Annotated in this window: 52 protein-coding genes (1 of these 52 running past the window's edge); 15 read left to right on the forward strand and 37 right to left on the reverse strand. The window is 41.6% G+C overall.

Annotated elements, in window-relative coordinates:
- Positions 1-321: 321 nt before the first annotated feature.
- The gene (locus tag ACTFWY_RS10030) at positions 322-1,500 is read right to left on the reverse strand and encodes a pyridoxal phosphate-dependent aminotransferase (protein WP_029487166.1); all 1,179 of its coding nucleotides are present in this window, start codon (positions 1,498-1,500) and stop codon (positions 322-324) included.
- A 167-nt stretch (positions 1,501-1,667) separates the two neighbouring features.
- On the opposite strand from ACTFWY_RS10030, the gene ACTFWY_RS10035 reads away from it, so the two are divergent.
- Positions 1,668-2,402 (forward strand): DUF2087 domain-containing protein, encoded by a 735-nt coding sequence (locus tag ACTFWY_RS10035; RefSeq protein WP_439926779.1) that lies wholly within the window; start codon positions 1,668-1,670, stop codon positions 2,400-2,402.
- Positions 2,403-2,570: 168 nt separating this feature from the next.
- On the opposite strand, the gene ACTFWY_RS10040 is transcribed toward ACTFWY_RS10035, so the two are convergent.
- The 5 genes from ACTFWY_RS10040 to ACTFWY_RS10060 form a co-directional block, all read right to left on the reverse strand.
- Positions 2,571-3,089: a prevent-host-death protein gene (locus ACTFWY_RS10040; protein ID WP_029487167.1), complete on the reverse strand. Its 519-nt coding sequence runs from the start codon at positions 3,087-3,089 to the stop codon at positions 2,571-2,573.
- Between the two features lie 196 nt (positions 3,090-3,285).
- The gene (locus tag ACTFWY_RS10045; RefSeq protein ID WP_439926781.1) at positions 3,286-5,427 is read right to left on the reverse strand and encodes a copper-translocating P-type ATPase; all 2,142 of its coding nucleotides are present in this window, start codon (positions 5,425-5,427) and stop codon (positions 3,286-3,288) included.
- A gap of 141 nt (positions 5,428-5,568) precedes the next feature.
- On the reverse strand, positions 5,569-5,778 hold the full coding sequence (gene copZ, locus ACTFWY_RS10050) for a copper chaperone CopZ (RefSeq protein ID WP_086269458.1): 210 nt from the start codon (positions 5,776-5,778) through the stop codon (positions 5,569-5,571).
- Positions 5,779-5,781: 3 nt separating this feature from the next.
- Positions 5,782-6,228, reverse strand: a complete 447-nt coding sequence (locus ACTFWY_RS10055) for a CopY/TcrY family copper transport repressor (protein ID WP_003127665.1) — start codon at positions 6,226-6,228, stop codon at positions 5,782-5,784.
- A 114-nt stretch (positions 6,229-6,342) separates the two neighbouring features.
- Positions 6,343-7,329 carry an aldose epimerase family protein gene (locus tag ACTFWY_RS10060; protein ID WP_156248176.1) on the reverse strand — a complete coding sequence of 329 codons (987 nt, stop codon included), beginning with the start codon at positions 7,327-7,329 and terminating at the stop codon, positions 6,343-6,345.
- A gap of 148 nt (positions 7,330-7,477) precedes the next feature.
- Here ACTFWY_RS10060 and ACTFWY_RS10065 point away from each other — a divergent pair, with 148 nt between their 5' ends.
- Positions 7,478-7,837, forward strand: coding sequence for an iron-sulfur cluster biosynthesis family protein (locus tag ACTFWY_RS10065; protein WP_021149466.1), 360 nt, complete (start codon positions 7,478-7,480; stop codon positions 7,835-7,837).
- A 90-nt stretch (positions 7,838-7,927) separates the two neighbouring features.
- Here the strand turns inward: ACTFWY_RS10065 and ACTFWY_RS10070 are convergent, their stop codons facing one another.
- Genes ACTFWY_RS10070 through map form a run of 3 tightly spaced genes read right to left on the reverse strand, consistent with a single transcriptional unit; the run spans position 7,928 to position 10,879 of the window.
- Positions 7,928-9,139: a glycosyltransferase family 4 protein gene (locus tag ACTFWY_RS10070; RefSeq protein WP_003127662.1), complete on the reverse strand. Its 1,212-nt coding sequence runs from the start codon at positions 9,137-9,139 to the stop codon at positions 7,928-7,930.
- A gap of 19 nt (positions 9,140-9,158) precedes the next feature.
- Positions 9,159-10,082: a YihY/virulence factor BrkB family protein gene (locus ACTFWY_RS10075; protein ID WP_439926783.1), complete on the reverse strand. Its 924-nt coding sequence runs from the start codon at positions 10,080-10,082 to the stop codon at positions 9,159-9,161.
- 32 nt (positions 10,083-10,114) lie between these two features.
- The gene (gene map / locus ACTFWY_RS10080; protein WP_003127660.1) at positions 10,115-10,879 is read right to left on the reverse strand and encodes a type I methionyl aminopeptidase; all 765 of its coding nucleotides are present in this window, start codon (positions 10,877-10,879) and stop codon (positions 10,115-10,117) included.
- A 171-nt stretch (positions 10,880-11,050) separates the two neighbouring features.
- Here map and ACTFWY_RS10085 point away from each other — a divergent pair, with 171 nt between their 5' ends.
- Positions 11,051-11,491, forward strand: a complete 441-nt coding sequence (locus ACTFWY_RS10085; protein WP_003127659.1) for a flavodoxin — start codon at positions 11,051-11,053, stop codon at positions 11,489-11,491.
- Positions 11,492-11,559: 68 nt separating this feature from the next.
- On the opposite strand, the gene ACTFWY_RS10090 is transcribed toward ACTFWY_RS10085, so the two are convergent.
- Positions 11,560-12,147, reverse strand: coding sequence for a TetR/AcrR family transcriptional regulator (locus ACTFWY_RS10090; RefSeq protein WP_003127658.1), 588 nt, complete (start codon positions 12,145-12,147; stop codon positions 11,560-11,562).
- Between the two features lie 231 nt (positions 12,148-12,378).
- Here ACTFWY_RS10090 and ACTFWY_RS10095 point away from each other — a divergent pair, with 231 nt between their 5' ends.
- From ACTFWY_RS10095 to ACTFWY_RS10120, 6 genes are all read left to right on the forward strand, one after another.
- A complete protein-coding gene (locus ACTFWY_RS10095) occupies positions 12,379-13,614 on the forward strand; it encodes an aminopeptidase (protein WP_439926786.1) in 1,236 nt (411 codons plus the stop codon).
- A gap of 196 nt (positions 13,615-13,810) precedes the next feature.
- Positions 13,811-14,458 carry a metal-dependent transcriptional regulator gene (locus ACTFWY_RS10100; RefSeq protein WP_005471905.1) on the forward strand — a complete coding sequence of 216 codons (648 nt, stop codon included), beginning with the start codon at positions 13,811-13,813 and terminating at the stop codon, positions 14,456-14,458.
- A gap of 12 nt (positions 14,459-14,470) precedes the next feature.
- The gene (gene zwf / locus ACTFWY_RS10105) at positions 14,471-15,994 is read left to right on the forward strand and encodes a glucose-6-phosphate dehydrogenase (RefSeq protein WP_060815194.1); all 1,524 of its coding nucleotides are present in this window, start codon (positions 14,471-14,473) and stop codon (positions 15,992-15,994) included.
- A gap of 98 nt (positions 15,995-16,092) precedes the next feature.
- A complete protein-coding gene (locus tag ACTFWY_RS10110; RefSeq protein WP_138371650.1) occupies positions 16,093-16,899 on the forward strand; it encodes a hydroxymethylpyrimidine/phosphomethylpyrimidine kinase in 807 nt (268 codons plus the stop codon).
- Positions 16,881-17,360, forward strand: a complete 480-nt coding sequence (locus tag ACTFWY_RS10115) for an ECF transporter S component (protein ID WP_138371649.1) — start codon at positions 16,881-16,883, stop codon at positions 17,358-17,360. Before ACTFWY_RS10110 ends, ACTFWY_RS10115 begins: the two co-directional genes overlap by 19 nt.
- Positions 17,361-17,367: 7 nt before the next feature.
- Entirely contained in the window at positions 17,368-17,925 is a 558-nt protein-coding gene (locus tag ACTFWY_RS10120; protein WP_034706923.1) for a TIGR01440 family protein, read from the forward strand.
- A 137-nt stretch (positions 17,926-18,062) separates the two neighbouring features.
- Here the strand turns inward: ACTFWY_RS10120 and ACTFWY_RS10125 are convergent, their stop codons facing one another.
- The 19 genes from ACTFWY_RS10125 to ACTFWY_RS10215 all read right to left on the reverse strand — a co-directional run bounded on the left by ACTFWY_RS10125 (position 18,063) and on the right by ACTFWY_RS10215 (position 42,558).
- Entirely contained in the window at positions 18,063-19,502 is a 1,440-nt protein-coding gene (locus tag ACTFWY_RS10125; protein WP_439926788.1) for a glutamate synthase subunit beta, read from the reverse strand.
- 1 nt (position 19,503) lies between these two features.
- Positions 19,504-23,991 (reverse strand): glutamate synthase large subunit, encoded by a 4,488-nt coding sequence (gltB, locus tag ACTFWY_RS10130; RefSeq protein ID WP_439926789.1) that lies wholly within the window; start codon positions 23,989-23,991, stop codon positions 19,504-19,506.
- 371 nt (positions 23,992-24,362) lie between these two features.
- Positions 24,363-27,158 (reverse strand): isoleucine--tRNA ligase, encoded by a 2,796-nt coding sequence (ileS, locus tag ACTFWY_RS10135; protein ID WP_156248151.1) that lies wholly within the window; start codon positions 27,156-27,158, stop codon positions 24,363-24,365.
- Positions 27,159-27,534: 376 nt separating this feature from the next.
- Entirely contained in the window at positions 27,535-28,284 is a 750-nt protein-coding gene (locus ACTFWY_RS10140) for a DivIVA domain-containing protein (RefSeq protein WP_003127647.1), read from the reverse strand.
- A gap of 19 nt (positions 28,285-28,303) precedes the next feature.
- A complete protein-coding gene (locus ACTFWY_RS10145) occupies positions 28,304-29,086 on the reverse strand; it encodes an RNA-binding protein (RefSeq protein WP_003127645.1) in 783 nt (260 codons plus the stop codon).
- Between the two features lie 18 nt (positions 29,087-29,104).
- Positions 29,105-29,377 carry a YggT family protein gene (locus ACTFWY_RS10150; RefSeq protein ID WP_029487179.1) on the reverse strand — a complete coding sequence of 91 codons (273 nt, stop codon included), beginning with the start codon at positions 29,375-29,377 and terminating at the stop codon, positions 29,105-29,107.
- 17 nt (positions 29,378-29,394) lie between these two features.
- Positions 29,395-30,009: a cell division protein SepF gene (locus ACTFWY_RS10155; protein WP_439926792.1), complete on the reverse strand. Its 615-nt coding sequence runs from the start codon at positions 30,007-30,009 to the stop codon at positions 29,395-29,397.
- 13 nt (positions 30,010-30,022) lie between these two features.
- Entirely contained in the window at positions 30,023-30,697 is a 675-nt protein-coding gene (locus tag ACTFWY_RS10160; RefSeq protein WP_279282483.1) for a YggS family pyridoxal phosphate-dependent enzyme, read from the reverse strand.
- 12 nt (positions 30,698-30,709) lie between these two features.
- Positions 30,710-31,948 carry a cell division protein FtsZ gene (gene ftsZ, locus ACTFWY_RS10165; RefSeq protein ID WP_003127641.1) on the reverse strand — a complete coding sequence of 413 codons (1,239 nt, stop codon included), beginning with the start codon at positions 31,946-31,948 and terminating at the stop codon, positions 30,710-30,712.
- A gap of 31 nt (positions 31,949-31,979) precedes the next feature.
- Positions 31,980-33,296 carry a cell division protein FtsA gene (ftsA, locus tag ACTFWY_RS10170; protein WP_003127640.1) on the reverse strand — a complete coding sequence of 439 codons (1,317 nt, stop codon included), beginning with the start codon at positions 33,294-33,296 and terminating at the stop codon, positions 31,980-31,982.
- Between the two features lie 154 nt (positions 33,297-33,450).
- Complete coding sequence (locus ACTFWY_RS10175; protein ID WP_156232708.1) at positions 33,451-34,401, reverse strand: cell division protein FtsQ/DivIB; 951 nt, start codon at positions 34,399-34,401, stop codon at positions 33,451-33,453.
- Positions 34,402-34,487: 86 nt separating this feature from the next.
- A complete protein-coding gene (gene murG, locus ACTFWY_RS10180; protein WP_439926795.1) occupies positions 34,488-35,582 on the reverse strand; it encodes an undecaprenyldiphospho-muramoylpentapeptide beta-N-acetylglucosaminyltransferase in 1,095 nt (364 codons plus the stop codon).
- Positions 35,579-36,955 carry a UDP-N-acetylmuramoyl-L-alanine--D-glutamate ligase gene (gene murD / locus ACTFWY_RS10185; RefSeq protein WP_156248154.1) on the reverse strand — a complete coding sequence of 459 codons (1,377 nt, stop codon included), beginning with the start codon at positions 36,953-36,955 and terminating at the stop codon, positions 35,579-35,581. The genes murG and murD overlap by 4 nt, the downstream gene beginning before the upstream one ends.
- A gap of 14 nt (positions 36,956-36,969) precedes the next feature.
- Positions 36,970-37,932, reverse strand: a complete 963-nt coding sequence (mraY, locus tag ACTFWY_RS10190) for a phospho-N-acetylmuramoyl-pentapeptide-transferase (protein ID WP_005471888.1) — start codon at positions 37,930-37,932, stop codon at positions 36,970-36,972.
- A gap of 12 nt (positions 37,933-37,944) precedes the next feature.
- Positions 37,945-40,152: a penicillin-binding transpeptidase domain-containing protein gene (locus ACTFWY_RS10195; RefSeq protein ID WP_041119492.1), complete on the reverse strand. Its 2,208-nt coding sequence runs from the start codon at positions 40,150-40,152 to the stop codon at positions 37,945-37,947.
- Positions 40,153-40,572, reverse strand: coding sequence for a cell division protein FtsL (gene ftsL / locus ACTFWY_RS10200; RefSeq protein ID WP_003127633.1), 420 nt, complete (start codon positions 40,570-40,572; stop codon positions 40,153-40,155).
- A 5-nt stretch (positions 40,573-40,577) separates the two neighbouring features.
- On the reverse strand, positions 40,578-41,537 hold the full coding sequence (rsmH, locus tag ACTFWY_RS10205; protein WP_041119495.1) for a 16S rRNA (cytosine(1402)-N(4))-methyltransferase RsmH: 960 nt from the start codon (positions 41,535-41,537) through the stop codon (positions 40,578-40,580).
- A gap of 14 nt (positions 41,538-41,551) precedes the next feature.
- Positions 41,552-41,983, reverse strand: a complete 432-nt coding sequence (gene mraZ, locus ACTFWY_RS10210; protein WP_003127631.1) for a division/cell wall cluster transcriptional repressor MraZ — start codon at positions 41,981-41,983, stop codon at positions 41,552-41,554.
- A 206-nt stretch (positions 41,984-42,189) separates the two neighbouring features.
- The gene (locus ACTFWY_RS10215; protein ID WP_003127630.1) at positions 42,190-42,558 is read right to left on the reverse strand and encodes a DUF3397 domain-containing protein; all 369 of its coding nucleotides are present in this window, start codon (positions 42,556-42,558) and stop codon (positions 42,190-42,192) included.
- Positions 42,559-42,889: 331 nt separating this feature from the next.
- Here ACTFWY_RS10215 and ACTFWY_RS10220 point away from each other — a divergent pair, with 331 nt between their 5' ends.
- Positions 42,890-43,009: a DUF4044 domain-containing protein gene (locus ACTFWY_RS10220; protein WP_005471881.1), complete on the forward strand. Its 120-nt coding sequence runs from the start codon at positions 42,890-42,892 to the stop codon at positions 43,007-43,009.
- Between the two features lie 126 nt (positions 43,010-43,135).
- Here ACTFWY_RS10220 and cls read toward each other — a convergent pair whose 3' ends face one another.
- The 5 genes from cls to secA form a co-directional block, all read right to left on the reverse strand.
- Positions 43,136-44,581, reverse strand: coding sequence for a cardiolipin synthase (cls, locus tag ACTFWY_RS10225; protein ID WP_003127628.1), 1,446 nt, complete (start codon positions 44,579-44,581; stop codon positions 43,136-43,138).
- A 109-nt stretch (positions 44,582-44,690) separates the two neighbouring features.
- Positions 44,691-45,575, reverse strand: a complete 885-nt coding sequence (gene ftsX, locus ACTFWY_RS10230) for a permease-like cell division protein FtsX (RefSeq protein WP_003127626.1) — start codon at positions 45,573-45,575, stop codon at positions 44,691-44,693.
- Complete coding sequence (ftsE, locus tag ACTFWY_RS10235) at positions 45,568-46,254, reverse strand: cell division ATP-binding protein FtsE (RefSeq protein WP_005471877.1); 687 nt, start codon at positions 46,252-46,254, stop codon at positions 45,568-45,570. Before ftsE ends, ftsX begins: the two co-directional genes overlap by 8 nt.
- A gap of 116 nt (positions 46,255-46,370) precedes the next feature.
- Positions 46,371-47,478 (reverse strand): peptide chain release factor 2 gene (prfB, locus tag ACTFWY_RS10240; RefSeq protein WP_103300934.1). Its coding sequence is split into 2 segments (ribosomal slippage): positions 46,371-47,405 and positions 47,407-47,478, totalling 1,107 coding nucleotides; the frame shifts between segments, so codons are not numbered across the junction.
- Positions 47,479-47,570: 92 nt separating this feature from the next.
- The gene (secA, locus tag ACTFWY_RS10245) at positions 47,571-50,069 is read right to left on the reverse strand and encodes a preprotein translocase subunit SecA (RefSeq protein ID WP_439926796.1); all 2,499 of its coding nucleotides are present in this window, start codon (positions 50,067-50,069) and stop codon (positions 47,571-47,573) included.
- A gap of 501 nt (positions 50,070-50,570) precedes the next feature.
- On the opposite strand from secA, the gene ACTFWY_RS10250 reads away from it, so the two are divergent.
- The 3 genes from ACTFWY_RS10250 to ACTFWY_RS10260 all read left to right on the forward strand — a co-directional run bounded on the left by ACTFWY_RS10250 (position 50,571) and on the right by ACTFWY_RS10260 (position 54,130).
- Positions 50,571-51,830: an extracellular solute-binding protein gene (locus ACTFWY_RS10250; RefSeq protein ID WP_060813454.1), complete on the forward strand. Its 1,260-nt coding sequence runs from the start codon at positions 50,571-50,573 to the stop codon at positions 51,828-51,830.
- Positions 51,831-51,911: 81 nt separating this feature from the next.
- Complete coding sequence (locus tag ACTFWY_RS10255; protein WP_003127621.1) at positions 51,912-53,258, forward strand: carbohydrate ABC transporter permease; 1,347 nt, start codon at positions 51,912-51,914, stop codon at positions 53,256-53,258.
- A 2-nt stretch (positions 53,259-53,260) separates the two neighbouring features.
- Positions 53,261-54,130, forward strand: coding sequence for a sugar ABC transporter permease (locus ACTFWY_RS10260; RefSeq protein WP_003127620.1), 870 nt, complete (start codon positions 53,261-53,263; stop codon positions 54,128-54,130).
- A gap of 91 nt (positions 54,131-54,221) precedes the next feature.
- Here the strand turns inward: ACTFWY_RS10260 and ACTFWY_RS10265 are convergent, their stop codons facing one another.
- The gene (locus ACTFWY_RS10265; protein WP_003127619.1) at positions 54,222-54,581 is read right to left on the reverse strand and encodes a winged helix-turn-helix transcriptional regulator; all 360 of its coding nucleotides are present in this window, start codon (positions 54,579-54,581) and stop codon (positions 54,222-54,224) included.
- Positions 54,582-54,709: 128 nt separating this feature from the next.
- Here ACTFWY_RS10265 and ACTFWY_RS10270 point away from each other — a divergent pair, with 128 nt between their 5' ends.
- Positions 54,710-55,552: an aldo/keto reductase gene (locus tag ACTFWY_RS10270; protein ID WP_439926799.1), complete on the forward strand. Its 843-nt coding sequence runs from the start codon at positions 54,710-54,712 to the stop codon at positions 55,550-55,552.
- A gap of 18 nt (positions 55,553-55,570) precedes the next feature.
- Positions 55,571-56,365: an SDR family NAD(P)-dependent oxidoreductase gene (locus tag ACTFWY_RS10275; protein ID WP_439926801.1), complete on the forward strand. Its 795-nt coding sequence runs from the start codon at positions 55,571-55,573 to the stop codon at positions 56,363-56,365.
- Between the two features lie 250 nt (positions 56,366-56,615).
- Here the strand turns inward: ACTFWY_RS10275 and hpf are convergent, their stop codons facing one another.
- Positions 56,616-57,173, reverse strand: a complete 558-nt coding sequence (gene hpf / locus ACTFWY_RS10280) for a ribosome hibernation-promoting factor, HPF/YfiA family (RefSeq protein ID WP_208774850.1) — start codon at positions 57,171-57,173, stop codon at positions 56,616-56,618.
- Between the two features lie 133 nt (positions 57,174-57,306).
- Positions 57,307-57,671, reverse strand: the 3' portion of a protein-coding gene (locus ACTFWY_RS10285) for a ComF family protein (protein WP_439926802.1). The gene runs 310 nt beyond the window's last position; 365 of the gene's 675 nt are visible here — the last part of the coding sequence; the start codon falls outside the window, past its right edge; the stop codon is at positions 57,307-57,309.

Here is a 57,671-nt window from a genome sequence, read left to right on the forward strand (position 1 = left end):
CTTCGAGTGTCAGTCGCAGTGATTCATTTGAATGTGACTACGCTCTCTTTGATCGCCTAGTACTGCTCATCATCTGCTCTGCCACTCTTCGAGTGTCAATCGCAGTGATTCATTTGAATGTGACTACGCTCTCTTTGATCGCCTAGTACTGCTCATCATCTGTTCTGCCACTCTTCGAGTGTCAGTCGCAGTGATTCATTTGAATGTGACTACGCTCTCTTTGATCGCCTAGTACTGCTCATCATCTGCTCTGCCACTCTTCGAGTGTCAATCGCAGTGATTCGCAGCAAAAGAGCGTCCCATTGGGACGCTCTGATGTGTTTATTGATTTGGTTGTTTCTTCATATAATTACTTAGTCGCTTCATGGCTTCTTGCAGGTTCTCTTGGCTGGCTGCGTAGCTTAGGCGTACATATCCTTCGGCTTCTGGTCCGAATGCAATCCCTGGTATGATTGCTAATTGATTTTTTTCTGCTAAATCAACACAGAATGCCATCGAATCTTGTTCATAACCGGTTGGGATTTTTGCAAATAAATAGAAAGCTCCTGACGGCTTGGCGATTTCAAAACCTAATGCTGTCATTTTTTCATAGAGAAAATCACGTCGCTGACGGTACTCGGCTTTCATAACTGCAGCATCATTGATTCCTTCAACTAACGCTCTTACAGCTGCTTTTTGTGAAATCGTTGAGGCTGCCGTTACTAAATATTGATGAACTTTGATAATTTGGGCAGTTAAGGCAACGGGAGCAAAGATAAAACCAATCCGCCAGCCAGTCATTGCATGTGATTTTGATAACCCATTGATCAAAATGGTCTGTTCCGGTAAATATTCTGCGATCGATACATGGGGTGCGTCGTAAGAAAGTTCACTATAAATTTCATCACTAACGACAAACACAGGATATTTTTTCAGAACTTCCGCAAGTGCTTGAACTTCTTCACGAGAATAAACCACGCCGGTTGGATTACTAGGATAATTTAAGATAACCGCCTTGACCTGATCCCCATGCTCAATCAAAGCCGCTTCCAACATCTCCGGTGACAATACAAAATCGTTCGCTGTGGTATCTAAATAAATGGGGGTAGCGTGAGCTAGTTGAATCACGGGCTCATATCCGGGATAAATAGGTGCTGGCAAAAGGACTTTATCTCCTGGTTCCAGAATTGCTAATAAAGAAGCAGAGATTGCTTCAGTTGCACCGATAGTCACTAATACTTCTGATAACGGATCATAACTCAATTGATATTTTTCTTTTAAAAAAAGGCTTGCGGCTTCTCGAACATCCGTTAACCCGGCCATTCCTGAGTAATGGCTGTAATTTTGCTCAATTGCTTGAACACCAGCATTTTTGACATGATCCGGTGTATTGAAATCCGGTTCGCCTAATGTTAATTTCAAAATATCTGGTATACCAGATACCCGCTCATCAAATTTTCGAATCAAAGAAACAGCAATTTGATAGACTTCTTTGTTAAAACGTTGACTGACATCTGTCATCGTATCACTCCTATCCACACAAAGTTACCTTTTGTTATTGCTGTTAATCCTATCACATTTTGATCCGTAATTTAATACTTTCGCTAAAACAAAAAATAAAAAATCCATCTGTTTATATATTTGCAAACGATATTTATAAATGTTAGTATATAAACAAACGAAAGGAGATGATTAAAGTGAATACTATTCCCGCCACCTCTTTGTCTGACTATGAACATGGGTATCGTTCCACAAAAACACATTATCAATGCCTATTCTGCGATGTTAATTATGAAAAAGGACAAATTTATCCAACCTCTGATCGCTTTTATACCGCCAAAAAATGCATCTTATCACATCTAAATGAGGTCCATGGTGGTTTACTGAATGCATTGCTGTCATTAAGTCGCGAGCAGACAGGTTTGTCAGAAAGCCAACAAGAGATCTTATCATTATTTGCGCAAGGACTCAGCGATGCCGTCATCGCGCAACGTCTAGGTATCTCTAATTCGACAGTACGAAATCACCGCTTTAAATTAAAAGAAAAAGAACGGCAAGCGAAAGTCTTTTTAAGTATTATGGCACATTTAGAGGAACAAGATTTTGTTCTTCCCCATACAGGAGCAACCATGTTGGATGATCGTTATGCAATCACCAGCGAAGAAAGAGAAAAAATCATTGCGACTTACTTCGATCAAGATGGGGTGATTCATCAATTCCCAAGTAAGGAAAAACGCAAAATCGTGGTATTGAGTGTTTTGGCTCAAAAATTTGATTCTCAAAAAAATTATTCCGAAAGTGCCGTCAATGATATTTTGAAACAGTTTATTGCTGACTACGTCACTGTTCGCCGCTATTTGATCGAATACGGATTCATGCAGCGAACCAAAGATGGTAAAACCTATTGGTTGACGGTTGCTTAGTGGGTCGCTGAAAAAGGCTGAGACTTAGCTGTTATCTGATGGTACTTTTTGATCCTAATCAGGAGTATCCTTTTCACACCTTTTGTCTCAGCCATTATTTCTATCGGTATCGACTATACTCACACTATTACACTTACGCAAAAAAACAGTTATGCTGCAGCATAACTGTTAGTTTTCTTTAAGGAATATTTTTTTGATGATCAATTTATCAAAAAGCTGCGTTTGATTGTCTTGCTCGCCGATGACTTCGGCACTGATAGATTTTCCATCGGGCTTTTTGCGCAATTGATAGACAATCTTTCCGGTTTCTTTTAATTCATTGATCATGTCAACTACACCGCCAAAGCCTGTTTTGCGGGTAATAAAGCCTAATGCGACCATTCGTTCGTCCAAATTTTTTGCAGAAATCGTTGCCCCTGTGATCAATGCTTGCCGCATAATCTGTAAGAATTCTTCCAATCCCGCCACAGCTGGTTGATCCGGCTCTTCTTCCGCTAATGGCCGTTGATCCAGTTCCTGTAAGAGTGTTTCATATTGCTCTTGTGTCAGCATGACCCCCGCCACTTTTTCACGATTGAATACATATACTGCTGTTCCCGCTTCTCTCGCTTGATTAAATACATCCATCGGAGATTTTTTTACTTCAGTGATCGAAGTAGTGGGAACCTCTAACTTCTTCAGTTCCATTCTCAACGTCCTCCTTGTCTCAACGAACACATTATAGCATAAAGTCACTGGTCGATTGTAGGTTTATTTCGACGGCTTTGCCGTTAAATCACCAAAGAATCTTCGATTCTCAACTGACTAAAAAACCGAATCAGTTTGTTTCGGTCGTTCTCCTGCTTACAAGAGAATCAATGGAAACAAACGATTCGGTTTTTTGTCACTCATCAATTTTGAGTGTCATAGCATTGATTGCTACTACGATTGTGCTTAGTGACATCAAAACGGCGCCGACAGCGGGATTTAAAATGATACCAATTGGTGCTAGGATTCCTGCAGCTAAGGGAATCGTCACAATATTGTACCCTGCTCCCCACCAAAGGTTTTGAATCATTTTTCGTCTAGTTTTATGAGCCAGTTCAAGAAAATGCAGAATATCATTAGGGTTACTATTGGTCAAAACAACATCTGCGGAATCAATCGCGACATCTGTTCCAGCGCCGATAGCAATACCGATCGTTGCCCGAGCCAAGCTTGGTGCATCATTGATACCATCACCAACCATCGCTACCCGTTGTTTCTTATTCAGATAATCAGCAACGATTCGTTCTTTATCTTCTGGCAATAATTCAGCAAAATACTCATCGATGCCTAGATAAGTTGCCACTGCCTTAGCAGCTGCTTGATTGTCTCCAGTTAACATCACTGGTGTAATCCCTTGTTTCTTCAATGTTTCGATGAAATTTACCGCCTCTGGTTTGATTTTGTCTCCCAAAGCTACGAGTCCTTCGACTTGATTGCCTTTCACCAAGTAGCTAATGGTGTTCCCTTGTTCTTGATATTTATTCAATTGGTCCGTATCAATGGTTGTCTGATACTTTTCGATCCCTTTTTGATTGACGATCTGCCATTTCTCCCCAGCAATCATCCCTTCGATCCCGATACCAGAATGCGCTTGGATTCCAGTCGCTTCCTTCGGCTGAATATTTTCCTTTTTTGCTTGCGCTAAGATGCCATCAGCAATAGGATGATTGGCTGATTGTTCCAGCCCTGCTAGATAGGCTAGTAGTTCATCTGCTGTATAGTCACCAAAGCTTTCAATTCCTGTGACCGAGAAAGTTCCTTGTGTTAAAGTACCGGTTTTATCAAGTAACAAATAGTCTAGATCATGGGCATTTTCCAGTGCATTACGATTTTTTAACAATAAGCCGTTTTTAGCAGCAATTGATGTCGAACGTGCGACAACCAACGGAATGGCTAATCCAAGTGCATGAGGACAGGCAATGACAAAAACAGTTACCATCCGATCCAGCGCTGTTGGCAAATCCGCTGCGAACACCCAAATTACAAATGCGGTAATTCCGACGACCAATGCAATATAGAACAACCATTTTGCCACTTTATCTGACAAAGCTTCCAATTTTGATTTATCCGCCTGCGCTTGACGAACCATTTCCATTACTTTTGAAAGATAGCTCTCATCACCGGTTCCTGTTACTTCAATAGTAATCGTTCCATTTCCATTCACGGAACCCCCGATTACCTTCGAACCGGACTCTTTCGCTACTCTACGGGACTCACCCGTAACTGCGGATTCATCAATCGTGGTTGCCCCTTCTTTGATGATACCGTCTGTAGGGATTTTGTCACCCGCTCGTACGATCAAACGATCATTTTTCTTCACTGTGTCCAGTGGTATCTTTTCTTCAGAACCATCTGCCTTTTTGCGAGTTACTTCATCAGGCAATAATTCAGCTAATTTTTGCAATGCATTCCCTGCATTGGACACAGCGTTCATCTCGATCCAATGTCCTAAAAGCATGATCACGATCAATGAAGCCAGTTCCCAAAAGAAGTCCATGACATGTGCGCCATGCATGAAATGATTCGCGATAAACGCGTAAATACTATAGACATAAGAGACTGTGATCCCCATAGCAATCAACGTCATCATTGCTGGACTCTTTTGCTGCAGTTCCATCTTCGCTCCGCTCAAGAAAGGCTGACCGCCATAGAAGAACAAAATCGTGGCTAAAATCATCACTAGCCAGTCAGACCCTGGAAAAGTGAACTGAAAAGGCAATTCAAGCCCCATCATAGGGGATAAAAGAATAATCGGGATTGCTAAAACCAAGGAAAGCCAAAACTTTTGTTTGAAATTCCCCATATGCATACTATGATCCATTCCACTCATGCCATGATCCATGTGGCTATGATCCATCTTACTGTGATCCATCTTACTGTGATCCATCTTACTGTGATCCATCTTACTGTGATCCATCTTACTGTGATCCATCTTACTGTGATCCATCTTACTGTGATCCATTTCCGAATGTCCTCCGTCCATTTCGTTATGGCTCATCTCAAACTCCTCCTTTTTGCTGGAAAATTTTGCGCCCTGCTGGAACGCGTTAGGGGATGACAGAAGTTGCCTACCGTCTTTCCGCAAACAATTAAATGAACTTTTTTCATTCCATATCTTTCAAGAACAGCGGTGAGAGACTTATTCAACCGTGGCTGTGTACCCCACCTCCGTTACTTTAGCGATGATGTCATCATCTGTAACAAGTTGTTCGTCATATTTGACTTTAGCATTGGCTTTCTTTAAATTTACCTTTGCTTTTTTGACACCTGGCACTTCAGACAATGCTTTTTCTACCCGAGCAACACAGTGGTCGCAGCTCATTCCTTCAATGTGATAGATTTTTTTCATGATTTATTCTCCTTCATTCATTGTACATTGACATTGTCCCGGTATACAGTTGCAAGCAATAGCGGCTACCGGTTCTTTTTGCGCCAGTGCCTCTTCCAACATTGTTAGATCTTCATTCGTTAGTTCCGATTCACGAATCATTTCTGCCAATGTTTGGCCGATTTTTTTTGCACAGATATGAGAGAATAAACTCTCTGTGGCACTTTGAATCGTAGCATCCTCGGAAACCAAAGGATAATAAACAAATTTTTTTCCTTGGGTTTCTGTCCGCAATACGCCTTTTTTCACTAGACGGCCTAATAATGTTTTAACGGTTGCTGTTTTCCAGTCTTTGGATTCGCTAAGAAGTGCCGTGACTTCTTGGGCATCGGATTTTCCTAATGTCCAAATCACTCGCATGATCTCCCATTCGGAATCACTGATTTTTATAGGAGCACTTGATGATTGCATATTTTTTCCTCCTTGCTTGTTTACGATTTAAGTTTACATCTGTAATCGAAAATTGTCAAAAAAAACCTCTGCAGTGTTTGAGATCAACTGACAGAGGTCATATATTATCTATGATTAATAAAAAACACGATAGCGAGTCACAGAATGGAAAGGTTTTTCTGGACGTAAGAGGATCTCCCCAAACTGAGGATATTTTTCTGTTCCAGGAACGCCTTGGGTTTCAATAGCCATTCCGCCATGGTTTGCAAAAGGTCCGGTTTTCATTGGTGCTCCTTCTTCGCCATCTCGTGTGGTATAGATGACTACAGCCGGTCGATCCGTTGTAACTGTGATGGAAACTTTTTCATCAGGGCTCGTCACTTTCAAGTCCCAGTCCTGAGTATGGTCCAATAAGAATGGATCATCAAGTAATGTTGTGCCCATTTTTCGTGCTACACGAAAGTCAAACTTCGTATCAGCAACAGGTTGTTTTTTTCCTGTTGTTGTGACATCAGGATTCGTTTCAGCCACATATTCTGCATTGATTTGAACCATGTGATCATCTATTGGATTTCTAGTGTCACCAGTCAAATTGAAATAGCCATGATTCGTGGGATTATATAGTGTAGGCTGATCGGTTGTGGCATCGTAAGTAATCGTAAATGAATCATCATTATCCAATGTATAAGTCACTGTGTATGAAACATTGCCCGGAAATCCACTATCGCCGTCTTTGCGTTCTGTCCGATAAATTACGCCAGCTGCGGTTTCTGTTTCAAATGTTTCAGCTTTCCAAGTATCGGTATCCAATCCCTTAAATCCGCCATGCAATGTATTGCCATTATCATTATCTTCTGTTTGATACTCTTTCCCGTCGATAGTAAATCGGGTTCCTGCAATTCTGCCGGCAACTGGCCCAATCGTTGCGCCATAATAACGCGCTTTCTGGTGTCCTGCGATCGTATCATACCCAACAACTAAGTCTCGGCCGCCATCAATCGGCACGATCCAATCCAGTAAGCGTGCTCCTTCCGGGCTTGTTACAAGTTTGACACCGCTATCATTTTCAACTTCATAAACTGTTCCCATTTTTTCTGTTTCTCGTTGCTGTACACTTGGCATTGACCATCCTTCTTTCTTCACTGAAATAACTTCTCATTCAGTATAGACGTTTTAGCCTCAAGACGTCAATAAGCTGAAAGCAGATTACTTTTGTTCTAAGGGAAATGCTCTTAGAATGAAAATGAAGAAAAAGAAGGAGGAACACATGATGGAACTAAAAATGTCACAAGCAGTTATCAACAAACTAGAAGGATATCATAGCAATGAGGGTGCTTTACTGCTGGATCTGGATGACGGTGTCGGACCTTATTCGAAATTAGGGATCTGTTCTCTCGATACAAGTTTTCGTTTCTTGCTGGTCTCAGACAAAGAGGTTCCCGCACCTTACACCATTACTCTCTCATCTGCGGTTGGACCTATTTATATCAAAGACTATACAGCCAATTATTTTGACCAAGAACCAAAGCTTAATTTAAATGAGCGTTTCCAATCAATTATGTTAGAAACAGAATCTGGCGTTGTCGATCGTAACGTTGAAATAATCGATTTGCGCAAACAATCCTTTTAGGGATAGATACAAAAAAAACGACCCACACGTGACTTTCAGCTTAAACTGAACATGTCATGTGAGGATCGTTCTTTTACTGATGGACCGAGATTATTTTTTATGCCTAGCCCGTCGTTTTCTGCGCGAGGTCCGCTGAGGGGTTTTTGATTCTGTTGGTTCCTTTATTGGCTCCTCGGTTGTTTCTAGTGAGTCGCCTGTTCTCTTTGTCAAAACTTCCTGACGAAAGCGCCGATTACCTAGAAATTTCAAGGCGCACATCAATGGTTGGCGATTCTCTCCCACCAAACCAATCAATTCAATAAATAATTCAATCCCAAATGCGGTACTAATGATCAGTAGAATAATTGCCGTATTACTGGCATAGTTCATCAACAGTGCAATAAAAGAAAATACCATTGCTAACGCATAGATTGTCAATACTGCTCCCCGATGAGTAAATCCTAAAGAAAGCAAGCGATGATGAAGATGCATTTTATCAGCAGAAGAAATTTTTTGTTTGTTGAACTTCCGTCGAATCATCGCATAGACAGTATCGGTGATTGGTACGCCCAGAATCAGCATAGGCGTGATCACGGTAATAAACGTCGCATTCTTCAACCCTTGCAATGAGAGAACGGAAATCATAAACCCTAAGAATAAAGCACCCGTATCACCCAGAAAAATCGTTGCTGGATAAAAGTTATAGGGAAAGAATCCCACGATGGCAGCGACTAAAGTAAAGATCACCATTGAAACAGCTACTGAATCAGGCAAAAAGAAGTAACTGATAATCCCAATCGTTATCAAACTGATGATCGATACTCCACTAGCCAGTCCATCTAACCCATCAATCAAATTGACAGCATTTGTGATTGCCAATATCCATAAAATTGTCATTGGCAGGCCTAACCACCCTAAATCGAATACACCGATATAAGGAATCGACACAGTACTGATCTTGATCCCCGCCACAAAATAGATTTCCAAAGCCGCTAGCGTTAACCCACAGACCTTTTGTAATGGAGAGAGCTCAAAGATATCGTCAAGCAAACCAGTCACTACAACGATCGCGGCTCCTAAGAGCATTGGCCAGACATAGTTAAATGGGATCATCTCGCGAAACTCCCAAAGCAAGGCAAAAGAGAAGGACAGGAAAATACTAAGTCCTCCTGCTGTAGGCATTGTTTTGGTGTTGATTCGTCGTTCTCCTGGGCGATCGACTGCACCAATTTTAAAGGATATCAATTTAATGATGGGCGTCAATATCAAAGATATGATCATCGTGATGAAAAGACGTACAATAAATTTAAATGCAAATTCCATCGCTCATTCTCACTTTCATTTATTTCTCCTTATTGGAAAATGTATCTTCAAGTTTTGATGAGATACGTTCCACGGGATCTTTTCGTTCTTTGATCTCTTGTCCCGATAAATATTCTTCCACAACTGCGTTGATGATGCCGCCTAAAATAATGATCGTTGCTGCCAGATTCAGCCAAATCATCAACACAATGAAACTCCCGATGATTTGATAGCCGCTGATCCTACCAGCAAAAAAGCGGGCATATAAGCCGAACACTTGCGACAGCAACATCCAGCCCGCAGTAGCAAATACTGCGCCAGGAAGCGTTGACCGAAGTTTTACTTTGGCATTAGGCACCAACCAGTAGATTAGCATCAAGATAAACAGCAACGCAATGATCGTCAAAGGCCATTTGACAGTTTGGAAGGTAGCAATCAAATCATCTTGAATATGGAAGATTGGTTGTAGAAAGTCCAAAATGATCTTCCCTAAACCAATAACCATCGTCACACCTACGATTGCAATCATAAACAAGAGAATAATGACAAAAGAGACCGCACGAACAACAATAAAGTTCGAACGCTGATCGACACCAAACGCTTTGTTCATGGCAATTTGTAATGCATTGATGCTTTGGCTGGCTGACCAAAGAGCTGCAAGTGCCGAAATAGACAACAAGCCGCCGGAACCAGAAGTCAGCAGATTCTCAATGGCCGGTCCGATAAATTCATACACTTGACCAGGAATCAATTCTTGGACATAGGGCAGCACGTTACTAGGAGCGATTGAAAGAAAAGGCAGCAAGTTTCCGATCGCGATCAGCAATGGAAACAAGGATAGTAATAAATAATAGGCTACGACAACTGAGGTCGTTCCCATTTCAGATTCCGTGATCCGCGTTTGTGTCGTTTCTATAAATCGCATAAGCTTTTGATTGCTTTTCGCCTTATCGATCCATTTCATTTGGGGTTCCTCCGACATCCGTCCATTCTTTTCTAGTAGGTTCCTTCTTCTCCTTGAGAAGTCAAGATCCGTGGACCATCTTTTGTGATAGCTAAGCTATGCTCATATTGACAACTCAATCCACCATCAAGTGTGTACGCTGTCCAACCATTTGGATCCATCTTCATTTTCCAAGTTCCTGTGTTGATCATCGGCTCGATCGTGATGACCATCCCTTCTTTCAAGCGCAGGCCTTTCCCTGCTTCGCCATAATGAGGAATCATTGGTGCTTCGTGGATCGTTGGACCAATGCCATGACCGACAAAATCACGGACAACACCATAGCCTTCACCTTCCGCATACGTTTGGATCGCATGACCAATATCACCGATTCGATTCCCAACTTGTGCTTGTTCGATTCCCAAATACATCGCTTTTTTCGTTACTTCCATTAAACGATCGATTTCTGGGGTCGATTCACCTACGACATAACTCCAGCAAGAATCGGAGATTCCGCCTTTTAGATCAATACACATATCTACTTTGATCAGATCACCATTTTTTAATACTTTTTTTCGGGGAAACCCATGACAAATCTCATTGTTGATGCTGCAGCAAGTCGCATATTTATAATCTTCAAAGCCGATCTGTGCAGCGATTCCGCCATGGCTTTCAATATAATTTCTCACAAATACTTCGATATCCCAGCTAGTGATCCCTGGTTTAATAAACGTACGAAGTTGTTTATGAACGTCCGCAAGTAATGCGCCGGACTCAGCCATTTGATCAATCTCTCTGGCAGATTTTAATGTTATCATTTTCTCGTCTCCCTTATTTAAATTCCTCTTATTTTACCATAGAAAGCAAGAATTTTACAAAGTCTGCTGATTCACCTAAGACTTTTTTCAAGAATTGTTATTCTTGACTGGGTTTGCTATAATCAGAGAGGGTTTTTACTGTTGACCGTTAAAGGATCGGAGGACTTATTTATGACTTTAGCTAAAATCGTTTACGCAAGCATGACAGGCAACACCGAAGAAATAGCTGATATCGTTGCAGAAGCACTTGAAAATCTGGCTATTGAGGTAGATATCAATGAATGTACGCAAGTAGATGCCGATGAATTCGAAGAGGCAGATATTTGCATTGTAGCCACTTATACCTATGGTGATGGTGAACTGCCAGACGAGATCGTTGATTTCTATGAAGACTTGCAAGAATTAGACCTGAGTGGAAAAACATTTGGTGTTTGCGGTTCAGGTGACACGTTCTACGATGATTTTTGCAAATCTGTCGATGATTTTGAAGCAGCTTTTGCCAAGACCGGTGCTATCAAAGGAGCAGAAAGCGTCAAAGTTGATTTGGCTGCCGAAGAAGAAGACATTCAAAACTTAGAAGACTTTGCGAAAAAAATCGTTGCATCTCTTTGATGCGCATACATAAAAAAGCATGTATCCCACGCTGGGTACATGCTTTTTTCTCTTTACGTATGATTTAATTATTGATCGAATGACTTGTATGAAATATCAATCGGTGTTTCTCGATGAATGATATTTTCTGCGGTCTCGGTCATCAATTTTGCAATTTGGTCTTCTGTCGGATGAAGAATTCCCGAAGACATCAATGCGGCTAATCCAGTGGCAACGATCCATACACCCGTATGCAATGATTTCAGTTCGACTTCTGTTAAATCCTGATATTTCGGATCTTTTTTCACAGATTTGACGAATAAATCAAAAGAAAATTTTTGCATGGAATCGCCACCGCCATACTCTTCCAGGTAAAGCGCGCGATACAAGCGTTTTTCTTTATTCGCAAAACCAATGTAATTCAAAGTCAGATCGACGATCACGTCCCCACGTCTCTCAATGGGAAATACTTCTGTTGCTAGATAATCATAAATTTGATTGATCAAGGCACTTTTAAGGTCATCCATGTTTTTGAATTCTAAGTAAATCGGTTGGGTTGAACACTTCATTTTCGCTGCAATATTACGTGCGGTAAAACGTGTGAATCCTTCGGTTGCGACAACTTCATAGGCAGCTTTTAAAATCTGGTCTCTAGTAATTGTTTTCTTTCTTGCCATAATTTTTTAATCTCCTTAATTCTGCTATACATCGCTTTCAGAAAAACCTTTTATTCATTGTATCATGTTTTTTTAAGATTGCAAAACAACTTTTAAGATTGTCCTAGTCCCTATTTGCTTCCAATTCAGCATGAAAAAATCTGTTTTTTTGACTTCGATTTCATTTGTTTTCAAAAAAAGATAGTGCTATCATAGAGAAAGTTATAGTTAGAAAAATTAGGAGGAATTTTAATGGTTTTACCAAATTTTAATCAAAATCTTGAGAAATATGCCCAACTAATCACAGAAGTTGGCGTCAATGTTCAAAAAGGCCATACGATCGTCATCCAAATCGCTGTTGATCAAGCACCTTTGGCTCGCCTTTTGACAAAAAAAGCCTATGCATTAGGGGCAGCAGAAGTCATCGTTCAATGGACAGATGATGTCGTTCAAAAAGAATTTCTTGCCCACGCCGACAGCGATCGCTTGGAAACGATTCCCCAATACAAAATCGATCAAACAGACGATTGGGTAGCAAAAGGTGCGAGCCGTATCAGTGTGGTTTCAGCCAATCCCGATGCATTAGCAGGTGTAGATTCAGACCGCGTAGCGACTTATCAAGCCGCCTCGGGGAAAGCCATGATTAACTTGCGAAAAGCAACCCAAGCCAACAAAGTGAGCTGGACGGTTGTGGCAGCCGCTGGTCAAGATTGGGCACAAAAAGTCTTCCCTGATGCAACACCAGAAGAAGCGCAAGACTTGCTTTGGGATCAAATTTTCAAAACAACGCGCATCTATGAAGAAGACCCTGTGGCAGCTTGGAAGAATCATGATAAAACGTTGCAAGAAAAAGCCAATGAACTCAACGAAGAACAATTCACAGCGTTGCATTATACTGCCCCAGGCACAGACATTATTATCGGCTTGCCAAAGAACCATTTATGGGAAGGTGCCGGCAGCTTCAATGCCCGTGGCGAAAAGTTTATGGCAAACATGCCAACAGAAGAGGTCTTTACCGCTCCTGATAGCCGCCGCATCGATGGCTATATCTCAAGTACGAAACCATTAAGCTATGCGGGAACGATCATCTCTGGGATGAAGTTCACCTTTAAAGATGGGAAAGTGGTTGATTTCTCTGCAGAACAAGGAGAAGAAGTTTTAGCAAAATTATTAGCCATTGATGAAGGCGCAAAACATTTAGGCGAAGTGGCCCTTGTTCCTGATCCTTCACCAATCTCACAATCCGGAATCATTTTCTTCAACACCCTTTTTGATGAAAATGCTTCAAACCACTTAGCTCTTGGTTCGGCTTATGCATTCAGCTTACAAGGTGGAACAGAAATGAGCGAAGAAGAATTGGCCGCTGCTGGTCTCAACCGCAGCCAAACACACGTTGACTTTATGGTAGGAGCTGCCCAAATGTCCATCGATGGAATCAAAGAAGATGGCACAACAGTCCCAGTATTCAGAAATGGCGATTGGGCTTAATACACACTAAAAAGGCTGAGAGGATGAATCATTCTCTCAGTTTTCTTCTTCTTAAAAAACTGACTGTCAGAATAAGCGAATAAAGTAAAGCGGTTTATAAAAAACCTTCTTCTTCCCACGGTTTTTTCCGTAGTAATCTGTGGCTTTTTTTGATAGAATTTAGTTTGATAGTCTTTGATAAGAGAGGATGAATACCATGACACCAAACCGCGAAGATTATTTGAAGCTCATCTTGGAATTGGGCGGTGATCAGAAGAAAATCAACAACAAACAAATCGTTTCTGGTCTGGATGTGTCTGCTGCTTCAGTAAGCGAGATGATTTCTAAGCTTTTAAAAGAAGGCTTAGTAGAACACTCTCCTTATCAAGGCGTCCAATTGACCGAAAGCGGACTAGCTTCGGCAAGTGCTCTCATTCGTAAACATCGTTTATGGGAAGTATTTTTAGTGGAGCATTTGAATTATTCTTGGAATGAAGTCCACGATGATGCGGAGGTACTTGAACATGTCACATCAGGGACATTGGCTGATCATTTAGAAGCCTATCTAGGACATCCTAAGTTTTGTCCTCACGGCGGAATGATCCCCGAACAAGGACAACCCGTCCACGAAGGAGAAAAAACGACGATGAGTGCTTACCCTGTCGGGACAAAGATCCGAATTGCTCGCGTGTTGGATGAACGGGAATTGTTGGACTATCTGGTAGCCATCGACCTGAATATTCATGAAGAGTTTGAGATCATTGATACGGCTGCCTACGAAGGACCGATCACCATTAAAAATGCGGATAAAGAAATTGCTGTCAGTTATAAAGCAGCTAGTACGATTTTTGTAGATAAATTGTAAGGAGTGAAAACGATGGAAAAAAAGGTGCTTTTTACTATTTTTGGCGGAACCGGTGACCTTGCACAACGCAAACTTTACCCTTCCCTCTTCCGTTTGTATAAAAAAGGCGATCTTAAAGAAGATTTTGCTGTAATCGGTACGGCTCGCCGTCCTTGGTCAGATGAACATTACCGTGAAGTTGTTATGGGAACGATCGAAGATTTGATCGAGTCAAAAGAACAAGCTGAGACTTTCGCTTCACATTTTTATTATCAGTCTCATGATGTGACAGATACCACTCACTATGACTCATTGAAAGAGCTGGCAGATTCTCTAGATCAGAAGTATCAGCTTGAAGGAAACCAACTGTTTTATCTGGCAATGTCTCCAAACTTCTTTGGTACCATCGTCTCACATTTAAAATCACAAGGCATGCTTGAAACCGAAGGCTACCATCGTGTGGTGATTGAAAAACCTTTCGGAAGTGACTATGCCTCTGCGAAACAATTGAACGAAGAAATCAATCAAGTTTTCAGTGAGCAAGAGATCTATCGAATCGATCACTATCTAGGAAAAGAAATGATCCAAAATATTTCTGCAATCCGTTTTGCCAATAATATTTTTGAATCGCAATGGAACAACCGCTATATCGACAATGTTCAAATCAATATCGCTGAAGATCTCGGCGTTGAAGAACGCGGCGGCTATTATGATAAGAGTGGTGCCTTAAAGGATATGGTCCAAAACCACATCTTGCAGATTCTCTCTTTGCTAGCTATGGAACCACCAGTCGCTTTCTCAGAAAAAGAACTCCGTACAGAAAAAATCAAAGCATTGAATGCGATTCGCATTTATTCAGAAGAAGAAGTCAAAACCAATTTTGTCCGCGGACAGTATGCTCACGGGCAATTAGAGGATCAGCAGTTTGCTGGGTATCGTGAAGAAATGAATGTTGCGGAAGATTCTGCCACCGAAACATTTGTCGCAGGCAAGTTTTTGATCGACAACTTCCGCTGGTCAGGAGTCCCTTTTTATGTACGCACAGGGAAACGTTTAACAGAGAAAGGCACCCGTATCAATATCGTTTTCAAGCAAGTCCCAGTGAATGTTTTCAAGAAAGATGTGACTGATTGCGAAAGCAAGAAGAAATTAGCACCTAATGTCTTGACGATTTATATTCAACCGACGGAAGGCTTTTCACTTTCTCTAAATGGCAAAGAAATCGGTCAAGGATTCGACACCCTTCCTGTTAAACTAGATTACCGCAATAGTACTGAAATCGTAGAAAATACGCCAGAAGCCTATGAAAAATTGCTCTTAGATGCTTTGAATGGGGACGGCACCAACTTTACTCATTGGGACGAAGTTGCTCAATCATGGCGCATCGTCGATGTCATCCGACATGCTTGGGATAAAGAAACACCTGATTTTCCGAACTATTCAGCAGGGACCATGGGACCAAAAGCCGCCTATGATCTATTAGCAGCTGATGGCTTTGAATGGATTTGGAAACCAGATGAATGGTATCGTGAACGGAACTTACTAAATAATCAATAAGCAGCAGCCAATTGGATGGGTAAAAAAACAGCCAATTGGCTGTTTTTATTTTTGCTCCATTCGCTATAATAAAACGAAAGACTAAAGGATGTGAATCAATGAAACAAGTATTGACCATTGCTGGCTTAGACAGCTTAGCAGGTGGTGGTGCCACTGCAGATATCAAGACCTTTGAAGAATTCAATACCTTTGGTCACATGGTGCTCACTTGTGTCGCAGCCATCAATGAGGAAATCACCATTTATGATATCCCTCCTGCAACGCTGAAGGACCAATTAGCTTCAGTTAAAGCTTTCACCCGTTTAGCAGCCATCAAAATCGGCCTATTACATACACTGGAAACGATCGAATTAGTGAAAAATTTCCTAGTGACCCAAGACTGCCCGATCATCTTAGATCCAGTCTTAGCTTTTAAAGAAGGACAGACAAAAGCCAATCAAGAGTATCAACACGCCCTGCAATCCTTATTTTCCTTAGCCACTATCGTTACTCCCAATTTGGTTGAAGCAGAATATTTCGCAAATCAAGCCATTACTACTCGGGAAGAAATGAAGATAGCTGCCAAAAAAATCAAAGCACTTGGGCCTGCTTTTGTGTTGATCAAAGGTGGCGCTCGTCTGAACGGGCTGCAAGCCTGCGACCTGCTCTATGATGGGGATGACTTTTTCTTTTTTGAGACACCAAAATCACCCAAACAGACAACGAACGGCGCCGGTTGTACGTTATCCGCTGCCATCGCTGCGCTCTTGGCTACTGACCGCTCAATGACAGATGCTGTACAGCAAGCCAAAGACTTTGTTTTTGCCGGCATTGAAAATGGGCTACAGCTGACAGAATCTTTAGGAAATGTCGATCAACTTGCTTATTTTAGGAAAGGAGTTACCTCATGTCTACCAAGAAACTAACAACGTTAGCTATGCTGACAGCACTGACTACCGCTCTTTCTTTATTATTTGTCCTGCCAGTTCCTCAGACAAAAGGTGTCGTGACCCTTTGCGAAGCCGGCATCTATACCACGGCTCTTTTATTAGGCGGTCCTTCAGGTGCGATCGTCGGCAGCTTGAGCGGCGGAATGATCGACTTTTTGTCCGGTTATCCAGAATGGGCATTGTTTTCTATTTTGATCCATGGCTGCCAAGGCTACTTTACTGGTCGTTTTCGTCACTATCCCCTGCTGGCACTTTGTTTGGGAAGCGTGACGATGATTTTAGGCTATGCCGCAGCAACGACCATCATGTTTGGCTTTGGAGCAGGCATTGCTTCGATTCTCAGCAATAGCCTTCAAAATGTTTTTGGTATATTGGTAGCATTTCCGCTTGTCAATTATTTAAAACGAACGCAAAAATTTTCTTTGAATGAGAGGTAAGATTCCAATGAATGATTTTCATCAACTTAAAAATGACTTAGTAACCATCACAACTGAAGTAATTGACGCAGCACACTTAACGCAAAATGATTTATTTGTTTTAGGCTGTTCTACTAGCGAAGTCGTTGGCGGGATGATCGGCAAAAACTCCAGCGAAGAAGTAGGCTACATCATTATTAAGACCATTAAAGAGGTGTTGGATCCGCTTGGCATTCGCTTAGCGGTTCAAGGATGCGAACACTTGAACCGTGCATTAGCTGTAGAGCGTAGCACTGCTCAGTATTATCAATTAGAAGAAGTGGCAGTTGTCCCTGCACTTCATGCGGGAGGTGCTTGTTCTGTAGCGGCATTTCGCTTGTTTGATGATCCCGTTGAAGTGGAGCATATCGTTGCGAAAGCTGGCATCGATATTGGTGATACTGCCATCGGCATGCATGTCAAACACGTACAGATCCCTATTCGGCCAAGTATCAAAACGTTAGGTGCAGCTCATGTGACTGCATTAGGCTCACGCCCCAAATATATCGGCGGACCGCGGGCACAGTACAAAGTATCTGCTATGTGACGAAAGATTCAACAAAACCGAAGGATACCTGCTAAGCTTCTTGGACGATTCGTCCTTCGCGCAAGATTGCGCATCGCTTTTCAGAGATAGCCTTCGGTTTATTTGTCTTATCTGTCGCATTTTTCCCGTTGTTTTTGCTAAATTTGTTGATAAATCAAGGCCCTCATCGATTGATCGACTTTCTCCGCAGCGAGCCGCCCCTCTCGAATTGCCCAAATCACTAAGCTAGGACCTCTTTTTGCATCACCAGCTACCAAAACCCGTTCATTATTGGTTGTATAATCATCATAGATTTCACGGACATTGAAGGTGTCTAACAAGTGTGTTTCTGGACCTAAGAAGCCCATTGCCAACAAAACTAAATCAGCTTTCATCACTTGCTCTGTACCAGAGATTGGCTGAAAATTCTCATCTACTTTGACTGTTTCGATCCCAATCACCTGTCCCCGTTCCGCTCCTACAAAAGCAGTCGTCGAAATGCTGTGATACGTATGTTCCTGTAGAACCGCAGCAACTTCTTCCTGACCATACCCGATTTTAGCTGTCATTGGGTATTCAGGCCATGGATTTTCAGCTAAACGTTGTGGTGGAAGCTGTGGCGTGATTTCCAACTGACGAACAGAAGCAGCCCCTTGGCGCATCGCAGTCCCTAAGCAATCATTTCCGGTATCTCCGCCGCCGATCACGACTACGTGTTTGCCTGCCAAGGATTCATTCGCAGCTTTTCCATGGTTCAATACCTCTTTGGTTGCTGCTGTCAAATAATCAACAGCAAACTGAATCCCAGTCAAAGACCTTCCTGGGATCTTTAAATCCCGCGGAACACTGGCGCCAGTAGAAATAATAACACGATCATAAGCAGCTTCTAATTCTTCAGCAGAAATGTCGCGGCCGACTTCGACATTCGTTAGGAACGTCACGCCTAGTTCTGCCATCAAATCGATTCTGCGCTGAACCACTGTTTTATCTAGTTTCATATTAGGGATACCATACATCAGCAACCCCCCGCAACGATCACTGCGTTCATAAACCGTCACTTGATGACCTAACTGATTCAAGCGCCAAGCAGCGGATAGACCAGCTGGTCCACTGCCAATGATGGCGATTTTGAAACCAGTTGCTGCTTGCGGTTCTCCCGATGCTCGGACCCAATCATTCTCAAATGCAGTGTCGATAATGAAACGCTCATTGTCATGAATCGTGACCCCGCTCCCATTTAGTGCCTCCGTGCAGCCTTTCTCACAAGGAGCTGGACAAACCCGTCCGGTCATTTCAGGTAATGGATTCGTTTTCGCTAACCGTTCAAAAGCCGCTTGAAACCTGCCTTGATAAACAAGATCATTCCATTCAGGAATCAAATTATCGTTGGGGCATCCAGATACTGTCCGTTGCCCACCATAGAAAGAACCGGTATGACAAAAAGGAATGCCACAATTCATACATCTTGCTGCTTGTTCTTGCCGCTCACTTGCTGGCAATGGTTCTTGCAGTTCTTGCCAATCAGTGATCCGCTCTGCTACCGGACGATACGGATTTTCTTTTCGAGGGTATTTTAAGAAACCAAAAGGATCTGCCATACTAGTCATGCTCCTTTCCTGGGATCGTCATCTGAGGACCGACAACTGACTCAAAAGCTTTAGCGATCAGTTCATCTCCTGAGAGACCTTGTTGCGCCAATTGATGAGTCGCTTCCACCATTTGATGATATTCCTTAGGATAAACTTTGATGAACAACTGCTTATGATAGAGCCAATCGCTTAGAATCTCGGCTGCTTTTAAGGAATCTGTATAGGCAAAATGGTTCTCGATCAATTCTTTCAATACCGCATCATCCCCGCTCTCATCTACCTTAAACAATTCCACCATTTCTAAATTGCATTGAGCAGCAAACGCTTGCTCCGGATCGTACACATAGGCGACACCTCCAGACATGCCAGCAGCAAAATTGCGGCCCGTCTTGCCTAGAATAACAGCGACACCTCCAGTCATATACTCGCAGCCATGATCGCCGATTCCTTCTACAACCACTTTGGCTCCGCTATTTCGAACACAGAAACGTTCTCCTGCCAGACCTCTGAAATATCCTTCTCCTCGATTTGCCCCAAAGCAAGCCACATTACCTACAATGGGCGACTGTTCAATATCATAACTAGCATCTGCTGGCGGTACAATGATCAAACGGCCACCACTCAATCCTTTGGCTACGTAATCATTGGCTTCTCCAACCAATCTCAGCTCAAGTCCTTGCGTTGCAAAGGCACCAAAACTTTGACCCGCAATTCCTTGATAATTGAATTGCAGCAATCCTGGAGGAAGTTCATAGTTCCCAAAGCGTTCTGCAATCCATCCCCCTATGCGGGCACCAACAGAACGTTGAATATTGTTGATCGGTTGACTGATAGCAACAGGATGTTGTTTTTCAATTGCTGCTTTGGCAAAACTATCCAATTCTGGCCATTGTCGTTTCTCCAAAAAAGGATCCGTCACTTTACGTGCAATCGGAAGTGTCGTACCCAAGATGCGAGCGAAATCCAATGATTTTGCTTTCCCTTTGGCAATGAAACGAGGTACCAAGACTTCTGTGTGCCCCACCATCTCATCAATGGTACGAAAACCCAGTTCTGCCATGATTTCTCTGAGGTCTTCTGCTAAGAAAAACATAGTATGAATAATATGTTCCGGTTTACCAGCAAAAAACTTTCGTAAAGCTGGATTTTGGGTGGCAATACCCACGGGACAAGTATTCAGACTGCAGACTCTCATCATCACACAGCCGATCGCAACAAGGGCCAATGAAGCAAAACTGTACTCTTCAGCACCTAAAAGTGCCGCAATCGCAATATCCCTTCCCGTCATCAATTTACCATCCGTTTCTAAGGTCATCCGCTGACGAAGATGATTGAGTGCCAATGTTTGATGAGCTTCTGCTAACCCCATTTCCCAAGGCAAGCCCGCATCTCTGATGGAATTGCGGGGAGAAGCTCCGGTACCGCCATCATAGCCTGATATTACAACAACATCAGCACCTGCCTTGACAACACCGGTTGCAATCGTTCCAACACCCGTACTGGCAACCAGCTTCACATTGATTCGCGCATAAGGGTTGATGGTCTTTAAATCATGGATCAATTGTGCCAAATCTTCAATCGAATAAATATCGTGATGAGGAGGTGGTGAAATCAAGCGAACCCCAGGGGTTGATCCGCGAATCTCAGCGACCCAAGGGAAAACTTTATTTCCAGGCAGTTGACCGCCTTCACCTGGCTTCGCTCCTTGAGCCATCTTGATCTGCAACTCATCGGCACTCATTAAATACTCCGCATTAACTCCAAAACGTCCAGAAGCAACTTGCTTGATCCGACTATTGTAATTTTTGCCGTTGACAGCTTTGAAACGCTCGCGATGTTCCCCGCCTTCTCCACTATTTGATTTAGCTCCGATGGCATTCATTGCCTCAGCAATACATTTATGAGCTTCCTCACTTAGCGATCCATAAGACATTGCTCCTACTTTGAATCGTTTGACGATTTGGACAGCAGGCTCTACTTCCTCCAATGGAATTGGCTGACGCGAAGGTGTGAACTCCCATAGTGAACGAAGTGTCGTGGGTGTGCTTAAAGCCTCTTGATTCATGACAGCTGCATACTCCTTGTACAACTGATAATCTCCTGTGCGCACCGCTTTTTGAAAGTGATAGATGGTTTTTGGATTAAAAAGGTGATGCTCACCTTCTGCTTTAAACTGAAAGCTGCCTCCCGAATCTAGATAATCCTGTTGTTTTTCACCATAGGCAGCTTCGTATCGCTCAAAATACTCTTGTTCGATTTGTTTCAACGACAGGCCGCCAATCCGAGAAACAGTTCCCGTAAAATAAACCTCAGTGACTTGTGGTGAGATACCGACAGCTTCAAAGAGCTGAGCACCATGATAACCGGCAATAGTTGAAATTCCCATACGAGACATAATCTTTATGAGTCCCTTCTCACAGGCCTGTCGATAATTTTCGACATGATCACTCATGTCATAATAATGCAGCGTTTCGTAAGCCCCGTAAGGATGAATCCCACTGGCACCGTAGCCAACTAACATAGCATAGTGATGAACTTCGCAGACTTCAGCCGTGTCAACAATGAGTGAGGCAAGCGCTCGCTTTCCTTTTCGCACCAAGTAATTATGCAAACCCGAAACAGCCAACAAGACAGGAATTGCCATCTTACCTAGTTGTGGTGCAATAGGTTCGCGATCACTTAACACGAGAATCGTAGCCCCTTGATCAATTTTGGCTTCACTTTCTTTAAAAAGAGTATCCAATGCTTGGTGCAGTGTTTGTTGCTCATTGCCAGTAACAGAATAAAGAGTAGAGAGGACTGCCGCCGATTGTTGTTTCTGATTTAGATGTTTGATCTTCAGATACTCGCTTGTGGCTAAAATCGGACTAGCGATTTTTAATTTATGGCAATTTTGGCTAAGATCTTTTGTAACATCGCCATCTCGTCCCAGAAATAATTCTGTACCGATCACTAGCTTTTCGCGAATCGCGTCAATTGGTGGATTCGTTACCTGTGCGAATTGTTGCTTAAAGTACGTAAAAAGCGACTGGGGACGTTCACTTAAGATTGCTAATGGTGAATCAAATCCCATGGAGATAACCGGTTCCTCTCCTGTTTGAGCCATAGGGATCAGCAGTGTCCGGATGACTTCGTCGGTGTACCCGTGAAGTTTCCATAACCGCTGTAGTGTCTCTGTCGATAATCCATCAGAAAAAGGGGGTTCTGGTAAGTCATCCATCGTTAACAAATTTTCTGTCAACCATTCGCGATAAGGATGAGCTTGCGCGTATTTTTCTTTGATCTCTTTATTTCTCAAAATCAAGCCATTTTTGGTATCGACCAAAAACATATTGGCTGGACCTAAAACCCCTTTTTCAATTACCTCTGCTGCGGGTAGATCAACCACCCCTGATTCGGATGCTACGACAACTAAGCCATCCCTCGTAATTGAATAGCGGGAAGGCCGCAACCCATTGCGATCCAAAGCAGCACCCACCAGCTCACCATCCGTAAAACAAAGCGCTGCCGGTCCATCCCATGGTGCCATAAAACTAGCATTGTACTCATGAAAAGCAACTAGTTCTTCTTGCAAACCGGCTTCTTTCGACCAGGCTTCAGGTACCATCATCAAAAGCGCCTGAGGTAAATCTCTCCCTTGGCGATACAAGAATTCCATGCAATTCTCAAGTTTTGCGGAGTCCGAATTTTCCTCATCATAGACTTCGATTTGATGACTATGCATCCAATTTTCGGCTCCTCTTAACGTATTGATTTCCCCATTATGGGCTAAAAAACGAAAAGGCTGCGCGCGATTCCAGCTAGGAAAAGTATTGGTTGAAAAACGAGAATGAGTCAATGCGATACTGGAAGTCATACGCGGATCTTGTAAGTCCCTATAAAACAGTCCGACCTGATAAGCATGTAACATGCCTTTATAGACGATTGTTTGGCTAGAAAGACTGCAGATGGCTAGTTCCTTGGCTGCATAGTTTTTTTCTAATTGTCGCCGCAAATGATACAAACGGTCCTCAAAATCTCTGCCGACTGTCACATCGAGAGGTTTTTCAATAAAGAATTGACAAAAACTAGGCATCACTTTTTGTGCTCCTGGACCACATTGCGAATAGTCATAGGGAACTTCCCGCTGCCACAACACCCGAAATCCCATTTGCTGAATATCCTGAGCAACGGCCTTTCTTAATTTGACTGCGGATTCTCGTTCTTGCGGCAAAAAAAACATGCCTACTGCATAGTGACCTTTCGGCGGTAAAACAATCTCTGCCGCTAAAGCAATTGCTTGAAAAAAAGGATCAGGTAATGCCATCAACACACCAGCACCATCCCCTGTATCTGGTTCGGCTCCTGTTCCGCCACGATGATTCATTCGTTCTAACATCGTCAACGCATTTTCAATCAGTTTTCTCGAGTATAATCCATCTTTTTGTACGATAAAGCCCATGCCACAAGCATCACTTTCAAAACGAGGATCATACATTAATGTCTCTTTTTCCCTCATCCCCTCATCCTTTCTTTAAATATTCTGAATATTCCAATTTTTAACAGTTTACCTTTTCTATGTAAATCTTGCAATCTTTTTCTGCAAGTTTGTCTAGCTTCCTCTCAAAAACGCTGAACGGGTAAAACCGATTGGGACAAAGCGAGCACGATTGCCTAGCGCTGCATTTTTATCACTTCTATGCTTCTTATCATCAGTTGCTGTCGTCTAGTTGCTATTGCTAGGAGAAAACGATGAAAAAGACACAAAAGCTGATAACTAAGTCAGCACAATGAAATGATCACAAAAAACGTGTGCCATCGGACGATCTACTTAGATCGTCCAACGGCACACTGATAATTTTTGGTTTACCTTTATTTCTCAGCTAATTTTTATTTCTCAAAGCCTTCAGCAACGGCTTCTGGATAATATTCTTCCACCAAATGAGCACAACGCCCGCAAAGTGTTGGCAGTTTCTCATCCACTCCGACATCTGTCCGCACTTGCCGACAACGGTCGCAAACTTCACCATCGGCTTTTTCGATCAAGATTGCACCATCTTCAAATTGTAGCGCTGCTTCTGGAGCGGCACTTCCTGCCTCTTTGATTTCGAAGAAGTCTGGTGAAATGATCAATAATTGGGCCAAATCAGCATCAACAGCCGTTAATAGGTCTGCCAGCGGTTGTGATGGATAGATGGTCACTTTTGCTTCCAATGACTTACCAATCAGTTTTTCATTCCGTGCTTCTTCTAGTGCTTTCAGGACATTGTCACGGAATGAAAGAAATGCCGTCCACATATCAAGCAACTCAGCTTGATTCGCAAATGATTCATAACTTGGCAATTCAGCTAGTTGAACATAGGCTTCCTCTTCTTTTAAGTGAGACCAGATTTCTTCGGCTGTGTGAGGAATGATTGGCGTCAACAATTTTGTCAAAGCCACTGCCGTTTGGTAAAAGACAGTTTGCATTGCTCGCCGTTGTGGATCATTTTCCGCTTCGATATAAACAACATCTTTCGCAAAGTCTAAATAGAAAGCAGAAAGATCGCCAGTCAAGAAATTGATGATCGTCTTATAAATATGCAAGAAATTGTATTTCTCATACCCATCTTCACGAATGGTTTTGATCGTTTCGTTTAATCGAACCAGCATGTATTTGTCTACAGAGCGTAAGTTTTCATAAGAAACCATATCCGTTTTTGGATCGAAATCAGCCGTATTGGCTAATAAGAAACGCATTGTATTACGGATCTTACGGTAAACCTCGGAGACTTGATTCAAAATATCCATTGAAACTCGGACATCTGCTTCATAATCTACACTGCTAACCCATAGGCGAAGGATATCGGCACCCATTTGTTTAATTACTTTCTCTGGAGCAATGGTATTTCCAAGAGATTTACTCATCTTCCGGCCTTCACCATCCAAGGTAAACCCTTGAGACAAGACTGATTTGTAAGGTGCTTCCCCATTGATCGCCACACTTGTGGTGATACTTGAGTTAAACCATCCACGGTATTGATCTGAACCTTCCAAATACATGTCAGCTGGGAAAGTCAACTCTGGACGTTGACGCAAGACTGCTTCATGAGAAGAACCAGAATCAAACCAAACATCCATGATATCTGTTTCTTTAGAGAATTTGCCATTTGGTGAACCCGGATGCGTAAAGCCTGCAGGCAATAATTCTTCGGCTTCTTTTTCAAACCAGATATTTGATCCGTGTTGTTCAAATAGCGTTGCAACATGTTCGATCGTTTCTGGCGTAATAATTGCTTCGCCGTTTTCGGCGTAGAAAATCGGCAGTGGTACCCCCCAGGCACGTTGACGTGAGATGACCCAATCGCCTCGATCACGAATCATGTTGTACAAGCGTGTTTTGCCCCAAGGAATGATCCAGTCCACTTTCTCGATTTCATCAAGGATGTTTTGACGGAATTGATCGATTGAAGCAAACCATTGTGGTGTTGCCCGATAGATAACAGGTTTCTTGGTCCGCCAATCATGAGGATAACTATGGACAAAGAAATCAAGTTTCAATAATGCACCTTTTTCTGCTAACAAATCGGTGATCATTGGGTTCGCTTTATCATAGAAGATTCCTTCAAATCCTGGTGCTTCTTCCGTAAACATCCCACGACTATCGACAGGAGATAGGACATCTAATTTGTATTTTTTGCTTACGATGTAGTCGTCTTCCCCGTGCCCAGGAGCAGTATGAACCAATCCAGTACCTGCTTCCAGCGTGACATGGTCACCTAGCATCACCAATGAAGTCCGATCATAGAAAGGATGCTGGCCAGTCATGTATTCTAGTTTTTCTCCAGCAATTTCTTGCAAGATTTCAACACTTTCCCATCCAATAGCTGCTTGAACAGTCTCCAACAAATCTTTGGCGATCACAAATTTACGGCCATCTGCCATGATTTGAACATAAGTAAACGTTGGGTTTACTGAAATTCCTAAGTTTGCTGGTAATGTCCAAGGTGTCGTCGTCCAAATAACGAAAGATGTATCTTCATCAAGGATTCCTTTTCCATCTGCTACAGGAAAAGCGACATAGATCGAAGGTGATTTGACATCTTTGTATTCGATCTCTGCTTCTGCCAATGAAGACTCGCTGGATGGTGACCAGTAGATTGGCTTTAATCCTTTATAGATGTAGCCTTTTTCTGCCATCTTTCCGAATACGCGGATTTCAGCAGCTTCGTAATCAGGTGTCAAAGTGATGTAAGGATGATCCCAATCACCTGAGATTCCTAAACGTTTAAAGTCCTCACGTTGGGTATCTACTTGTGTCAAAGCATACTCTTCGCATTTTTTGCGATATTCCGCAAGTGTCATTTCTTTGCGTTTGATGCCCTTGTTTGTCAGCACTTGTTCGATCGGCAATCCATGCGTATCCCAACCTGGTACATAAGGTGAGCGGAATCCTGACATTGATTTAGAACGTACAATAATGTCTTTACTGATTTTGTTTAATGCATGACCAATGTGGATATTGCCATTCGCATAGGGAGGGCCATCATGTAAGACAAATGTTGGTTTCCCTTCGTTCAGTGCTTGTCTTTGTTGATAGATATTTTGTTCTTCCCAATCTTTTTGCCATTCGATTTCGCGATTAGGCAAATTTCCCCGCATCGGAAAAGCCGTTTTTCCCAGATGCAATGTTTCTTTCATCTTCATTGTATTCGCTCCTTTTACTGATTACTCATGATTATGGCATGTGCAAGCACATGTCGATCAAACAATTTTGTCTATCCTGCCTCAATTTCAGTGAATTCACTCATTGAATCGACCAAATCCTTCTAATAAGCCCATAGGCTATGAAGCTATAAAAAAAAACACATCCATCCCGGAAAGGGACGAACGTGTTCGTGGTACCACCCAAATTTTATTGTCAGTGACAATTCTTTGTTGATCGGTAACGAGATCAAACGTTGGACTCTACCACTGTTCAAGACCAAGACTAACAGATGATCTAATTTCTTACAGGGTTTTATCCGGCTTCCACTCTCCCAGACTCGCTTTAAAAGTATAAGAAATTTTTCTGTTCTGTATATTAGTCATTTGTTTTATTTAATTCATCTAGTAATTGACGTGCATCATCCAATGTTTTCACTTCTGGATTTTCTTCTACATCAATTTCTTTCTCACTGGATTCCACGATTTCTACTGGACTCTCCACTGCTTCTGAGTTTACTTCAGAATCATTTTCGCTGTCAAGTTCTTTTGATAAAACTTCTTTGATTACTTGATGAGAATCTTTTACATAGCTAGAAAATGGCGCCAAAATTTCTTCCCATTCTGGACTTTTTACTTGCTCTAATTGTGTTTGCAGCATAACCAAAAGATTGTTGTGGAAAACGCGCGTTTTCTTCTTCAAATCATTGGTTTCAGTTGCCAATTGACGCGCATTATTGGTTGCATCCGTCAGAATTTCTTTGGCTTTTTCTTCTGCAGCTGTTGTCAATGCATGAGCACGTTTTTCGGCATTCGTTACTAATTCATCTGCACGGTTTTGAGCAGAAGTAACGATCACTTCAGATTCTTTGCTTGCGCTCGTTTTTACTTTGTCTGCGGTATCTTGAGCCACGATAATCGATTGGTTCAATGCATCTTTCAATTCATTGAAATACTCAAGTTTTTCTTCTGCATGCTTCAATGATTTTTCTAGTTCACGGTTCTTTTGAACAGCTTCTTCATAATCACGAACGATCATATCTAAGAAGTCATCGACTTCATCCTGATTGTAACCGCGCATTTTTACTGAAAAGCTTTTGTTTTGAATATCTAATGGAGTTAATGCCATAAGTTTACACCTCTTTGTTTTATTTACGTAATACACCTAATAACAATCTAACTTTTTCTTTTTTTGTCGTGCCTTCTAACCCCTGAATCTGGATACGCCCAAATCCTCTGATTGATACGATATCCAGTAGATCCAACATAAAATCCGGACGTAATGTTTCTGTCCAATTGACTTTCACTTTGCCAGACTCGATGAGTTGTTTGGAACGCTGGCGCGAAATATTATAGACAGCAGAAATGACAGTATCCAAACGGAGAGAGCTGACCGTTTCTCGTTCTTCGCTCCAGCCGTCTTTTGGTACGATCAATTCCGTGTACTTCGTTTCTTCGAGGCGAACTGAGACATTCCCGATTTTATCGACCTGTGTTTGGACAAAATGACTGATTTCGCTTGCCACAAATACTTGCCAATTTTCCCCATCAGAAATGATGTCACCAAAGTATTCCCTTTTGACCCCTGTGCCCATTAACGTTCCTAAAACCTTCCCATGACTTAAAACCGTGAATTTTTTTGGATAGATAATGGTGAATAATACCAAATCAAATTCTTCACTTGCTGGTTGGTAATAGTCTGGGTAGATCAGGCACCGTCTTCTTTCAGCAGCTTCATATCCGCCAAAAAATTGAAAACTCAAATCGGTTGATTGCCGAATCAGACTTTCTAAAATATAGGCTTGCCGCGGATCAAGAAAATCTGTTAAATAGGGTGCGTATTGCATCTGCACTTGTTCGATCCAGCCTTGCGCAGAATCAATAAAAGGGTGCTCATCGCTTCGAAAATGCTGATAGACATTTGCGTTCACCGATATTCACCCCTTACGTTAGAATAAGATTGCTTGTAGAAGAACGAACAGACCTTGCGTTGCTAGCTGCAGAACGATAATGGCAAATGCAATCGTAAAGTCGATGCCAGCGAAACTCAGATTTAGACGATCAAACAAACCTAGATATGGTTCACAGATTTTTGCTAAGAAACGTCCAAATGCTGATTGGTATCCTCCCGGAAACCAAGAAAGCAAGGCATAGATCACTAATAATACTGTATAGAGATATACTGCATCACTGAATAGATTTAATAACCTAAAGACTAAAATATGCTTTCCTCCTTGACTCAGATATCGAAGAAATTACTATCTGCTAATGTTTGAGCAGTTCCCTCGATCTCCATTCCTTTTGGCGTACATAAGAAGATTTCATCTCCAACACGCTTGATATCGCCATCTTCAGCGTACACTGTTCCCGTCAAAAAATCAACTATTCGCCGTGCTTGGTACTCCTCAATTAAATGAAAATTAACAAGTACTGCATCGCCATTGATCACTTGTTTCGCGATTCCCATCGCTTCTGAATAAACTCTTGGTTCTACGATAGTAATCTTGCCTGCAGCCTTGGACTTTATTTCTTTTGTTTTGGGATTACTGCGTTGTTGGGCCAAAGAAACGACCTTTTCCTCTGTCTTTTGGACAGGGCGTTGTTGTCTTTCAAAGGACGCACTTGATGCTGTTGAACGCTGCGCTTGCGCTTGCTGTGATGGCATATGGCTTCGTGAAAATGTATTCGTTGGATTTTCAGCACGAGTCGTGCGTGATGCAACATAAGAACTACCTTGATTGACGGCGATATTTTGCGGGGATCGCACAGATTCTTGAGCTACCACGCTTTCTTCGTAATAATCTTCTTCATCTGTCAATCCAAAAAAATTGGTCAATTTCTCTTTTAAAGACATATGTCAACCTCCTTTACTCCTGAAATAATGCGGTGCCGATGCGAACAACTGTCGCACCCGCTTGGATCGCAACGGCAAAATCATTACTCATTCCCATACTTGTTTCTGTACATGGAGCATGTGCCAAGTGCAGCGCTGCGATTTTTTCTTGTAATTCTTTCAACTGATGAAAATAATGGAGCTGCTCTGCTTCTGAAGAAGCAAGTGGTGCCATGGTCATCAAGCCGATGACATTGATTTTATCAAAGAGCTGCAACTCTTCAATAAATGAAACAACGTCGTCTGGTGCAATTCCTTGTTTACTTGCTTCACCTGAAATATTGACTTCTACAAAACAAGCAATCGTTTTTGCTGCTCGTTTTTGAATTTCTTGCGCCAATTTCAGCGAATCTAACGCATGGAAATAATCAACTTCATTTATAATTGATTTTACCTTTCTGCGTTGCAAATTACCAATAAAATGCCAGTTTACTTCTGGAAAATCTGCTAGTTGCTGCTTTTTTTCCAGGAGTTTTTCTACTCGGTTTTCCGCACAGTCAGTGACACCGGCTTCGATGATCTTCCGTGTTTTTTCACTATCGACAGATTTTGTCACAGCAACCAGACGAACCTCACTTGCTTTTCTAGAAACAAGAGCACAAGAATCCTGGATCTCTTGCTGGATCTTGTGCAAGTTCTCAGAAATCATGTGCTCTGCCTCCTAGCGTTTGCGACGGAAGAATGGTGGTGTACTTAATTCATCGTCGTCATTTGTTTTTACTTCATCTCTATTGAATGTATCAAATTCTTTTTTTTCAACATTCTCAAATTGGCTTTCTTCTACTTTAGGACGAACGTTTTGTTCTTTACGAATATCCCAATCACCAAAGCCATGATCATCTTCTACGTGTGAAGGTTTCGCCTGATCCATATCTAACGTTGGTTTTTGTGGAATTGAATGGATTTGACTTTGTCTGCTTGTACGAGAAGAGCGTTCCTTTTTTGAAGGATCAATACCTGTTGCAATCACAGTCACGCGGATTTCATCTCCTAAGTCTTCATTGATTGAAGTTCCTAGAATAATGTTTACGTCGCCTGTTGCAGCACTTGCTACGATATCAGAAGCATCTTGTGCTTCAAATAAAGTCATGTCTAATCCGCCAGTGATGTTCAGTAAGACTTGTTCTGCACCATCGATAGATGTTTCTAGCAATGGAGAAGAGATCGCCTTTTTCGTTGCTTCGATGACACGTTCTTCGCCGCTAGCAACACCAATACCCATCAATGCTGTTCCTTGATTTTCCATTACTGTTTTCACGTCAGCAAAGTCCAAGTTGACATAGCCTGGTGCAGTAATCAGATCAGAGATTCCTTGTACCCCTTGACGCAATACATTGTCTGCTTCACGGAATGCTTCCAGCATTGGTGTCTTCTTGTCAACAACTTCCAATAAACGGTTGTTGGAGATGATCAATAATGTATCGACGTTTTCTTTTAGTTTTGCAATTCCTTCAGCTGCGAAACGGCCGCGTTTTGGTCCTTCAAATGTGAATGGACGAGTTACTACGCCGACTGTCAATGCGCCGATTTCTTTGGCAAGTTTTGCAACAATCGGAGCTGCCCCAGTTCCGGTACCTCCACCCATGCCGGCAGTGATAAAGATCATATCAGCGCCTTGCAAGGAATCACGAATTGCGTCTTCACTTTCTTCTGCTGCTTTTTCTCCAACTTCAGGTTGAGAGCCAGCACCTAGACCGCGAGTATATTTAGGGCCTAATTGGATCACTGTTTCAGCTTTTGAATTTTTCAATGCTTGCACATCTGTATTGGCAGCGATAAATTCGACACCTTTAACGTTTTCTTCGATCATACGGTTGACAGCATTGCCGCCGCCGCCGCCGACACCGATAACTTTGATTACAGCGCCATCATTGATATTGTTATCAATTGAAAATTCCATAGTTTATCTTCCTCCTGAGTATCGTTTTAGATTATTCAAAGATATTTGAGAAGAAATCTTTGACACGATTCGTGATCGATTCGCCTTTCTTCTCTTCTTCTGGTTCTTCATAAGTTTCTTCTGGAGCCTCGTACTGCTCATAAGAAATCTCTTGTTGAACAGCAACAGGTTGTTGCGTCGTACGTTCACCCGTGATCGCGCTTTTAGCAAGCTGATAAACTTCACTTAAATTAGCAGAATAATCAACGATACTGATCACATTAGTGAAAACCGGATTTCTCAATCCCATATGGTTTGGCACGTATAATTTCACATTGGTTTCGAAGACTTCCTGTGCTAAATCGACAACGCCAGGTAAGCTAGCAGCTCCGCCAGTCAAAATAATTCCGCCTGGTAATTCAAACGCATCGATTTCATTCAAGACATCTTTTGATTTATTAAAGATTTGCTCCATCCGTGCTTCGATGATTTCAGCAAGATACCGTTCATCGATTTTGACAGGTTCAGATTTACCAATGACGTCCACTGGGAATTCTTCGCTTGCCGATGTACGTTCAGGATAAGCATCACCATAATTGATTTTTAGCGCTTCTGCATTATTGAAAGAAGTATTCAACACAGTAGAGATGTCTTTTGTTACAAATTCTCCACCTTCTTGATTGACATGGGTGAATTTCAACTGTTTGTCATGCATTACCGAAGTCGTTGTTTGACCGCCACCAATATCAATCACGATCGTACCAAAATCTTTTTCGCCATCTGATAAAATCGATTCAGTCAAAGCTAGTGGTGTGATTACAAGTTCGTTGACAATCAAGCCGGACTTTTCAACACATTTGCGAATATTGTGCAAAATCGTTTTAGGGCCTGTATAAACTACCCCAAACATCTCCAAGCGGACACCGATCATTCCGCGAGGATCTTTGATCCCTTCAAAGCCATCCACAGTAAACTCTTGCGGTAAAATGGCAATGATCTGTCTTTCAGGAGGTGTAGATCGAACGAGCGCTGCTGATGCTACGTTACGCACGTCGTCATCTGTGATTTCTTTTGATTCGCTGTTGACAGCAATCATCCCTTGGCAATTTTCAACCTCTAACAGATTGGCTGGCACACCCACGCTCACACTGCGAATTTGGATACCCGCTTTTTCTTCTGCTTGTCTTACTGCTCTTTGGATGGCTTGAACCGTCTTGTCAATGTCTACAATGATTCCGCGGTTGATTCCTTCTGATTTTGCATTTCCTACACCAATAATGTTCATTTGGCTATCAACGTATTCAGCTACAACAACTTTCACAGATGTCGTACCAATATCGAGGCCAACATACATTCCCGTTTTTGCCATGGATGGGGTTCCCTCCTACTTAATTTGCATATATCGCGAACCTTGAAAAGTTCGTATTTATATCTAATTAGAATAATTTGTTCACTGTTACCAATTCTACCATATAATAGCGATTTTTAGAAACAAGTTAATGAAAAAAACTCTTGAATTTTTCCTAAGAATCCCCTTCGGTCGATTGTTCTGTTGCCGAGTCACTGTCTTTTGTATTGGAAATCGGATAGGTAAAGATGCCCACTTCCATATCGATGATACTGTCTTCTTTCAAATCTTTTGCGATTTGCGGATAATACTGCATTTGACTAGCCATATTTGAAATGTTCACAATCACTTGGTTACCATCATTCATATAGATCGTTAACAACTCGTCATTACTGTCCCGAGGCGTGTACTTGATTTGAGAAATTCCTTCACGAATCTCTTGACTGAGCTTCTGATAAGCAGTCAGTACTTCTTTGATTTTTGACTGATCCGAAAAGCTCTCTAAAATAGGTAGTCCTTCCAGAGGCTGGTCACTCGGTTCATTGATCACGACACCACTTTCAAGAATAGGTGAATAATGATTATCGCTTGCTAGCAATGCCACCTCTTGGTACTCCGATACCCGAATCTTGAACTGGTTTAAAGAAGTGATTGTCACTTGAACATTTTTGACACGAGGCAACGCTTTTTTGATGGCTTGTTCCGTTTGTTCGCGGTCAAAATACTGCGGCCATATTTCTTCTCCAGTCGTTAATTCCGAATGTTCGATAATTGATTGGGCGGACACTTGATCATTGCCCACGACTTTAACATCCGCTAACTTACTCAACGGGGAGACGTAATACAGAATAAATAACAACGGGATCAGCAAAACACCAATAATCAACAGCAATCGGCGCAACAATACTCGATTACGGTATTTTTTTAAATTGGGCAATCGATCAGCAAAAGAGCGGGGAGCTTGTTCTGAATCTTCAGTCTCTGCGCCTTCTTCGTGATTTTCTTCTGTTTGGTCTTCTGATTGTTCTTCATCTGAGTGAATCCCGGAAATGACAGAGGGTGACCATACAGGTTGATCGCCTTTTTCTTTTTGATAACGCAGATTTTCTTTCTGCCAAGGGGTCAATTCTTCTGTCGTGGGGGTGGTTTGATTATCATGAGATTTCTTATCTTTACTGATGACAATCTCTCCTTTCTATCCAACACATTGTACTATTTGATTACCTCTTGCACAAGTCGAAATAGTCGCTCAGATGCATCACTGATTCCTTGCTCTTTCGACGCCTTTGCCATTTCCATCCGTACGTTTTCATCACTCATGATCGCATCGACACACTCAATTAGATTTTGACTGTTCAACTCATTGTCCGCAATCATCTTGACTGCCCCAGCATTGACTAAGCTTTGCGCATTTTTTGTTTGATGATCATTCGTCACATAAGGACTAGGAATCAAAATCGCTGGTAATCCCAATGCAGTAAATTCAGCGATCGATGTAGCGCCAGCTCGTCCGATCAACAAGTCACTATTCGCCATGACTTCTGCCATTTGATCGATGTAGGGGCGAATGCTGATATTTGGAAAGGCATCTTTCGACATACCGATCTTCTCTTCGATTTCTTGGTAATAACGGTCACCAGAAGCATATAACAGTTGATAATCTTTCTTTGCAAAAAGCGGAATTGCTTCGATAATCGCTTGATTGATTTTCAGTGCTCCTTGACTGCCGCCAAAGACTAAAACAGTTTTTTTCTTAGGGTCAAGGTCATAGGAAGCAAGGATCGCAGACTTCTGACTTTTTTTTACTTCTTGCCCGCGGGGATTCCCCACCAAGACCGTCTTCTTATCCGGAAAATAGTGCGCTGCATCCTGAAAAGCAATAGCAATCTTGTCCACATATCTGGTCAAAAATTTATTAGTGATTCCAGGAACACTATTTTGTTCATGGATGATCGTTGGGATCTTAAGTGCTGATGCCGCGTAGACCACAGCACCAGAGACATAGCCCCCTGTCCCGATCACTACATCCGGTTGAAATTCTCTGAGTATTTTCTTTGCTTCACGATAACTTTTCAGGAAAAGTTGGACTGTTTTGACATTGTCCAATGAAAGTTTTCGTTTAAAGCCTTGTATTTCTAACGTCTTAAAAGGAATCCCGGTTGGCGGAACGATTTTGTTCTCTAATCCACGGGTAGCCCCAATATATAAAAATTCAGCTGTTGGATCAATGGAACGAACATAATCGACAAAAGACAATGCCGGATAGATATGCCCGCCGGTTCCACCGCCAGTTACTAGTATTTTCATTCACTTCGCTCATTTCTGTTAAGTTCTGCTACTGCCGCCATAAATTTATCCCCCCGTACTTCAAAGTTCGGGTATTGGTCCCAGCTTGCATTGGCCGGTGATAATAAAACGGTATCTCCCGGTTGGCTTAATTGATAAGCCAAAGGAACAGCTGTAGTTACATCTTCTGTCAATTTAATCGTTTTGATTCCTGCTTTACGTGCGGCTTCAGCAAGTTTCTCTTTTGTTTGTCCGAACAAAACAATCGCTTTGAGATCTTGCAGTGATGGAATCAGCTCATCAAAGGAGTTGCCGCGATCCAATCCTCCAGCCAACAAAATCAACTGATCCTTTTGGAAACCACCTAAAGCCATCTCTGTCGCCAAGCTATTTGTGGCTTTCGAATCATTGAAAAAGCGAACCCCTTCAATCGTATCAACATACTGAGTACGGTGAGGTACACCGCTAAATGTATGCAATGCTTGAACGATAGCCTCATTTGCTATCCCTTCTAATTTTGCCACTGCGATTGCAGCTAATGCATTTTCAACATTGTGACTGCCGGGAACGCCCAGTTCAGAAACAGGCATGATTGCCTCATCTTTGAAATATAACTGCTCTTCAAAAAGATACGCACCAGCCACTTTTTGTTGTGTCGAGAATGGAATCACTTTTGCTTTTGTTTGTTGAGAAAGTTCGACTAATTCTGGCTGGTTCCAATTGATGACTAGAAAATCTTCTGCTGTCATATTTTGCTGCAGCCGCCATTTAGCCCGCACGTATTCGGATCGATTGCCATGATAATCTAGATGAGCTTCATAAATATTCGTGATGACCGCAATCTTGGGATGTAATGTTTCGATCCCCATCAATTGGAAGCTGGAAAGTTCCATGATCAAGCGATCTTTAGCGCTAGCGGTTTGGGCGACGGTACTTGCTGGAAAGCCAATATTTCCAGACAACAATGCCCGGCCTTCACTAAATCCCGTATTTAAAACATTAGCGATCATCGTAGTGGTCGTGGTCTTTCCATTCGTTCCAGTGATCCCAATGATCGGTGCTTCCGAAATTTTGTAAGCTAACTCTACTTCCGTAATGATTGGGATATTTTTTTCGATCGCTTTTTGGACAATAGGCTGATCATAAGGAATCCCAGGATTTTTGACCACAAGTGAAAAACCCTCATCCAGTAGTTCAATTGGGTGACTGCCGGTGATTACTTTAACGCCTAACGCCAAAAGATCCTGTGCTTCTGGATTTTCGGCAAAGGGTTTTCCGTCATTAACAGTAACAAGTGCGCCCAAATCATGTAACAATTTAGCCGCACTGAACCCACTTTTTGCTAATCCTAGCACAAGAACTTTTTTATTTTGATATTCATTTATATTTTTCATATGATTCCTCTCTCCTACCATACAATCACTAATGTGATGATCGAACATCCTAAAGCAATCAGCCAAAAAATTGTATCGATCTTCCATTCCGACCAGCCACTCATTTCAAAATGGTGATGAATAGGCGACATTTTAAAAATCCGTTTACCAGTCAATTTGAAAGAAGCGACTTGCAGCATGACACTTGCTGTCTCAATCACATAGACAAGTCCGACAAGTAATAATGTCCATTCTTGGTGAAGCAGTATTGAAACTGCTGCTAAAAGACCGCCCAATGCAAGGGAGCCCACATCACCCATGAAAATTTTAGCTGGTTTACGATTGTAAGGGAAGAAGCCGATCAATCCTCCAATGACCGCTAAACAGACGATCAGGATATCGATTTGATCTTGACGCCAAGCAATGAGGCCATAAGTTGCAAATGAGATCGTACCGAGTCCAGCAACCAAGCCGTCAATCCCATCTGTTAAGTTGACGGCGTTTGAAAAGCCAACTAACCAAAAAATCACAAATGCGCCGTAAAAGATCGATAGCGGCAGCTCAAATCCAAAGAGATTCAAAACATTCGCATTGCCTTCTGATAAAAAGACCAGATAAAAGACAATCCCACCGATGATTTGTCCGATCAATTTTTGTAAAGAGTTTAAACCCATGTTGCGTTTCTTGAAAATTTTGATGAAATCGTCCAAGAATCCAAGCGCACCATAAACCAAGATAATAAATAACAAAATGAACAGCGATGCGGTCAACTGCTTTTGCCATGCGCCAACCCAAACTGCTGTGATCAATGCCGCAATCAAAAATACGAAGCCGCCCATTGTAGGAGTGCCAGCTTTGACATTGTGCCATTTTGGCCCTTCTCCTCGAATCTCTTGTCCGTATTTTTTCATTTGAAAATAGCCGATAAACAGCGGCATTGCAGCAGTAACGATTGCAAAACTACTGGCAAGTGGCAATATCATCTCTGTCCATTCCATAGTGTTCTCTCCCTATTCTTTTTCGCTCAATTTGAAGGTGATTGTTTGATCCGTGATTTCCTCATAAGGTGCAAGACTTTGGGAAACACAATACCCGTCGCCCTCAAATTTGACATCAACATCCAACATGTTGCCCAATTTGACTAAATCAGCTTTTGACCATGTGGTGGTGTCAGGCATATAAATTTTGTCACTATCCGTTAGCAAAAGAAGTCGTTCTCCTGGCAGTACTTTCGATCCACTGTCCACAGACTGATCGATAACTGTTTTTCCATCCCCTAATACTACAGGTGCTAGACCGATTTTTTGTACATCAGTTGCCGCGGTAGTTGTATCTAATTTACGATAATCATTGACGGTTACTTTCTGACTATTTTCTGTTGCTGTTTCTTCTAATGTTGCTTTCTTTAAATCCATCACGCGTTTCATCAACGGATTGGCGATTTTTGCCAATGCTTCGCTGTCGTGGTGTTCTGGTAATTTAATTGTTAGATAAAGAATGTACTCAGGGTCTTCTGAAGGAACCATTTCTACGATTGAGTACAAGTAATTGGAATCCCCAGATAAGTATTTCCCAGTTTTTGGATCAGCTACTTGGGCAGTCCCAGTTTTTGCTGAAATATTGTAACCAGGTACACTATAGACACCATACGCACTTCCGTAGTTTTCACTTTCTACCACATCACGCATATATTCTCGAACTTTCGTCGCTGCTTGTTCCGTGATAGGGTGTCCAACAACTTCTGGCTGTGTTACAGTCTCTTCACCTGTTTCATTGTCCACGATTTTGCTGATGTATTGCGGCTTGACCATCGTGCCGTTATTTGCGACTGCGGTAAAAGCCTGCATCATTTGAAAATTCGTCACACCGATTGCTTGACCAAATGAAGTCATTGCTTGACTGACCGGATTATTTTCCGGCATGATCCCAGTATTCTCATTTGGCAGACCCGAGTACGTACTGCGACCAAATCCAAACTGTTGCAAGTATTGTTGCCAACGGTCTGTCATTCGTTGTTCCAAAGTAACCATCCCAATATTACTTGACCAAGAAAGAGCTTGACGCATCGTCAATGTTCCTTTTTGACCAAAGTCCCAGTCATTGATTGTCGCATCATACAGTTTCAATCCATCCGGACTTGGTGTAAAAGTTTCATTTTCATCGAATATCCCTTGATCGATAGCAGCAGCTGTGGTTAAGACTTTCATGGTCGATCCTGGCTCATAGTTGTCTTCGACTAATAAATTCTGCCAGGTCTTGATGGTACTTAAATCATCAGGATCATAGGTTGGCCTTTGTGCCATCGCCTCGATTTCTCCTGTTTTTGCATTCATTAATGTGGCAGTCAGATCTTCTGGCTTGTATTCTTTGAACACTTTATCCATGAGCGTTTCTAAATAGCTTTGAATCCGGCTATCAATCGTTGTATAGATATCTTTGCCATCTACCGCTGCCACTGATTCTGCCACCGTTCCCGGTAGCGGGTTTTGATTGTTATCCTTTTGATAGACGATTTTCCCGTCTGTTCCGGATAATACATCATCATAAGCAGCTTCTAGACCAGTTTTTCCTACTAAGCCAGAAGAGTCGTTCTCCTCATTTTCTGCTAGAGCATAGCCGATAAAGTGAGAAGAGAAAATTCCATTAGGATACATTCTAGAAGGATGATCTGTAAAATAAAGGCCAGCGATTCCTTCTTTTTTCATTGCTTCTTCGATCGCTGTCTTTTTCTCCAGCGTCATTTTACTTCCTTGGCTACCGAATTCCACTTGCCAACGTTCTTCTTTTAGACCTTTTTCCAAAGTTTGCACAGCCTCATTCTGATCAATACCTAGTTGCTCATTCAGAATTTTGGCTAATTTATCAAAGTTCTTCTCTTCAGCATATAAATTCTTTTTCCCACTAACGTAGGATTTTGACAAAATAGCATAAACAGAATAAGAAGTTGCATCTTCTGCGATCGCGATCCCGTTGCGATCATAGATTGTCCCGCGTTTTGCTTTGACAACTTCGCTTCCTTGATAAAGGCTCTTGGTTTTCTCAGCCAATGAAGTACCTGCCACATTACCTACGATAACAATGTAGCTCAAACGCGTGACAAACAAAAAGAACAATCCAATACTCGTAGCAAAGAGAATAATACCTACTTTTTTGCGATTGTTCGTTGTAGTTTGATTTTTCTTTTTCAAGTATTGCTTGAATTTATCTGTTAGCTTCATTTAATCCACTTTCCTTAAATTGTCATCATCGATCGACAATCCATTATCCTCAGCAACCTTTTTGATACGCTCAGTTTTAGAAAGTTCGTTTCTTTCTTGCTCTAATTGTTCTGCTTGACTATTTTTTTCATTGATGTCTGATTGGATCAGTGAAATATCATGTTCGACTTGACTGATCGTAGTCCGAATATTGATCGTCAGGATCGCTAATGTCAAAACGGCAATGATCACAAATGCTGCAATCAGTTTTTCTAAATTAGAGATACTTTTTAACCGGCGAGCAGGAGATGCTGGTACACGGATAACCTCAGGACGCTCAGGTTCGCTTGGCAGCTGTTCAATTGTCGGTTCAGAGTGAGCATAAAACTCTTGTTCAGACGTTTCTTCAAATTCATAATCATGAACTTTTAGTTCTGCCATAATTGCTAACCTTCGCTTTCCTTCATTTTTTCCGCGATCCGCAGTTTAGCACTACGGGAACGATTGTTTTCAGATACTTCTTCTTCAGAGGGAAGAAGTGGTTTTCGAGTAATTAATTTTAGTACTGGTTGAAATTCTTCGGGGATGATCGGCAACCCTGGTGGCACATCTTTTGGGGTGCTGTAAGCTTTGAACGTAGACTTGACGATTCGATCTTCTAAAGAATGGAAAGTGATAACACTGATTCGTCCATTTTTTTCCAATAAATCGATGGCCTGTTCCAAAGATTCTTCAATGACACCTAATTCATCATTCACAGCAATCCGAATGGCTTGGAAGATCCGTTTGGCCGGGTGTCCGCCTTTGCGCCGCGCCGGAGCGGGAATCGCTGTTTTGATAATCTCGACTAATTCTCCAGTCGTTTCGATTGGTTTATTTGCTCGTGTCCGTTCAATTTCACGAGCAATTTGTTTTGAAAATTTTTCTTCTCCATAACGGAAAAAGATTTTTACAAGTTGGTGATAATCAAATTGATTCACTACCTCATAAGCAGTCAAAGCAGCCGACTGATCCATCCGCATATCTAATGGTGCATCCTGATGATAACTGAACCCACGTTCTGCTTCATCTAATTGCGGCGAAGAAACGCCTAAATCATACAACACACCACTTACTTGATCGACACCCTGTTGCTGCAAAGCTTCCTTTAAATAGCGGAAATTGCTTTTTATAAACGTGACCATTCCTTTAGCCACATAAGACGCTAAGCGTTCTTTGGCATGATCGATCGCTTTTTGATCTTGGTCAAATGCGTAGAGGTGTCCCTCTTCTGATAATTGGGACAATAAATATTCACTATGACCCGCTCCACCTAATGTACAATCGACATAGATTCCATCCGGACGAATAGCTAAACCGTCCACTGTCTCCTTCAACATTACGGTGTAGTGTTGAAATTCTGCCATGCGCTTTCCTCTTCCTATAAGCCAAAATCAATCATTGTTTCAGCAATTTCATCAAAATTTTCTTCTGCTTCAGTGGTAAATGCTTGCCAACGCGCTTCATCCCAGATCTCAATCCGGTTGGAAACGCCGATGATCACGCAGCTTTTCATAAGTGACGCGTGTTCACGCAAGGTTGCCGGAATATTGATACGACCTTGTTTGTCGATCTCGCACTCCGTGGCAGCGGAATAAAAGAAACGTACGAATGTCCGAGCATCTTTCTTCGCCAAGGGCATTTCGTTTAGTTTTTCTTCTAGTTTTTCCCATTCAGATAAGGGGTAGCCAAATAAACAGCCATCTAATCCACGTGTCACAACAAATTTTTCTCCGAGTTTTTCTCGCAGTTTTGAAGGAACGATTAGTCGGCCTTTTGCATCTATCGAATGTTGAAATTCACCCATAAACATCGATAAATAACCCCCGATCTCCACCTGATAATCACAGTCTACCACAATCCCCCACTTTCTACCACATTTAACGTGAAATTTAAAAGTGAAGTTCTTTGACTAATTTTTACCAAACGAAAAAACAGGAGTTTCTTTCTCTTAAAAAGTTTTTAAAAAAACTTTAAGCAGAAAAATCTCGATGGGATAAGGGTTCTCCCTGTCACAAATTACAAATACTTGACGATATTTAAAATGATCAAAACAACATGGAAAATCAATGTAAACAAAAAGATACTCCGCCAGTACATTTTGATGTATCTGCCATACTGGATTTCTTCGTAATAATACGCTTGAAAGACAGCTAAGAGAATCCCCAGTAATAAGATAGAAATCAAATAATAGGGAGTGATCGATTGCTCAAAGGTATTCTTTGATAACTGATGAATCCCAATCACCAAAAAAGGCACAGCTAAGTCGGGTGCCTTCAGTCCAAACCGTTCTTTCAAAGACAACGCAGAAACTAAAAATCTGCAAGCAAAAAAAACGACTAATGGAAAGATATACCAAAATAAAACAGCAGGCCCAAATCCAGACATACAAACAAATCCTTTCTAACAGCTAGTGTAACTATACTTTATTTTCTTTACATCTATGTTTCAGTTCGTTTAAAAATCCGCGGTCCAATAAGACAGTCTGCAATCTTTTACTTTCCTTACTCAAGCATCCTGCTTATTTTCTACTTATTTTTTCTCTATGTCTTTACTAATTAAAACAGAACAACCACCCTTCAACAAGAGAATCTTTGAAAAAACTTTTTGTGCTCTTGCAAAATATTCAAGATTTCTTAATTTATAAGAATAGCAGCTTGAGTTCTTTGGTAATTGGAGGTAAACTGTGACTAGAAATCAATCTAAAAGGTGGATCACGATGAACGAAAAAAAACCAAAAAGCACCTTTGCCAAAATCACTCAAGTAGTTATTTGGACAATGCTTATTTTGACAGTCGGGTCAGTTTTTCTGGCAGCCTACACAAGTATCATGAAATAATAAAAAACAGCAGTTGCATGAATCACCTTCTAACGTTGATCCAAAAAACAAACGTTAGAAGAGGTGCTTCAGCATTACTGCTGTTTTTTTGTTACCCAACTTTCACCTACGTTTACTAAATAGTTTCTATAGAAGCGGCGAAACAAGTCGTGCTAATCCCTCTTTGACCTTGATCAACAATCGGCGATTCCGGTATTTTTCCAAAGTCAATTCCTCTGAATCCTTGGAGTCAGCAAAAAATGCTTGGCGCGCTTCCTCAGCAACTTTTGCATCATAGACAACTGTATTGACCTCAAAGTCAAGTCGAAACGAACGAACATCAATATTCGCAGAACCAATCGAAACGACCCCACTGTCAACAATCATCGTTTTGGCGTGCATAAAACCTTTCTCATAAGTCTCTACCACTGCACCATAGGCTAATAACTCAGCAGCAAAAGAGTAAGTTGCCCAATAGACAAGTGGATGATCTGGTTTATTAGGGATCTGTAAATGAACAGAAACACCGGACAAAAGTGCCAGTTTCAAGGCATTGTGGATCGATTCATCAGGAATATAATAGGGAGTTTGAATCAAAATTTCTTTTTTGGCTAAATTAATCATCTTCAAATAAGTTATCTTTATCTCTTCGTGTTCTGAATCAGGACCGCTAGTCACTACCTGTGCAGCAATCGTTCCGTTTGTTTCGATCATTGGAAACAACGCTGCTTCATATTTGATTTCGATAGCATGTTGTGAATTCCAGTCCATCAAAAACCGGTTTTGTAGTGAGTAAACAGCTGGTCCTAAAATTCGCAGATGATTATCCCGCCAATAACCAAATTTTTCTACCTCACCTAAATATTCATTTCCAACATTGAAACCCCCGGTATAACCAATCTTGCCGTCGATCACGACAATTTTCCGATGATTGCGATAATTGATCCGAGGATTGAGATAAGGAACGAACAACGGGAAAAAGAACGCAACTTGACCGCCATGAACCCGTAATTCATCGAAGAATTTCAGTGAAACCTGGGTGCTGCCCCAAGCGTCCAAAAGCACACGGACTTTCACTCCTCGTTTGGCTGCACGGATCAAAGCATCTCGTACTTCTCCCCCCAATGTATCACTGCGATAAATATAATATTGCATATGGATATGATCTGTGGCGCCTTCAATATCTTTGAGTAATGCATCAAATTTTTTTCGGCCATCTTTATAAAGAGTCATTTCATTTGTAGTGGTATATAACGACTGACCATAGATCGTCAATAAATAAACGAGCTGTTTGACTTCTACTTGCGCAGTGGGCGGATGGGGATAAAGATTCCGCTGCAACGCTTGCTTTTGCTCTTCCAGCTCCACGTTCAAACCAATTTTGGCTTGTGTCCTCAAATCGAAAATTTTTTCTTTGGAGATTCCGCGGCCAAAGAAAAAATAGAGTACAAATCCCACGACTGGTATAAACAATAAAACAAGCAACCACGCCCATGTCTGAGCCGTTTGCCGTCTTTCTCTAAAAATAATCACAATCGACAACAAAATGTTCACGAAGAAAATGATCGTGAACAGGTTATCCATAACTAACATACCAACCCTCACCTCTCCTAAAAGAATAGCGAACTTGCAGTCTAAAGTAAAGGTGTCGGCAAATGAAAAACAGACCTGCTAGTCAGCAGATCTGTTTCAATAACACGTTCTACGCTTTTAAGAAACGGCGCATTGAGATGATCGATCCTAATGAACCAATCACGATTCCGATCAGAGCCATGACACCACAAACTTGCAGTAGAAACTGATTTGGTGCAATCAAACTATAATTGGAACGTAGCAGTGCTGGATTGACTAACAAGTAAACTTGGTGATAACCAAAATACATAATAGCGATAGGGACAATTGATCCCAGCAATCCGATCCAGCCGCCTTCTAAGAAGAAAGGCCAGCGAATGTAACCATTTTTAGCACCTACCAGACGCATAATTTGAATCTCTCTTTGACGAGACAAGATCGTGATCCGAATCGTATTTGAAATCAAGAACATTGCCACAAAGATCAATAGGATAGCAGCCCCAAGTCCCCAAGTACGAACCGCAGCTGATAGAGCAAAGATCTTGTCAGAAGAATCGCCACCATAGTCTGCTTTGAAAACATTTGGCAATTCTCCAGCTTGTTTTGCAATTTTTTTCGTGTATTCAGGATCTGTGGCACTAACAACGTATACGTTATAAAGCGGATTGCTGTCCCCTTCGAATAAGTTCCAAGAATCCCCCATCGCATCCTGAATTTTTTTCAATTCATCATCACGACTCGAAAAACGAACGTCTGAAACATTCGGTAATTCTTTAAGCGATTGTTCCAAAGTATCCATGTCTTTTTGTTCTGTTCCGATATCCACAAAGACAGAAACATCCACATTCTTACGGATGTCTTCGGCTAACTTCGTTGCATTTAAAATAACACCCAAAAAGATACCGACTAACGTCAACGTGATCGTGACTGCACTGAGTGACGCGATCGTCATCCAGCCGTTTCGTTTTAAACTTTTAATACTCTCAAGGAGATGACGGAAAAACGTTCTAATCATCGTAACCATATTCTCCTTCCGCTTGGTCGCGAATGATCCGACCATTTTCAATTGCGATTACACGGTGACGAATCGTATTGACGATCGTGCTATTGTGTGTCGCCATCACTACTGTTGTTCCTTGTGCATTGATCCGATCCAACAACTTCATGATCTCCCAAGAATTCTCAGGATCTAAATTTCCTGTTGGTTCATCTGCAATCAATACTTTCGGGGTATTCACGATTGCTCGTGCAATAGAAACCCGTTGTTGCTCTCCGCCTGAAAGCTCACTTGGGAAGACTCGTACTTTGTGTTTCAATCCTACAAGGTCCAATACTTCCATTACCCGTTTTTTGACCTCCCGAGGCTTGCGGCCAATAACTTGCATCGCATAAGCGACATTCTCATAAACCGTTTTTCGCGGAAGCAATTTATAATCTTGGAAAACAACACCGATTTCGCGGCGCATCAATGGCACTTCGCGATTCTTGATCGTCAACAGGTCATACCCTGCTACATTAAGAACACCCTTCGTTGCTTTTTCTTCACGATACATCAATTTGATAAAGGTCGATTTCCCTGCACCGGAAGGTCCGACGACATAAACAAACTCACCTTGATCAATTGAAATCGAAAGATTACGGATAGCAGTCGTACCATTAGAGTACTTTTTCATTACTTCTTTCATTTCAATCATGCAGCTATCTCTCCATCTCACTTTTTTTCATACTGGCTTATTATAGCATGAATATATTTCACAATGCTTTCAACAGATTACAATTATATTTCAATCTGTTTAATAGCCCAGTATAGTTATTTTTGATTTAATTTCAACTTGAGGTAGGCATCGATAAAGCCGTCTAAATCACCATCCATTACTGCTTGTACATTTCCTGTTTCAAAGTTAGTCCGGTGATCTTTGACCATGGAATACGGATGAAAGACATAGGAACGAATTTGTGAACCCCAACCGATTTCCATCTGTTCTCCGCGAAGCGCTGCAGCTTCCTGTTCTTTCTTTTCTACTTCTAGTTGATAAAGTTTTGCTTTCAACATTCCCATTGCTTGTTCCCGGTTTTTCAACTGCGAACGTTGTGCTTGACTAGCCACTACGGTACCAGTTGGAATGTGCGTGATTCGTACAGCAGACTCCGTCTTATTGATGTGCTGACCGCCCGCACCGCTCGCTCGATAAGTATCGATTTTCAAGTCATCACTATTGATTTCGATATCAATCGCACCATCTAGCTCTGGCATGACATCTACCGAACAAAAAGAGGTATGCCGTCTTTTGGCTGAATCAAATGGTGAAATCCGAACTAAGCGATGGACGCCTTTTTCTGATTTCAAATACCCATAAGCATTATGGCCTTTGATCAACAAAGTGACACTCTTGATTCCGGCTTCGTCTCCTGCCTGATAGTCCAATGTTTCGACTTGGTATCCATGTTGCTCGCAAAAACGAGTATACATCCGCAACAACATACTGCCCCAATCTTGGGACTCGGTGCCGCCAGCACCTGGATGCAGTTCGATGATTGCATTGTTTCGATCATATGGTTCATCTAACAGCATAGACAGTTCATAAGTTCCCATTTTTTCATTCAAAGCTTGGATACGTTCTGCTAGTTCTGCTTCCATTTCTGCATCTGGTTCTTCTTGGATCATTTCCAAAAGAACTTCCAACTCTTCAAATTCTTCTGCCAATTGATTGAACTGATCGTAGGTTTCTTTATTAGCATTGTTCTCGTTGATCACCTTCTGTGCTTGCTCAGAATCATCCCAAAACGTAGGGTCCGCCATCTGGTGTTCTGCTTCAGCGATTGCCTCTTCTAACTGATCTAAGTCAAAGAGACCCCCTAAAACTATTTATTTTTTCATTCATTTGATTCAATTGATTCCGGATATCTGCGATTTCCATTTGAATTCCTTCTTTCTTCACGCGTATTGTAAATGAACGGAAAAGGCTGGACAAGAAAAGCTGCCAGCCTTTTTCCTAACGTATCAATTCTTCTATTTTTTGCCGTGACAGTTTTTGAATTTTTTGCCACTGCCGCAAGGACACGGATCATTACGGCCAACATTTTTGAAACTAGGATCTTCTTCTGGGACTGTTTCAGTTTCTTGAGCTTCTCCTTGAGCGACTTGTTCTCGTTGTACATTTTGGCGAATCTCGGCTTTCATAAACAAGCGTGTCACTTCATATTCGATCGCTCCCACCATATCTTCAAACATGTTGTATCCTTCAGTTTGGTATTCAACCAATGGATTGTTCTGCCCATATGCCCGCAGACCGACTGACTGTCTTAATTGGTCCATCGCATCGATATGGTCCGTCCATTTCGTATCCACCACTCGCAGAATAACTACTTTTTCAAATTCTAACAATTGTTCTTGACTGTTTAATTGGGCTTTTTTCTGCTCGAAAACTTCTTCTGCCCGTTGATAGAGATAGTCTTTGATTTCTTGTGGTTTTTTGCCTTTGATATCATCAACAGAGATGGAATCTTCATGCACTAAAGCATTTCCGGCAAAGTCGACGATCCCTTCATAATTCCAATTGCTTTCTTCTAATTGGGTATGGCTATCGACAACTCGTTCAATCGATCGTTTGACCATATTCATCAATGTTTGTGAAAGATCCTGCTCTTCCATGATGACTTCTTGACGTTGACCATAGATGACTTCCCGTTGCTCACGCATAACATCATCGTATTGCAAAACGTTTTTCCGGGTATCGTAGTTGTTACCTTCTACTCGTTTTTGCGCAGATTCTACTTGTTTAGACAACATCTTACTTTGAATCACGGCATCTTCTTCATCAATCTTCATCCGATCCAAGAACACTTTGATCCGCTCAGAACCAAACCGTTTCATCAAATCATCTTCCAACGAAAGATAGAATTGAGAAACCCCTGGGTCTCCTTGACGCCCAGAACGTCCTCGTAATTGGTTATCAATCCGGCGAGATTCATGACGTTCCGTACCGATGACCGCTAATCCGCCTAATTCAGCAACACCTAAGCCTAATTTGATATCTGTTCCCCGACCAGCCATGTTCGTTGCGATCGTTACAGCACCTTTTTGTCCTGCGTTCAGAATGATTTCAGCTTCTTTAAAGTGATTTTTGGCATTCAGTACTTCATGAGGGACTTTCTCTCTATCCAACATGCTTGAAAGCAGCTCGGAAGTTTCTACAGCTACTGTACCAACAAGAACTGGTTGCCCTTTACGATGCCGTTCTTTGATATCTTGCACCACTGCGTGGAACTTGCTTTCCAGCGTTGGATAAAGTAAATCTGCACGGTCATCACGAACGATTGGTCGATTGGTCGGAATCTGAATGACTTGCATATTGTAGATTTCACGAAACTCTTCTTCTTCTGTTTTTGCGGTACCAGTCATACCAGAAAGTTTTTTGTACATCCGGAAATAGTTCTGGAAAGTGATTGTAGCCATCGTTTTGGTTTCATCTTCGATCTCAACATTTTCTTTTGCTTCGATCGCTTGGTGCAATCCGTCAGAATAACGACGTCCATCCATGATCCGTCCAGTAAACTGGTCGACGATCAAGACTTTGCCTTCTTGTACGACATAGTCGATATCGCGGATCATGATATAATTCGCCCGCAACGCTTGGTCCATATGATGGGTCAACGCTGTATTTTCGATATCATACAAGTTTTCCAAGCCAAATGTTTCTTCGGCTTTCTCGATCCCTTTTTCAGTCAATCCAATTGTTTTTGATTGGATGTCGATTTTGTAATCTTCTTCTTCTTTTAATCGTTTCACAAAATTATCGACCCGATTGTATAGTGCAGTCGATTTTTCTGCTTGTCCAGAAATAATCAATGGTGTTCTGGCTTCATCGATCAAGATTGAGTCGACTTCATCGACGATGGCATAATTCAATGGCCGTTGAACCATTTGATGGTGGTAAACCACCATATTGTCGCGTAAATAGTCAAAGCCTAGTTCATTATTCGTACTGTAGGTGATATCACAGGCATATGCAGCCCGTTTTTCTTCTGCTGTCTTCGAATTGATGTTTAACCCAACAGTCAATCCTAAGAAATTATATAACTCACCCATTTCTGTAGAGTCACGGGTTGCCAAGTATTCATTGACCGTTACAACGTGTACACCGGCACCACTTAACGCATTCAAATAAACCGGCAATGTCGCAGTCAAGGTTTTTCCTTCACCGGTACGCATTTCAGGGATATTTCCGTCATGAAGCACGATCCCCCCCATTAATTGGACATGGTAAGGATACAGCCCTAAGACGCGTTTTGCCGCTTCGCGAACCACAGCAAAGGCTTCTGGCAATAATTGGTCTAACGTTTCACCTTGTTGAAAACGACCGCGAAATTCATCTGTTTTTTCGCGCAATTGTTCGTCAGATAAAGCGGCCATTTCGTCCGCATGAGATTCAACTTGTGAAGCAATATGGTCAAGACGTTTTAATTCTTTTTTATCATTCTCGATTAATTTTCTAAAAAAATTGGCCATGCCTATATAATTCTCCTTTTATTTCTACTTTTCCTAACTGGAAACTCTCCTAACTATTTTATCACTAGTTCATCATAAAGGAAATATTTTTCGGCGCAGTTCATGTTTCTCCATGATTTTTTTAACTCTTTTTTTCTTTTTTCAATTGCTTTAAATAGATTTCTTTTACGCCCATTGCTTCTTGTGTCCAACTCTACTTCTCTTGCTCCTTAAAACAATCTCCGAAACAGAAAGCAATCGTTTGCTTTACAACTGACGGAAAAATGATCTGCCACATTTTCATTCGCTTTTCAAATGTGAATAGAATAACTAAGTTATTTCCTGAAAATTTCGACTTTATCATTCTAATTGTAGAAAGGTTTTGTGTTAGACTGATTCTTAATTTTTCTTTTAAGCAATAGAAAACTAAAAAAGTTGTTCATTTTCTGCTTGACTATTATTGCAATCGATTGCATAATTAGGTCTGTAAACGCAAACAATTAATTTTTAGGAGGAACAAGAATGAAGGTAGATGTAAAACGATTACTTATTGGGGGAAGTATTTTAAGCTTGTCTGCAATCGTACTAGGCGCTTGTGGCAACAGCAACGACGATGCTGCTTCAAGCAATGGCAGTGCCGCGGAGTCTAGTGCAAAAGTCGAAGGTGATATTAAATTATGGGTAGATACCGAACATATTGATGCCTTACAAGGGCAAGTCGACAAATTTGAAAAAGAGTATCCTGATGTAAAAGTAACAGTTGCAGCTGGCTCTTCTGCCGATGCCAAAGCAGACGTCTCAAAAGACCCTGAACAAGCAGCCGATGTATTCATGATGCCTCATGACCAAGTAGGACAAATGGCTGAAGCTGGTCTGATTTATCCAATCGGCGATAAGCAAGCAGCAACAATCAAAGATACGAACGTGGAAGCAGCAGTTGATGCCGTGACTTGGAAAGACAAAATTTACGGCTATCCTTACGGTGTTGAATCTCAAGTGCTTTATTACAATACTTCTACATTGACAGCAGATGATGTAAAAACTTGGGAAGGATTGACTTCCGCTGGAAAAATCGGTACCAACTTTGCAGAAGACGGTGCAAACTACATTTTTGGCCCTCTATTTATGAGCAACGGAAATGTTCTTTATGGAGAAGACGGTGAAGATATTAATGGAACCAATTTCAACAACGAAGCTGGTGTTGAAGTCTTACAATGGATCGCCGATCAAAAAAATAATAGCGGTGTCCTTCAAGCCAGTGAATCCGCGTTGTCTGATTTGCAATCTGGAAAATCAGATGCCTTCCTTTCAGGTCCTTGGTCAAAAAATGACGTAGAAAAAGCGCTTGGAGACAACATGGGTGTTGCCGCCTATCCAACAATCGACTTCGGCAGTGGTGCGAAACAAATGAAAGCTTTCTTAGGTGTAAAACTTTATGCTGTCAACCAACAAACCGAAGCGCCATTAGCAGCTATGGCTTTAGCAGAATATTTAAGCAACCAAGAAACACAAGAAATCGAATTTACTGAAAACGGCGTTGTCCCTTCAAATAAAGATGCACAAGAATCTGATGCAGTAAAAGCTGATGCAGTAGCAAAAGCTGTGATGGAAATGTCTGATGCAGAACACTCTGTCGTAATGCCTAAATTGCCTGAGATGGTTTCTTTCTGGCCACCAATGGATGCGTTAATCAACGATACCTATAAAGGTCAAATCAAACCAGATCAGTTCCAAGATAAACTCGATAAGTTTGTTTCCGATATTTCAAAAGTAACCGAATAATCAACAACACATCACTATACATGACAAAGGGAAAGCCTGCTTTCCCTTTTCTAGTTAATTACGAAAGCAAGGTGAGAGGATATGTTCAGGAAAAAACATGCGTCGCATATCACTTTTAGAGAATTATTCAAAAAAGGCGATCTAGCGACAAAGCTATCTTTTATTTTGATGGGAAGCGCCAATTTCGCCAATAAACAATGGCTGAAAGGAATTATTTTCATCGTATCACAAGTTGGTTTTATCGCTTGGTTCATAAGAAATGGTTTCCACGCTCTTCTGATGCTGCAAACATTAGGAACACAAAAACAAGGGTTGGTCTATAACGAAGCACTTGGTATTGAAATCTTGCAAAAGGGTGACAATTCAATGCTCTTATTGCTTTTCGGTATTGCTTCCCTGCTCGTTTGTGCACTCTTGATTATTCTCTATATCATTAATTTGAAAAGCGCCCGTCATTTGTACGAATTAAAACAACAAGGACTTAAAATCCCTACAACACGCGACGATTTACATAGTCTGGTGAACGAACGCTTTCATGCAACATTGATGACAATCCCATTGATTGGTGTCTTATTTTTTACTATCTTACCGCTCTTATATATGATTTCGATTGCCTTCACCAATTATGATCACAAAAATTTACCCCCAAAAAATCTGTTTACTTGGGTAGGATTGAAGAATTTCTCTAATGTCATCACTGGTGATATGGCGTCCACCTTTTTCCCAGTACTAGCTTGGACATTGACATGGGCTGTACTCGCAACGATCACTTGTTTCTTCTTCGGCGTGATCTTAGCCTTATTGATCAACGCGAAAGGGATCCGTTACAAAAAATTGTGGCGCACCATTTTTGTTTTGACGATGGCAGTTCCTCAATTCGTGTCACTTTTGATCATGCGTAACTTACTAAACGGTTCTGGTCCGATTAACTCACTCTTACTGAATTGGGGATGGATCTCTTCTTCGATCCCGTTTCTGACCGATCCTTTCTTTGCGAAAGTCAGCATTATCTTTGTGAACATGTGGATCGGGATTCCAGCAACGATGCTTGTAACAACAGGAATCTTACAAAATCTTGATCAGGAACAACTAGAAGCAGCCGAAATCGATGGCGCCAATAAATTCCAAATTTTCCGCTCCATCACATTTCCTCAGATATTGTTTGTAATGATGCCCGCATTGATTCAACAGTTTATCGGCAACATCAACAACTTTAATGTTATTTTCTTATTGACTGGCGGCGGCCCATCTAACTCTAATTTCTATGGTGCTGGCTCGACCGATCTGTTAGTAACGTGGCTGTACAACTTGACAGTCAACACGATGGATTACAATTTAGCTTCCGTAATCGGTATCTTGATCTTTATCTTATCTGCTGTCTTTAGCCTGTTTGCGTACACGCGAACAAATTCTTATAAGGAGGGGTAACAATGTCTGTAAAGAAAAAGAAATCCGGCTACCAACAAGGGCAGTCAAAAACCCGTTTTCTGATTTATACGATTTTGATCATTCTTTCTGTTCTTTGGTTATTCCCGATCGTTTGGATCATTTTGACAAGTTTTAGAGGAGAAGGTGGGGCCTTCGTTCCTTATATCATTCCCAAAGAATTCACTTTTGAAAATTACCGACAACTATTAGCCAATGATAGCGGCAGCTACCCTTTTGTCCGCTGGTTCTTGAATACATTGTTTGTTGCTGTCTGCAGCTGTCTTTTGTCTACATTTATTACAATCGCAATGGCCTACTCTCTCTCACGGTTGCGCTTTAGACTTCGTAAACCTTTCTTGAAAGTTGCCTTGGTATTGAATATGTTCCCAGGCTTTATGAGCATGATCGCCGTTTATTATATTCTAAAAGCCCTCAACCTAACACAAAGCTTATTGGCGCTGATCTTGGTTTATTCGGCTGGAGCGGCACTGGGATTCTACGTTGCCAAAGGGTTCTTTGATACGATTCCAATGGCGCTAGATGAGTCTGCTATGATCGATGGTGCCAATAAATGGCATATTTTTACCAAGATCACATTGCCGTTATCAAAACCAATTATCGTCTATACCTCTTTGATGGCCTTCATGGGTCCTTGGATGGATTTCATCTTTGCTCGAATCATCATGGGTGATGACGTCAAAAACTATACCGTTGCGATCGGACTTTATTCTATGATGACAAAAACAACAGCCAATTCGTTGTTTATGTCCTTTACAGCTGGCTGTGTGCTGATCGCTATTCCAATCACCCTACTCTTTATCTATATGCAAAAATATTATGTACAAGGAATTACTTCCGGTTCAGTGAAATAACCCTCTTCCTACCTCACTTTTTTTAAGCAAAACTAGCAATCGCTGAGTGACTCTCGACTCGACGATTGCTAGTTTTTGTTTTTGATCTTCCCTACGCCTCTTGACTAGCTAACGCTACTTCAACGCCTTGTTCTTTCAATGTTGAAACATGCATTTCTCCCCAATGACAGAGAGCATCCAATACGCTGCTTAATGTCAGACCATAGTCGCTGAGAGAATAGACAACCTTTGGTGGAACTTGGTGATAAGAGGTTCGCAAAACGATGCCGTCTGTCTCCAGCTCTCTTAGTTGCTGCGTCAGCATTTTTTGACTGATATCAGGTATCCGTCGCTTCAAATCACTCGGACGCAAGGCGCCATCTCGCAGATTACACAGAATAATCGGTTTCCATTTTCCACCGATCACATCCATAGTAGCTTCCACACCAATGTTGTATTTTTTTGGAGTCATACTTCAAACACTTCCTTTAAATTCACAAAAGTTACTTTTTTGACACTATAGTACAAAAAAGTAGGTACTATTCATCTGAACTTTTTTAGTATAAGGTATATTTACCAAAAATCAAGGAGGAAATTTATATGATTCACTCATTAACCGACACAATTACATTGAACGAACAAGTCAGCATTCCTGGCTTTGGTTTGGGCGTCTTTCAAATTCCTGATGAAGAAGTAGCTACTGTTGTAAAAAACGGCATTTTAAAAGGTTATCGTTTGATTGATACCGCGCAAATATATGATAATGAAAGCGGAACAGGCCAAGGGATCAAAGAAAGACTAGCAGCAACGGGACTTACACGAGAAGAACTCTTTGTCACTTCTAAAGTTTGGAACAATTATTTGACCTACGATGAAACGATCGCGGCTTTTGAAAAGTCCCTCGCGCTTTTGCAATTGGATTATTTAGACCTTTATTTGCTCCACTGGCCTGGCAAAAATGCATATCAAGAATCTTGGCGGGCACTTGAAGACCTCCATCAAGCTGGAAAGATCAAAGCCATCGGCGTCAGCAATTTTCAGAGCCATCATTTGAAGGAATTGCTCGCTGCAGCAAAAGTCAAACCTGTGTTAAATCAAGTGGAACTACATCCAAAATTAGCTCAAAAAGAACTGCGTGATTATTGTCAGCAACAAGGAATCAAGATCCAAGCTTGGTCTCCATTGATGCAAGGTCAGATTCTCCAACATCCGATCCTCGTAAAGATGGCTCAACGCCATCACGTATCCCCTGCACAAATCGCCTTACGCTGGCATATCCAGCAAGATATTTTACTGGTAGTTAAGACAGTTAATCCCGACAGAATGGAACAAAATCAGCAACTCTTTGATTTTTCTTTGTCGGAAGAAGATATGCATGAACTTAACCGTTTGAACGAAGATCACCGGGTAGGTCCCGATCCGGATCAATTTAACTTTAACTAAGGAAATGGAGTGAAGGAAATGGAATTAGGATTAACAAAGAAAACAGCACTGGTCACTGGCTCTACGAAAGGTATTGGGAAAGCAATTGCTTTCGAGCTGGCAAAAGAAGGCGCGGATGTCATCATCAATGGACGGCAAGAGGACAGTGTCAAAGCTGTCGTTGCTGAATTAAAAGAAAAATTTCCTAAGACGAATCCTCAAGTGGCTCCATATGATCTAGCCGATGCAGCAGCTCGCCAACAGCTTTTTGACCACTTCCCTAAAGTAGATATTCTTGTCAATAATATGGGGATCTTCGAACCAATGGATTACATGGAAATTACCGAAGAAGTTTGGGAACATTTTTTCCATGTGAATGTTTTGTCGGGAAATGCTTTAGCAAAATTTTATTTGCCTCATATGCTCCAACAAAACTTCGGCCGTGTGATTTTTATTGCCAGTGAAGAAGCCGTTATGCCTTCTGGAGAAATGCCGCAGTACAGCATGACAAAAACGATGAACCTCTCTTTGGCTAAAAGTTTGTCAAAACTCACCGCTGGGACACAGGTCACTGTAAATACGATCATGCCTGGTTCAACACTGACCGAAGGCGTAGAAACGATGCTGAAAACGATGTATCAAGAAAGTGATTTGCCGGAGTACATGTGGGAAGAAGATTTCATGAAAAAGCATCGCCCACTGTCTCAAATTCAACGGCTCATTCGTCCAGAAGAGATTGGACGCTTTGTAGCTTTCGTTGCTAGTCCTTACGCATCCTCTTTCTCTGGAGCCGCCTTGAGACTCGACGGTGGTTTAGTACCAACGATTTATTGATTTCTCAGCAAAGAACTATGTCAAAAAGACTTTAGCAAACACAGCAGCCGAAAGGCCATGAAATTGCCCCTATGATCCCGCAGATCGGATTTACACCTGCAGGATTGATAGGGCAATTTTATTTCACTCAGCGAATCATTTTGTTTAACTGCCCCTTTTATCACAGCTTTTTTATTCAAAAAAACAGAGCAGATCACTCTGCTCTGTCAAAAAAGACTTTTTTGGGGATTTCCGACAAGTCATTCTTTGATCAATCGGTTTCGATCAATCCATACTTGCCGTCTTTACGGCGATAAACAATGCTTGTGCCGTTTGTTTCGGCATCTTCAAAAATGAAGAAGTTATGTCCTAGCATATTCATTTGCAAAACGGCTTCTTCACTATCCATCGGTTTTAGAGAAAGACGTTTTGTACGTACAATGTCTAGTTCTGCTCCATTGGTTTCTTCTTCGTTTGTATCCGCTGTGAATAAGTCGCCATTGTCTGGAGCCACTAAAGCTGTTTCCCGAGATTTACGGTTGATTTTCGTTTTGAATTTACGGATTTGGCGTTCCAATTTATCAACAACCAAATCAATACTTGCATATAGATCAGGAGAAGTTTCTTCCGCACGCAAGACTAGGAATGGTAACGGAATGGTTACTTCAACTTTTGCTGTTTTTTCGGTATATACTTTCAAATTAACATGCGCTGTTGCTTCAGGCACATCATTAAAATAACGCTCTAGTTTACCTACTTTTTTCTCAACGTAATCGCGGATCGCTTCAGTTACCTCGATATTTTCGCCACGTACATTATATCTAAACATAAAAATTACCCCTTTCGTCTACCACACTAAGAAGGAAAAGGACCACTCTCTTCTTCTTCTTAACTCTATTATATCGAAGTATCTTGCATTTGGAAAGCGAATCGCTAAGATTTTTTTAAGCGTTTACAATTCCTTATCTGGCAAAAGAAAAGGACGTGATCGTTTTCGGCTGGCAAGTCAAAAGTACTTCTGCAGCATGATAAATTGTTTGTCCAGTCGTATACACATCATCCACCAGCAACACACGTTTCTCTTTGATTTCTTGACCCTTTTCGATAATAAATGGTTGCGGAGCTGCTAATCGTTCGTTTCTAGTCATTGCTGCTTGAGGAGGTAAATGGATCTTTTTCTTTAGTAAGGATCGGTAATCAATCCCGGCAGCTTGTAATACTGCTGTCACTTGATTAAAGCCACGCTGCTGATAGCGTTCATGAGAAAGGGGGATCGGGATGACCAGATCATAGAGCAATCCTTTGAAAGCTTGCTTGATCTCTGGGA

The sequence above is a fragment of the Enterococcus sp. 125944 genome, from assembly GCF_051909435.1.
GTDB lineage: Bacteria > Bacillota > Bacilli > Lactobacillales > Enterococcaceae > Enterococcus_D > Enterococcus_D gallinarum.

Coding starts and splice junctions, on each gene's coding strand:
- ACTFWY_RS10030 (WP_029487166.1), bottom strand. CDS start 1,500: ATGACAGATGTCAGTCAACGTTTTAACAAAGAAGTCTATCAAATTGCT.
- ACTFWY_RS10035 (WP_439926779.1), top strand. CDS start 1,668: ATGATTAAAGTGAATACTATTCCCGCCACCTCTTTGTCTGACTATGAA.
- ACTFWY_RS10040 (WP_029487167.1), bottom strand. CDS start 3,089: ATGGAACTGAAGAAGTTAGAGGTTCCCACTACTTCGATCACTGAAGTA.
- ACTFWY_RS10045 (WP_439926781.1), bottom strand. CDS start 5,427: ATGAGCCATAACGAAATGGACGGAGGACATTCGGAAATGGATCACAGT.
- copZ (WP_086269458.1), bottom strand. CDS start 5,778: ATGAAAAAAATCTATCACATTGAAGGAATGAGCTGCGACCACTGTGTT.
- ACTFWY_RS10055 (WP_003127665.1), bottom strand. CDS start 6,228: ATGCAATCATCAAGTGCTCCTATAAAAATCAGTGATTCCGAATGGGAG.
- ACTFWY_RS10060 (WP_156248176.1), bottom strand. CDS start 7,329: ATGCCAAGTGTACAGCAACGAGAAACAGAAAAAATGGGAACAGTTTAT.
- ACTFWY_RS10065 (WP_021149466.1), top strand. CDS start 7,478: ATGGAACTAAAAATGTCACAAGCAGTTATCAACAAACTAGAAGGATAT.
- ACTFWY_RS10070 (WP_003127662.1), bottom strand. CDS start 9,139: ATGGAATTTGCATTTAAATTTATTGTACGTCTTTTCATCACGATGATC.
- ACTFWY_RS10075 (WP_439926783.1), bottom strand. CDS start 10,082: ATGAAATGGATCGATAAGGCGAAAAGCAATCAAAAGCTTATGCGATTT.
- map (WP_003127660.1), bottom strand. CDS start 10,879: ATGATAACATTAAAATCTGCCAGAGAGATTGATCAAATGGCTGAGTCC.
- ACTFWY_RS10085 (WP_003127659.1), top strand. CDS start 11,051: ATGACTTTAGCTAAAATCGTTTACGCAAGCATGACAGGCAACACCGAA.
- ACTFWY_RS10090 (WP_003127658.1), bottom strand. CDS start 12,147: ATGGCAAGAAAGAAAACAATTACTAGAGACCAGATTTTAAAAGCTGCC.
- ACTFWY_RS10095 (WP_439926786.1), top strand. CDS start 12,379: ATGGTTTTACCAAATTTTAATCAAAATCTTGAGAAATATGCCCAACTA.
- ACTFWY_RS10100 (WP_005471905.1), top strand. CDS start 13,811: ATGACACCAAACCGCGAAGATTATTTGAAGCTCATCTTGGAATTGGGC.
- zwf (WP_060815194.1), top strand. CDS start 14,471: ATGGAAAAAAAGGTGCTTTTTACTATTTTTGGCGGAACCGGTGACCTT.
- ACTFWY_RS10110 (WP_138371650.1), top strand. CDS start 16,093: ATGAAACAAGTATTGACCATTGCTGGCTTAGACAGCTTAGCAGGTGGT.
- ACTFWY_RS10115 (WP_138371649.1), top strand. CDS start 16,881: ATGTCTACCAAGAAACTAACAACGTTAGCTATGCTGACAGCACTGACT.
- ACTFWY_RS10120 (WP_034706923.1), top strand. CDS start 17,368: ATGAATGATTTTCATCAACTTAAAAATGACTTAGTAACCATCACAACT.
- ACTFWY_RS10125 (WP_439926788.1), bottom strand. CDS start 19,502: ATGGCAGATCCTTTTGGTTTCTTAAAATACCCTCGAAAAGAAAATCCG.
- gltB (WP_439926789.1), bottom strand. CDS start 23,991: ATGAGGGAAAAAGAGACATTAATGTATGATCCTCGTTTTGAAAGTGAT.
- ileS (WP_156248151.1), bottom strand. CDS start 27,158: ATGAAGATGAAAGAAACATTGCATCTGGGAAAAACGGCTTTTCCGATG.
- ACTFWY_RS10140 (WP_003127647.1), bottom strand. CDS start 28,284: ATGGCATTAACTCCATTAGATATTCAAAACAAAAGCTTTTCAGTAAAA.
- ACTFWY_RS10155 (WP_439926792.1), bottom strand. CDS start 30,009: ATGTCTTTAAAAGAGAAATTGACCAATTTTTTTGGATTGACAGATGAA.
- ACTFWY_RS10160 (WP_279282483.1), bottom strand. CDS start 30,697: ATGATTTCTGAGAACTTGCACAAGATCCAGCAAGAGATCCAGGATTCT.
- ftsZ (WP_003127641.1), bottom strand. CDS start 31,948: ATGGAATTTTCAATTGATAACAATATCAATGATGGCGCTGTAATCAAA.
- ftsA (WP_003127640.1), bottom strand. CDS start 33,296: ATGGCAAAAACGGGAATGTATGTTGGCCTCGATATTGGTACGACATCT.
- murG (WP_439926795.1), bottom strand. CDS start 35,582: ATGAAAATACTAGTAACTGGCGGTGGAACCGGCGGGCATATCTATCCG.
- murD (WP_156248154.1), bottom strand. CDS start 36,955: ATGAAAAATATAAATGAATATCAAAATAAAAAAGTTCTTGTGCTAGGA.
- mraY (WP_005471888.1), bottom strand. CDS start 37,932: ATGGAATGGACAGAGATGATATTGCCACTTGCCAGTAGTTTTGCAATC.
- ACTFWY_RS10195 (WP_041119492.1), bottom strand. CDS start 40,152: ATGAAGCTAACAGATAAATTCAAGCAATACTTGAAAAAGAAAAATCAA.
- ftsL (WP_003127633.1), bottom strand. CDS start 40,572: ATGGCAGAACTAAAAGTTCATGATTATGAATTTGAAGAAACGTCTGAA.
- rsmH (WP_041119495.1), bottom strand. CDS start 41,537: ATGGCAGAATTTCAACACTACACCGTAATGTTGAAGGAGACAGTGGAC.
- mraZ (WP_003127631.1), bottom strand. CDS start 41,983: ATGTTTATGGGTGAATTTCAACATTCGATAGATGCAAAAGGCCGACTA.
- ACTFWY_RS10215 (WP_003127630.1), bottom strand. CDS start 42,558: ATGTCTGGATTTGGGCCTGCTGTTTTATTTTGGTATATCTTTCCATTA.
- ACTFWY_RS10220 (WP_005471881.1), top strand. CDS start 42,890: ATGAACGAAAAAAAACCAAAAAGCACCTTTGCCAAAATCACTCAAGTA.
- cls (WP_003127628.1), bottom strand. CDS start 44,581: ATGTTAGTTATGGATAACCTGTTCACGATCATTTTCTTCGTGAACATT.
- ftsX (WP_003127626.1), bottom strand. CDS start 45,575: ATGATTAGAACGTTTTTCCGTCATCTCCTTGAGAGTATTAAAAGTTTA.
- ftsE (WP_005471877.1), bottom strand. CDS start 46,254: ATGATTGAAATGAAAGAAGTAATGAAAAAGTACTCTAATGGTACGACT.
- secA (WP_439926796.1), bottom strand. CDS start 50,069: ATGGCCAATTTTTTTAGAAAATTAATCGAGAATGATAAAAAAGAATTA.
- ACTFWY_RS10250 (WP_060813454.1), top strand. CDS start 50,571: ATGAAGGTAGATGTAAAACGATTACTTATTGGGGGAAGTATTTTAAGC.
- ACTFWY_RS10255 (WP_003127621.1), top strand. CDS start 51,912: ATGTTCAGGAAAAAACATGCGTCGCATATCACTTTTAGAGAATTATTC.
- ACTFWY_RS10260 (WP_003127620.1), top strand. CDS start 53,261: ATGTCTGTAAAGAAAAAGAAATCCGGCTACCAACAAGGGCAGTCAAAA.
- ACTFWY_RS10265 (WP_003127619.1), bottom strand. CDS start 54,581: ATGACTCCAAAAAAATACAACATTGGTGTGGAAGCTACTATGGATGTG.
- ACTFWY_RS10270 (WP_439926799.1), top strand. CDS start 54,710: ATGATTCACTCATTAACCGACACAATTACATTGAACGAACAAGTCAGC.
- ACTFWY_RS10275 (WP_439926801.1), top strand. CDS start 55,571: ATGGAATTAGGATTAACAAAGAAAACAGCACTGGTCACTGGCTCTACG.
- hpf (WP_208774850.1), bottom strand. CDS start 57,173: ATGTTTAGATATAATGTACGTGGCGAAAATATCGAGGTAACTGAAGCG.